Origin of the sequence: Olivibacter sp. XZL3 (genome assembly GCF_004368405.1) — a bacterium.
Taxonomy (GTDB): Bacteria; Bacteroidota; Bacteroidia; order Sphingobacteriales; family Sphingobacteriaceae; genus Olivibacter.
In genome coordinates this window covers 1-57,671 of record NZ_SBJH01000032.1, presented here as the reverse complement: position 1 = coordinate 57,671, position 57,671 = coordinate 1, and the positions used below count along the sequence as shown (strand labels likewise).

Below are 57,671 nucleotides of genomic sequence, written 5' to 3'. Positions count from 1 at the left end.
AGCCATTGTACAGTGGCTTCGCGATGGGCTGGGCATCATCAAATCGTCTGAGGAAATAGAAGCACTAGCAAGTAAGGTAAAAGATACCGACGGTGTATATTTAGTTCCGGCCTTCGCAGGATTGGGGGCGCCCCACTGGGATTCCTATGCAAGGGGCACGATGGTCGGTTTGACCCGAGGAAGCAACGCGTCACATATCGCGCGAGCGGCATTGGAGGGGATCGCATTTCAAACGGTTGACATATTAAAAGCCATGGAAGCGGACGCACAAAAAGAAATTCACGAATTGCGCGTAGACGGCGGCGTCACCAACAACAATCTACTGATGCAATTTCAGGCCGACATTTTACAGGCCGACGTCGTACGCCCAAAAATCACTGAAGTCACCGCAATCGGAGCGGCTTATCTCGCCGGACTGGCCGTCGGCTATTGGCAAGACATGGACGATTTAAAAGATCAGTGGCAGATTGACAAGACATTTGAGCCGGATAACGAAACCGACGTTGTGAACCATATGAAGAACTGGCACCGTGCGGTTAATGCCGCAAAAGCATGGGCAAAGGAGGAAGAAAGGTAGGCTCAAAACAACCAAGAAACGAACAATTAAATTATGACACCTTTTATAGCCGAACTTCTGGGCACCCTTATACTGATTTTATTAGGTGGCGGCGTCGTGGCAAATGTGCTTCTCAAGGGCACTAATGGGCATAATAGTGGCTGGATAGTTATTACCACTGGCTGGGCACTCGCTGTATTTACAGCTGTGGTGATTGCCGGTCCTTACAGCGGCGCCCATTTGAACCCTGCCGTTACCTTAGCAATGGTGATTACAAAAAGTTTAAGTTTTATTGAAGCCGCTCAATATGTAGCTGCACAGTTTATCGGCGCCATGTCGGGAGCTTTCTTGGTATGGCTGATGTACCGGGATCACTTTGTGGCGACCGATGATCCGGCTCTCAAACAAGCGGTCTTTTGTACCTCCCCGGCGATAAAAAATCTGCCGACTAATCTACTCAGTGAAATCATCGGGACATTTGTGCTCATCTTAGCCGTCTTTTTCTTTACCGACGGAGAAATCGCAATTGAGCAGACAAAGACGCCCATTGGCCTTGGTTCCATCGGGGCCATACCGGTAGCCTTCGTCGTGTGGGTGATCGGTTTGTCTTTAGGAGGCACTACGGGCTATGCCATCAATCCAGCGCGTGATTTGGGACCGCGCATTATCCATGCCATTCTGCCTATAGCGAACAAGGCACCATTCAACGCTGAATATGCCTGGATTCCCGTGGTAGGCCCCTTATTAGGAGCTTCCTTAGCTTGCGCCATTTATTTGGTACTTCGCTAAGAAAAGAACCGACCTAATTGGAAGTCCAGTTAAAAATCAATCAAGCTGTTAACGGACAATTAATTAAAGATGAACAATAAATTAACATTCCTTATTTGAATAAGCGTCCAATTTATTGCTCTTTTGTAAATCCATCCGAAGAGATGCGCTAATATTTAACAACACAATGAAAAAACACGCTTTCTTAATTGCCACAATTTATTTATTTGCCTTTATGCAAAGTAGTTATGCCCAATTCAACAAGAATGTGGTAATTGCCCATCGAGGCGCCTGGAAACAGGCGAACTTGCCTGAAAATTCACTTGCCTCCTTAAACCATGCGGCGGCTTTGGGTTGCCACGGTTCGGAATTCGATGTCCATCTGACAAAAGATGATATAATGGTGGTAAACCACGATAAAGACTTTTACGGAATCGATATTGAGTCGGCCACCTATCAGGAGCTATTGGCAAAAAAACATCCCAACGGAGAAAAAATCCCAACCGCTGAAGAGTACCTGCGCGAAGGGATGAAGCAAAAAAAAACCAAGCTGATTTTCGAAATAAAAACAGCTAAAGCAGGCAAGGAACGCACGCTCCAGCTCACCAAAATGTCGGTCGATTTAGTAAAAAAACTAGGCGCGGAAAAATGGGTCGAATATATCTGTTTTGATTACGATGCCGGCAAGCTCATTCACCAATTGGATCCGAAGGCGAAAGTTGCTTACTTAAATGGAGATATCGAACCTGCTCAGGTAAAAAAGGATGGCTACACAGGCATCGATTACCACTTCAGTGTTTTCAAGAAGAATCCATCATGGATCAAGGACGCGCATCAGGTTGGTTTAACCGTTAACGCGTGGACCGTGAATGATGCAGAAGAAATGAAAAGTCTATTAGACCAGCAAGTAGAATATATTACGACCAACGAGCCTGAGTTACTTTTCGAAATCCTGCGCAAAAAAAAGTCATAACTTGATAAACTGTTAGAAACTTCCCTACCTTCTTGGATGTTTCTAACAGTACATCCATGAGTTTGGGCTTTAGCAGCCATCCCCCTCCTATTATAATAGGATCGGATATGAATCTTTTTTGTAGATTCGTCACAATTCAAACCACTAACCATGAAGACGCTTAAATATTTCTTAATCAGTTTTTTATTATTAGCATTTTTTGTGCCGCTACAGGCACAAAGTTGGGACAGTACTTACCGACCGGCGATTTATCCCCTCTTGGTGGATCAATTTAAGTCTTTTCCAAAATCCAACAAGGACATTATTTTTCTTGGAAACAGTATCACGGCAGGAATCGATTGGAGCGAACTGCTGCAACTCCCTGAGGCGCGCAACAGAGGCATATCGGGGGACATAAGCTTTGGTGTGCTTGAACGGCTGGACGATGTGATTACCGGTAAACCTCAAAAGATATTCATATTGATTGGCATTAACGACATTTCCCGCAATATACCGGACGATACGATTCTAAATAACTATGAAAAAATCGTCGACCGTATCCAAAAACACACACCACAAACAAAAATCTTCTTTCAGACTTTACTGCCCGTAAACAGCTCCTTCGAAAAGTTCAAAAATCATTACGGCAAGGACGAACATATCCTTTATGTCAATGAAGGGATCCGGAAGCTTACCAAAGAAAAAGGCATTTACCTAATTGATTTATATCCGCATTTCCTTGACGATAATAATCGCCTAAAGGCTTCCTTAACGCACGACGGACTGCACCTACGTATCGAAGGTTATCGGCTTTGGGCAAACATCTTGAAAGATGGCGGGTACCTTGATCCGGGCAAATAGAAAGGATCGATGTAAACGGCGGAGAAGTGGAAAACACCACAATTGTTAAAATATGTTAAAAACGGTCGGTCGCATGTAACCATTTGGCTTTTTATAAGTCTTATCAATGGTTTTTGTTTATATTGGGTTTGTCAAGCCCTGTGGTTCCCAAGCTACAGGGCTTGTTTTTTTTCGGAAGTCCGACTGAATTGTCATCGAAATGTTAAAGCAGGAAAAGACAGTTGACAAAGTGTGTTTTGTACACTATCTTTGTGTCATTCATAATTTAGGTTTATAATTGGTTAGTTAGGAAGCCTTCAATCTCCCCGGTTGAAGGCTTTTCCTTTATCCATAAGTACGTAATTGTGTGGTAGCTGGTGAAACAACGGCAGCCATTCTTTATAACGAGATAACACGGGCGCCTTTTAGCTTAAGGCATTTTCAGTTTTAATGCCATTTTTTGCGTCTTGCAAATTTTGTAAGGTAATGGACGCAATTTCAGCAAGTGCCTCTGTCGTAAAAAAACCTTGATGTGAGGTGATCAGCACGTTTGGAAATCCCATCAACCGCAGAATATCGTCATCATCAATAATATGCTCTGAAAGATCTTTAAAAAACAGCTTCTCTTCCTGCTCATATACGTCAATTCCCAATTGGCCTACCTTTCCGGTTTTCAACGCGCTAATGATGTCCGTCGTTTGCACCAGGGCGCCTCGACTGGTATTGATCAGCATGGCACCTTGTTTCATTAAAGCCAGACTTTCTCCATTAATCATATGTTTCGTGCTCGGCAAAAGAGGACAATGCAGCGATATAATGTCACTTTCTGATAGCAGTTGCTCGAAGTCTACTTTTGTGACATAAGCTGGAAGAGACGATGGGACGGGATCATAGCCCAATAGCTCACAGCCGAAACCATACATAATCTTAGCAAATGCCAGACCTATCTTCCCTAAACCGATAACACCGACGTTTTTGCCATACAGGTTAAAACCCATTAAACGATTTAAGGAAAAATTACCCTCGCGCACCCTATTATATGCTTTATGCGTCTTTCTGTTCAATGTTAGGATCATTGCCACGGCATGCTCGGCTACTGCTTCCGGCGAATAGGCAGGAACCCGATAAACACGAATACCGAGACGCTCTGCAGCGACCAAGTCTACCTGATTAAACCCGGCACATCGCAAAACAACAATCTTTATATTTAATGCAGCCAACTTTTCAAGCACGCTTGCCGTTGCATGGTCATTTACAAAAATACAGACCGCATCACAGCTTTCTGCAAGCCTCACGGTCTGGTCGTTCAGGTCTATATCGAAGAATAGAAAGTGATAAGCCTTCTCCGTATTCATTTCGTCGAAAGAAGACTTATCATAAGGTTGAGCACTGTAGAAAGCTACTTTCATCCTGTCTATATTTATCGACACAAGATAAAACATCTTCGCCTTATTTACAAAGGCTTCGCCTAATCAAGCAAGGATACCGGTAATTTGTAACATAAAATTATGCAGCTCTGTATTTTTAACAAAGGGCTTCAGCTGCTCGCTTCCCGGGCCGTACATAGCTAACTCCACATAATCGGCAGAGTGATCCATAGCACCCCAGCCGATCGACAAGTATTTTTGTTGTATCTGACCGAGCTGTTTAAAGGGCAGCTTACGCGGATTATAGAGGCCACTTCCGTCGAGCATGTCGTAGTGACTCAGCAGCTCTTTGGCTTCTTCCATTGTAATCGCATAGCCTTGTGCAAATTCAACGCGCTCAATAAAACGGGAAGGCGTATAACTTTTATCAATACCATTCAAAATCCAGTCGTTCGTATGCTTAAATGATTGAATACGGTCGAAATTCCTATCTGCATGCTTTCCGGAAAAGAGGCCCGGATTCGCATTGCCATGATCAGTGGTTAACACAACCAGCGTTTCTTTATCTGCCAAGGCGAATGCCATTGCCTCACCAATCGCTTCGTCAAAAGCCAATTGATCGTAAATCAGTGCACCGGCGTCATTTGCATGTGCTGCCCAGTCCACCTTACCCCCTTCCACTTGCAACACAAAGCCATTTTTATTGCTTTTTAACTTATCGATCGCCGCCTTCGTCATTTCCGCTAGACTTGGGGTATTTGCCTCCATCTGCCGATCGTTGGCCCGGTCTAAGGCATAAGGTAAGCCATCTCTATGGAAGACACCTAATATCGGCTTATTCTGACTTTCCCCGAGTGCCTTCAGTTCACCGCGACTTTGCAAAACGGTAAATCCGGCTTGCTTATATCTAGCAAACAGGTCTTGCTTATCCTCCCTTGTATCGGCACTAAAAAATTCTAAGCCTCCCCCCATCATCACATCAAAGCGCAAATCGAGATACTGTAACGCTATACCGGGTTGGTCCGATCGCTTATCGCTATTTACACAAAAACCGGCAGGAGTAGCGTGCGTGATAGGCACCGAAGTAACGCAACCAACCGCTTTGCCCGCCGCTCTGAATTTTTGAAGTATAGGCTTATTGAAAGAGCCATCCGCATTTACATTAAGTGAACCATTTGGCACGCGGACTCCTCCGCCCCAAGAGGAGCTAGCCGCGGCTGAATCGGTCACCAAAGAGCTTGCTGAAGCCGTATCCATCAGGGCTCGGGTAGCTTCGTTTCGTTCGTAAAGAGCTAACCAGTTACTTTGTCGGCCTTCCTTCCTCTGCAGCAGCAGATTAGCCATGTTTAACGTGCCAGTGCTCATGCCATCGCTAACCATAAATATAATATTTTTGGCTTTACGCGTTTGATGAGAACGGCCCTTTATTAAACGGTCACCGGCAATCGATTGGACAGGAGATAAGACAGCAGCGCCTAAGGCGGTAAATGCGGTATTTCTAAAGAAATCTCTACGTTTCATGGAATAATTTGTTCTATGGATAAATTAAACGGCTAATCTAAGCGGTTTAGATTAATAGCAACTTAGTTTCATTTTAATTTTATGTTAATTCAACGAAAATTAATTGCTCTGTTCATCTACATTCGCTATGACGAACATCTATCAACTGTAAAAATACGGATTAGAATATTAAAAGCAATTTAATTGCATTATAAAACGAGCACTAAACTTTGGGAAAGAGATGGTAGTTGTGATCAAGCGGCAGTAGGCGCTTCGGTTGGTCATTAACTTTATTGTTTAATCACGCTGATTTTCGCTACCAGCATGCTAATTACGAGTCCAAAAACACCGATCACGGCGTATGAGTATCTCAAACTCGCGAGTTCCGCAATATAACCAATGAGCGGAGGCCCCATAAGAAAGCCCAAATAACTAACGCTGGAGACCATGGCGAGTGCTATACCCGGTGCCACTTTAGCGTTTCGACCGGCAACACTGTAAACGGTTGGTACCACCGTTGCGACACCTAAACCGACTAACATAAAGGCAATCACAGCGGTGATTATATAAGGAAACAATACGGCTAAAAACATTCCGGTGGATATGAACACACCGCTTACCTGCAGTACTGTTTTTCTGCCGAGCCGGGCAATCAACTTGTCGCCGATGAAACGACCAGCGGCCATCATTACCATAAAGGACGCATAGCCGAGTGGTACAAGGGCCTGTGGTGCTTTAACAATATCTTTAAAATACACGCCGCTCCAATCAAACATCGCTCCCTCGGTTGCCATGCTGCAAAACCCGATGACTCCTAACTGCAACAAAGCCCCTTCGGGTTTTGAGAACAACTTCCTTTTGGCAGTACTTACGGGGCCGACACCTGCAACGAGGTACTTGTTGTTAATGAGGATGCTTATCCACACCAAACCCGCAATAATCCAAAAATGCAGATAGGGTGCGATGTGCAAATTGATCATCAGCAGGCCTATTAGGGCTCCGGTGAAACCTGCGATGCTCCAAGCGCCATGAAAGGAGGACATGATGGGCTTGTCAAACAAGTTTTCTGCGGCAACACCTTGGGTATTCACGGCGATATTGCACATATTCCCTATGATACCAAAAAGGAAGAGCGCAGCACCTAAATGCCAGCCTTTGGTGGCCAGTCCGAGATTGGTTAAGGCTACTACATATAAGGCAGCGGCAGCAATTAGCACCTTTTTACTGCCAAACTTTGTAACCAAGGTACCGGAAAGTACCATAGTAGCCAACTGTCCGAGCGGAAGCGCAAATAATAAGCTCCCCAACTGCCCATCAGAAAGATGAAGCGATGCTTTGATATCAGGAATGCGACTGGCCCAGGAGGCGAAGGCCAAGCCCTGACAAAAATAGAAAAGTGAGACGGCCAGACGTACACGGTCGCGATTATTTGTAGTGGCAGCGAGTATATGAGTTTCCACGTTCAATTTATAAACTTCGATGAACCATTTTAAAGCAGACTACCATTAAGTAAAGGCAGCATGTATAGTCCTCTCTTTAACACGAATTCCTTGACAAAGTTCATAAAAAGAAGAAAGATTATATAATGTTTAAGCGGAAAGTCGTCCGTCCGACCGTCCATTACAGATCCGTTATAGGCGCGTAACGTGGCACCAACGACTTCATAACGACCCACCCAATGATGTAGCATACCGCACAAATGGAGAAGACGATAAAATATCCGGCTTCTATACCGTGAAAGCCCATGAAGGACATGCCCGTTTCTTTACTGTGGTCAAAAAGCATCCCGGATCCTTTATTGATAAAAAACGATCCTACACCCCCTGCCATACCGCCAATACCGGTAATCGTAGCAATTGCTTTTTTAGGAAACATATCGCCCACCGTGGTGAAAATATTCGCGGACCAAGCTTGATGTGCCGCACCGGCAATACCGATAATGATTACCGGCAGCCAATAACTTATATGCCCTAAAGGTTGGGCAAACAATGCCAATAAAGGAAAAAAGGCAAAAATCAACATCGCCCTCATACGCCCTTCATAAGGGTTTATCCCCTTTTTGTCGACAAAGTAAGTAGGTAGCCATCCACCAATTATCGACAACAAGGTGATTAGATATAAGACAAATAGTGGCAATGCACTCTCTGTCGAATCCATTCCATATACTGAGCTCAGGTATGCAGGTGTCCAAAAAAGAAAGAACCACCATACGCCGTCTGTCATAAACTTACCGAAGGCGAAAGCCCAGGTTTGATTGTATTGCAAACACTTCACAAAAGAAGCTTTATCGGAAGTTTCTTCCACATAGTCGACAAGTTTTCGATCATTTATCAAATCCTGTTGAATGTAGTCGAGCTCAGCTTTGCCGACCCGGGGATGTACCTCAGGCTTATGATACATAAACAGCCAGAAGCCCATCCATATAAAACCCAGGGCACCGATAATGATAAAGGACATTTCCCATCCATAGGCTTCTGCAATAAAGGGGATGGAAACGGGAGCTGCTAGGGCGCCGACCGTTGCCCCGGCGTTGAAAATACTGGTAGCAAAAGCGCGGTCTTTTTTTGGAAAGTACTCAGCAGTCGCCTTTATCGCGGCCGGAAAATTACCTGCTTCGCCAATTGCCAGCACGAGCCGCGCAAAAACGAACAAGCTGACACTTACCGAAATGATCTTTGCCGAATCATCCACCAAAGCCAGTGCTTCCTTGGCACCTTCAAAGCCCAAAAACCAGTTGCCCGTTAACATTCCTGCAGTCGCAATGCCACAAAATGCATGTAGACAAGCGCCTATTGACCAAATTCCTATTGCCCATAGGAATCCTTTCTTGGTATCCAACCAATCCACAAATCTTCCTGCAAACAAAAGAGATGCCGCGTAAAAAATAGAGAACAGCGCCGTTATATTACCATAATCGTTATTGGTCCAATTAAATTCGGGGGCAATAAAATCCTTCCAGGTTAACGAAAGAACCTGTCTGTCTAAATAATTAATGGTCGTAGCAAAAAACAACAGCGTGCAAATGGTCCATCTGTATTTACCGATCGTCTCTGTAGAATTCATGATTTATGGCAATAATGTTAATTAGGTTAAAAGAAAACGTTTGCACATTCAAACGTTCCGTTAGTTAACTACAATAATATTAAATTTTACCAATATTCTTGAAGATTTTATGAACTAAATAAGTGTTTGCTTTAGGCTATATACAATAAGCTGTATGCTATAAGCTTAAATCTTAAAACCTTTCCCTAAGCCTTATTCCATAAGCCGTGGGCTTTAGGCCATAAGCCTTACACCTTAAACCTTACTCCTTCTCCTCTTTCGGCCAATTAAAATAGTTTGCCGCATTATGGTAGCAGATATCTTCAATCACCTTACCGATCCAAGGCAGATTATTCGGTAATTCCCCTTTTTCTACTTCTTCGCCAAATAAATTACAGAGAATCCGTCTGAAGTATTCATGGCGCGGATAAGATAAAAAGCTGCGTGAATCTGTCAGCATCCCAACGAAGCGACTGATCAGCCCCATATTAGATAAGGCATTCATTTGCTTAATCATCCCATCTTTCTGATCGAGAAACCACCAACTTGAGCCGAATTGTATTTTGCCGGCCGAAGATCCATCGTTAAAATTTCCGATCATGGTGGCCATTAATTCATTGTCGGCCGGGTTCAGATTGTAAAGAATCGTCTTTGCTAATTTATCTTGACGGTCTAACTTATCTAAGAATCCCGCGATCGCCTTCCCTTGCGGGAAATCGCCAATTGAATCCCAGCCCGTATCGGGCCCTAAACGCTGCATCATTCGTGAATTATTGTTGCGTAAAGCACCCAAATGATACTGTTGTACCCATCCCTTTTCGTGATCCCATTCCGCAAAATAAGTCAGCATTACAGAACGGAACTTATTGTGTTCCTCCTTTGAAATGGGCGTCCCTTCCAAGGCTTTCAAAAAGATCGTGTTGATATCTTCCAACTCATAGGGTTCATTATAAACCTCTTCTAAACCGTGATCCGAAACACAACAGCCATTCTCAGCAAAATAATCATGTCTCGCTTTTAAGGCCTGTAAATAATCGTCGAAATTCTCGACCCGCATTTCCGAAACGGCGCTCAGCTTTTTCACATATTGCTGAAATCCCGATAAGTTCGAAAGATTCATGGCATTATCCGGTCGGAACGCCGGCAGTACACGGATTTCAAAACCTTCCTTTTTCAGTTGTTGATGGTACTCCAAAGTGTCCGTCGGATCATCTGTCGTGCAGACAATCCGTACGTTCATTTTTCGCAAAAGGCCCCTTACACTATATTCCGGCTTTTTAAGCAAGGCACTGGCCTCCTCATATATTTCTTCTGCCGTGCTTGCATCTAAAATTTTGTCGATTCCAAAATAGCGTTTCAATTCGAGGTGTGTCCAATGATACAGTGGATTTCTTAATGTATAGGGTACCGTTTCCGCCCATTTCAAAAATTTCTCCCGATCGCTGGCGTCTCCCGTACAGTAGCGTTCGTCTACACCATTCGTACGCATAGCCCGCCATTTATAATGATCGCCATACAACCAAACCTGCGTAATATTCTCAAACTGCGCATCTTCCGCTATCTGTTGTGGTGACAGGTGGCAATGGTAATCGATAATGGGCATCTTTGCCGCATGTTCATGATATAATATTTGAGCAGTGTTACTCTCTAATAAGAAATTTTCATCTAAGAATTTTTTCATATTCGTGTGTTTTAGGTAGCGGGCTATATGCTTTATGCTCGCTCCTACCAATAACTAAATAACTAACATCTACAAAGATACCCCTCGTTTCCACGGAATGAAGTCGTCTTGATTTAATTGTACCGCTTTCGGAATCACTTCACCACTTGCTGCCCGGATACAATATTCCAAAATGTCCTCGCCCATTTGCTCTATCGTTTTTTCACCCGCTATAATCGGCCCACAGTCGATATCAATAATATCGGCCATCCGTCGGGCCAAGTCGGAGTTCGTAGCCACTTTAATAACCGGACAGATTGGATTCCCCGTAGGTGTTCCTAACCCTGTTGTAAATAAAATCAGTGTCGCGCCACTTGCCGCCTTTCCGGTTGTTGCCTCCACATCGTTTCCGGGCGTACATACTAAACTCAAACCAGGCTTAACAGCTGGTTCGGTGTAATCCAAAACGTCTTCCACGGGTGCGGTTCCGCCTTTCTTCGCGGCGCCATTACTTTTAATAGCGTCCGTAATCAATCCATCTTTAATATTGCCGGGAGAAGGGTTCATATGGAATCCCGAACCTGCATTTTCAGCCGCTTGACTATAGGCGCCCATGAGCCTTATAAACTTCTTTGCAGCCTGTTCACTCTTCGTGCGATCGATCAGATTCTGTTCAGCACCACACAGCTCCGGAAACTCTGCCAGTAGCACTTTTCCGCCTAGTGCCACCAGCAAATCAGCACAATAGCCGACGGCTGGATTGGCAGAAATACCACTAAATCCATCGCTGCCACCACATTTTACACCGATAGTGAGTTTACTGAGCGGGGCAGGCTTTCTTTCCAACTTATCAGCTTCTACCAAACCGATGAACGTTTGTCTGATTGCTTCCGTAATCATTTGCTCTTCACTTTTCGACTGCTGTTGTTCAAAAACATGCAAAGGTTTATCGAAGTTTGGATTGCGTGCTTTCAGATCGTTTAAAAAATCCTGTACCTGCAAATTTTGGCATCCCAAGCTCAGAACCGTTACGCCGGCAACATTCGGGTGATCAGCATAAGCCGCCAAAAGCTTGCTTAATACCGCCGCATCCTGACGAATACCCCCGCAGCCACCTTGGTGATTCAGAAACTTAATCCCATCCACATTTTTAAAAACCCGATCAGTTGGCACCCAAGCTTCCTGCATATCCAGGTTGAGCGATGCTATATCTTTACCTTGCTGATACCATTCTTTTAATAAATGCGCCTTCCTCTTGTATTTATCTGTCACGGCGTAGCCCAATTCGTTGTGCAAGGCTTCTCTTATGACATCCAAGTTTCTGTTCTCGCAAAATACCGTCGGTATGAAAAGCCAATAATTGGCGGTTCCCACGTCGCCGTTGGATCGGTGATATCCATTGAAGGTCCTGTTGGCGAATCTCGACACATCCGGTGCCTCCCAATGGTAATTATAGGGACGAAACGCATAAGGTGCAGCAGCGTGTTTCAAGTTGTCGGTACTCATTCGTTCGCCCACTTTCACCGGGTATTGCGTTTTCCCAACCAGCGTCCCGTACATCAATACGTCCGCCCCTGTGTCCAAATCTTGCGTATAAAATTTATGTTTCGCGGGAATGTCTTCCTTTAGCAGATAGTTTGCTGCCTGATAAACGATTTGTTCTCCCTGCCGCAAATCCTGCAGCGCTACCAATACATTATCTTTCGGATGTATTTTTAAAACCCTTGCTCCCATAAAATCAATTCAGCTGACCGTGTGTTTTATTATTAACAACGTCTTCTACTACTTTCATTACGTCATTATCTTTCAATAAGGTGAGATAGCTTAACACCTTTTCCTTAAACCCTGGAAAGTTTAACTTTTCCTTCCAAAGGCGCTGATCATATATCACCGTTTCTACCAATTGAGCAGGCTCTTTATGCCAAAGTCCTTCAAACAAGGAAGCCTGTTCATCGTTGATGGTATAGTAACCTTTGTTGTTAATATATCCCTTATAGCTATTATCAATACTTCGCTTTCCTTTCATAAAGCGTAAATAGGCGGCAAAGCCCAAGGCCATAAGCTCGGGCGCTACGCCGAAAGCTTCATAAAAGCTTTTTATAAGTGCAACGTTACGCATTTCCATTTTGGATGTATAATTCAACGTAATATTAATCCATTTATGATCAAGGGATTGATTCCGAAAACGATCTAACACTTTTTCGGCGAAAATTGTTGCTTCTCTTGCTTCTATCCCACCCCTTGATACAACGGCCGGAACGATCTCCTCCATTAATAAGTTTTTAACGAAGGTCTCCAAAACGGGGTCAGTCATAGCCGCTTTCACCGTTTCGCAGCCGGCTAAAACAGCTAATCCACAAGAAAAAGTGTGCGTACCATTGAGTAAACGCAATTTTAACTCTTTAAACTTGGTAATATCCTCACTAATAACCAATCCATCATCCACCGTACTAAACGATAGGATTTCTGCTACCTTGGGATCTTTTCCTTCAATTGCCCAAAGTCTAAAGGGCTCAGCCATAATCATCAGCTCATCCCGATAGCCCAAGCGTTCCTGCATTTTTTGATGCTCGTCGTAGGGCAATTTCCCAGGGACGATACGATCGACTAAGGTATTGCAAAAGTGATTGGCGTCTTCGAGCCAGTTCAAAAATGTAGCGCTTAATTGATGTCGTTTTGCCAATCTCAAAACCACTTCTTTCAATTTTTTCCCGTTATCAGAAATCAATTCAGTTGGCAAAATAACCATTCCCGCTTCTTCGTCGTTACCGAAACGTTGAAAGCGCTTATATAAAAAAGCCAACAGCTTGCCCGGATAACTATGCGGTGGACTCAACATGATGTCATCATCCTCGTCATAACTGATGCCGACTTCTGTGGTATTCGAAATAACGACCCGTAATTGCGGTTCTTCTGCGTAACGCAATATTTCATTCCATCGGTCTGAAGCGGCTAACACTTCCTTAATGGAAGCATTAATACTAATGTCTTCTACTTCCTTTCCATTATCGATTCCCTTCACGCAAAGGGTGTACAATCCATCCTGTTCTTCAAAACTATCTGTTTTGCCACTCGATGTAGATTTCACCACTACAATTCTCCCATTAAAGACGCCCTGCCTATTTGCCTTATCGATAAAATAATCAGGTAAACCTCTCAATAATACGCCCGTACCAAACTGTAACACCTTTACGGGCAACTCTTCCCGATTGGCTACAGGTCCCTGAACTTCCACAGGTAGCACCGCCTTTTGCAGAAAGTTGTTATTTAAACGTTCCATTTATATACTAGTCTTCTTCCTTATAAACTATTCTTTAATTAGCTACTTTCTGTGCTGCTATTTAAGCAACCATTTTACCCAATCATGTGCTGCAGCAAAATTCTGATATTCGGCCGGCAGTTTTCGTCCGTCCAAATACTCATTGTAAATCCAGGGGTCGCCCAAGGCAAACACTTTCCCTTTTCCGTATTTACTGATTGCCATTACATTCAAACCCTTGACTCCCACAATAGGAGTTGCAGGCGCATATACGCGAAGGGAACTCACCTCTTTAATGTAAAGCTTGTATGGATTTTTGAATATGGGGTTTGCTTTATCCGTGAACACTGCGCCCTGCTCAAATTGATCCCTTTTCACCATAAGGTGATTATCTTCGTTAAATTGAACACCAAAACGGCGAGCCAATTCATTGAAGTGCGTAAACTCGGCGTTGCCTGCATCGTTTCCCAGCAAGACGAGTGTACCTCCCTTTTTCACCCACTTTGTAATTACATCAATTTCTGTTGCCTCTAGAAAATGTGGGTTTGCAGATTCCTTTTCTGTATCGGGATCTACAATAATATATACATCCGCATTCCGGAGGTTTTCTTCGGTTGGCTTTACCGGCAGAGAGTCCGTCAGCGCGCCATAGGAGCGAAAAATATAGCCTAACAACGAATAACCGCCATTGTCTTGCTCTTCCCACGTATAGTGATAGCGTTCCTGTTGACTAAGTATATTTTTTCTCGTCTCCCGATTGTAGTAATAATCAAGCAACACCTTTTTCCCCTTAGCAAACTGCAAGTTAGGCACCATCTCCATTTCAACGGCACATTGTATAAAAGCACCGATACCTTTGGGGTCGTTTTGAATAACCGGTTCACTCATGTAGTAATCAAAGGAGCCATCGCGATACGGTTTTCCACCTAAGCCGGAAACTTTCACCGTACCGTTTAAATTGACGTTGCCCTGCGCATCTTTTTCAATAAATTCTTCCAAGATGCCAGCATAACCTTTTTCGGCATTTTTCAAAAACTTAGCAGGTAAATACCCTAAACGGACACCTTTCGCTAAGGTATAGACCATCATGGAAGAGGCAGAAGCTTCGGGGTAATTGCCCTTTCTCTCGGGCAGATCCGTTACCTGATACCAAAGTCCATTGGCTTGTTGAAATTTTGTTATCGCATTAGCATATCGATTCAAAATAGCGATGATGCTGTCTCTGCCGGGATGAGTTTTGGGAAAATGGTCCAGTACATCCACCATCGCCATTCCGTACCATCCAAGAGCCCGACTCCAGAAATGGGGTGATCTGCCCGTTTCCTTATCCGCCCACTGCTGTTCTTTCGATTCGTCCCAACCGTGGTATAATAAACCAGTTTTTTCATCCCGCGTATTTTTCTCTATGAGAACAAATTGCCGACTAATATCATCAAAGGCCTCAGGTTCGTTAAACAACTTCGCATATTCGGCATAAAAAGGTTGCCCCATATACAAGCCGTCCAACCATACCTGATGCGTATAGATTTTCTTATGCCAAAAGCTGCCTTGTTTCGTTCGCGGGTGTGTATCCAACTGCTTCCTCAAGTGCTGAACGGCCTTTAGGTATTTTTCCTTGCCAGTTACCTGATAGAGGAACAGTAGAATCTTTCCATTATTGATGAAGTCGATATTATAGTCCTCCATCTTATAAGCGTTGATGGTACCATCTTCCTGCACATAATGATCCATCTTATGCTGAATATAATCGAAATAGCGTTTATTAGCCGTGTTCTTCCAAACACCCTCTACTCCTTTTAGAATTACGCCTAAATCGTAACTCCATTTAGCCGGCTGGTCTTTTTCCAATGTAAAAGCATCCGGCCAGAGCCGCATAGCCGTTTGGGTCATAAGCTCACTGTATTTTGCTTCCTGCCCATGTACATTAAAAACGCTTATCATGAAGGAGAGCAGCAAAAGCCCCTTGAAAATCCGAATCATTCTTTATCTTAATTAATGTTTATCATGTTTTTATTTGCCCCGAAGTCGGCCTTTATAATTGGCTTTGCTCCTTTTAGACCTTGCACCTTTATAGCTGCGCTACGCGCTCCTTGTAGATGAAAAGTATCTGCATTTTTCACTTCTATCTGACCTAAATTTACACGGTTGCTATTTAAGATGTAGGCGATTTGCTTAGAATTATTGTCGATCTGTAACTTGACGTCCTGCAAAGTGATATCTGATGCTTCCTGTATGTCGATGCCTTGTTGAGCAATCATGTCGAGTTTATTCAGCTGAATGTTCTGTATGTGCATTTCGGGCAAGCCTCGGATAAAAACAGCTTTAGCTGCCCCGTCGCAAAGAACATTATTGATATAAATGTCCTTAAACTGCGGTGTCTCTTCGGTAACCGGTAAAACCTCCACTTTAGGTGGTTCACGGTGTTCCCCGCTGAGCACAATAGGATCCTTTGCTTCATAATACATATCGAACAAAATCGCTTCGCCCGGGATATCTTTCATGAATATATTATTGATGTGTACGTTTTCAACTACGCCACCTCGTCCACGAGTAGTTTTGAAACGCAAGCCGATGTCTGTTCCGATAAACGTACAATTGTCAACATATAAATTTCTTGCGCCACCGCTCATCTCACTTCCCACTACAAATCCGCCATGCGCATGATAAACCATGCAGTTTCGTACCCATAGATTTTCCGTTGGCATGCCACGTTCCCGACCAGCCTCATTTCTACCGCTTTTAATACAGATAGCATCATCGCCTACATCAAATGTGCTTTGTTCGACCAGTACGTTTTTACAGGACTCAATATCCAAGCCGTCTCCATTTTGGGAATACCAAGGATTACGCACATTAATATTCCGTATGGTTAAATCACTGCTCATTAAGGGGTGGATATTCCAAGCAGCTGAGTTTTGGAACGTTACACCCTCCAATAAAATACGCTCACATTTCTCGAGTAGAATCATATTTGGTCTCAAATAGTCCTTTATGTCCTGATAGAACTTTGTATTCTTTCCTTTATCCACGAGTCCTGGGTCCTTAAGAGAAGCCCCTTTCAGCGAGCTTTGGGAAGGATACCAAATATCTCCTTTTTCATTCAGGACGCCACCCGAACTTATAAGCTTTTTCCATTGCGTTTCTGTCATTTTCGCCTTTTTTACCATTCGCCAGGCGTCTCCATTCCCATCAATAATTCCCTTTCCGGTAATTGCTATATTTTGTTGATTCAGTGCCCAAATAGGCGATTGATTCCGCATTTGCGGAATTCCCTCCCAGCTGGTCTGTACCAACGGATATTGCGAAAAATCCTTTGTAAACTGCAGCAATGCATTAACCGCCAAGTGCAAGTTTACATTGCTTTTTAAGGTAATAGGCCCCGAAAGCCAAACACCTGCAGGAATTAGGACCACACCTCCGCCCCTACTATGTGTTTGATCAATAGCTTGATTAATCGATTCCGTATTTAAATGACCTCCGCCGGAAATCGCGCCGAAAGCAGTGATAGATACCGTATCCTTTTTAAAAGTAGGTAATGAGACAGTTGGTTCAGTAAGTTTTTGGGCGAAGGCGCCATGAGCAAAAATTAAAAGTATAGCAGTTTTCAGTATCTTATTCATAAAGCATTATCAAGGTATCAATCGGTTATGCCCATACAATTCTAAGGCTATCCGCTAATGTTTTCAAACATTTAAAGGTCTTTATTTGCGCAATCGTTACCGATAACGATTGCGCTGTTTTTATCTGGCCTCGTATCCGGGGTTTTGTTGGATTTCAGCTTCATTGAGATCAATGGCGTCCTGCGGAATTGGCCGTAAAATTTTGTCTTGGCCGTCCGGCCCTCTAAAGGCTCGATCGACGCCGATCCGCTTGATATCGTAGTTATATTTGGCACAAAATTCTTTCAATTTACCTGTTCTTCTCAATTCAGGCCATCTTAAATATTCACCGGCAAACTCCTTCGCACTTTCAATCAGATAGGCATCTAACGCCTGACTTTGGCCAGCGGCTGTGGCAATGTCTATATTCGGGCTCAACCGTCCGCCGTCTTTCGCGTTCCCTGGTCTGTCTAATACAGCCTGTACATAAGTTGCCGCACTGGCGAAATCATTCAATCCAATACAGGCTTCCGCATAAAGAAAATAAGTCTCGGCCAAGCGTGCCAATACGATGTCGCGCACACTGGCCGTTTGTTGAAAAATAGTGCGGGTTTGCGGACTATCGAATTTTTTAATCACCGGCGTACTCATATCCGCGTCATAAAAGGCACGATAAGCTTCTTCATCGTACTTAAACGGATAGTAGCGAAAGTTGCTCGCTATTTGTCCCTGGTGCTGATTTGCCCACGCTAACGAATCGACGCTTGTATATTCCCGTCCCCAAACACGCGGATAATAAGCTCGAATGAGTATAGAAGATTTATCTTTACTTTCATCGTAATAATCAAAATATTGATCATAGATGGTCAACATGAAGGTAGCATCATAGCGTGCATCATTCTCCCCATAAAACATATGGAGGTTCCAGGAAGGGTATAATTGAGCACTCATGTACTTATGATTTAGCTCTGCGCCTCCTAAGTAGGGACCAAAGATGCCCTGCTGGTTATTTCCATCGGTGGTGGAAGCAATCGATTCCAAATCGTATTGTACGGCAAAGATCACCTCATCATTATTTTCATTATAAGGGCTCCATAGTTGTTCAAATGGGATAGTGATTGTCTTTCCATTGATTGCATCCAAGGCATAGCTCTTTGCTTGTTCGAAATCGCCGGCTTGTTTTAAGTCCCATGCTCTGGTGAGGTATACCTTTGCTAAATAATGGTTTATCGCCGTTTTATTGACACGTGCTTTGGCGGTACCGACGGCAGGAAGAGCCGCTTCCATTTCTCCGATGACAAAGGCATAACATTCTTCCAATGTATTTCTTGGCATATTTAACCGTGGTTCAAAAGTAGCTTCTGTATTAATAAAGATGCCGCCAAACTGTTCCACCAAAAGAAAGTGATAAAAAGCGCGTAGAAAGCGTAACTCAGCAAGGTAAGTTGCTTTTTTATCCGCATCAATTTCGGCTATATCATTGTAGAAAATAGCCATATTGACTGTCTGAATAGCCCTATAACATAGCTGGTAGTAATCTTTTACGTAGGAGTCTGTTGGATAGAGCTGCTCGTATTCCTGTATGGACCGGTCGCCCGTGCCTCTCGCCCGTTGGTACATATCCGTACCGGCTACTAACAGCCAAGGTGTTAAGCGGAAAGTTTCTCGCAACGATGAATACGAGGCGGTTATCAAGGTTTCGTAACCAGCTTCGGTCCGATAAAACTCCTCGTTCGTAATGCCTCCTTTGTTATCTTCCTCTAAGAATTTCTTACATCCACTCAGTGATAAGGTAAGAACTACATATATTAAAATTCGCTTCATGATCTTTCTATTAAATCGTCGATTATCAACTAGAATTTAAGATTTACACCCAACTGATAAGTAACCGTACTCGGGCCGTTACCATTCTGCAGCGAGGTTGTGGCATATTCGGGATCCCAGCCTTCATATTTGGTAAAAGTGAAAGGATTAAGGACGTTAAGATATACCCGCAGCTGACTTATTTTCACTTTTGATAACATGCTACTTGGTAAAGTATAACCGAGGATAATGTTTCTTATCTTCACGAAAGAGGCATCTGTATATTGTCCGTTATTGCCATAATAGGGCCCAGCATTATTAATAGCGGGATTTTTTGCATTTTCATTTCCTGCGGCTGGCGACCAGGTAGCAGAAGGTGAGCCATCCTCTTTTGTGCCCCAATTCGTCCAATCGTAGCGATCGATACCGCTGGGAACGAAATAGTCAAACCTAATTTTGGGCCGGCCACGTTGGGTGTTCCCTGGGCCAAATTCTTCTAAAAATCGATCTTGTACAAAAATCCCTTGACGGGTAAACAAATCAACCGATAAATCCCAGCTTTTATAATTAAAAGTTGACCGAAGATTCGCGGTCCATTTTGGATTAGGACTACCCAAAATTACGCGATCATTAGCAGCATTAATAATGCCGTCGCCATTAATATCCTCCACACGCGCCTGGCCAGGTTGCTGCCCCCATCGTGCTGCTTCCTCCGCTTCATCAGATTTCCAAACACTCACTACACGGTAGTCGTAAACCACCTCAATAGGTTGTCCAATGAACCGTTGTTCACCCATCACATCTTCCCTCTTACCGTAAAGAGACTCAATCGCGTTTTTATTATGCGCGAAATTTAAGGAGGTAGTCCATTGAAAGTCAGGCGTACGGATGTTAGTCGAATTTAGAGAAATCTCAATCCCTCGGTTGCTGACTGAACCGATATTATCCGTCATGGTCGCGACACCGGATTCGATGGCTAACGATCTGCTCATTAACAAACCATCAGACAGCTTATCGTACACATCAACCGATCCGTAAAGTCGCTGATTGAAGAAACCGAAGTCCAAGCCAAAATTTAGCTCCCGAGTCTTCTCCCAAGTGATGGCGGGATTAACCGGATATCCAGGCCGTAAGCCCGAAACCGCATTTCCATCGCCAAAATCATACCATATCAATTCGTCGGTAATCGGTGTCTGCATGGATCCATAAGGGCTGATTCCATTATTATTCCCCGAATAACCAAAACTAAATCGGGCTTTTAAATCTGACAGCCAGTCGCTTTTCATGAAGTCTTCCTCGGACAAGCGCCAGCCGAGGGCGAAGGACGGAAAAGAGGCCCATTTATCGGCTAACTTAGAACTGCCGTCATAACGGATTGTCCCTGTAACAAGGTACTTCCCCTTATAATCATAATTCACGCGGGCCGCATAAGAAATTAAGCCAGACTCATTATATGATGTTAATGAATTATCGCGCATTAGCGTACCTGTGAATAAATTATACCACTGCGAATCGTAGGGTAGATTTTGCGTAGCCGCTTGAATTCGTTCAAACCGTGTTTTATAGAAACTATTGATGAAGGTGGCATTCAAATTATGATCGTTATTGAAGGTTTTATTATACGTCACCTGATTATCCCAGGTATATTCCAGGCTCTCATCGTTTTGCTGATAAGCCTCACTTTGATTTCGGTTTCCGGGAACAATATCATAGTACTGACCAACCCGTTCGCGGGTAAACCGTGGCATGAAGGTACTCTTTATCGAAAATCCATCGAAGAGATTTACCTGTGCATAAGCACTTGCTAACACATCATATCTTCTAGACTCCTGATTTCCACTATTAATTTCCTGCAACGGATTTGGGGAGCTCGTGAAATTTCCGCTGCCCTGAATCGATTCGGCGATGCCGGGTTGCTGAATAAGGTTACCTTCCTCGTCGTAAGCCTTTAAGATGGATGGCATACGCATTATATCCCGATAGCCATATTGACTACCCTGATTGGTAACGGTATGGGACAGATTGATTGTACCTCCTGCAGAAAAGAATTTGGATCCCCGGTGATCGATACTTAACTTCATATTATATCGCTTCAGGTCCTCATTGATGAAATTACCTCCTTCATTCTGATAGCCCACACCAAGATTGTAGGCCAGATCACTTGAACTGCCACCAATATTTACATAATGATTTTGCTGATGCCCATCTTGCGTACCTAACGCGAGCCAATCTTCATAATCTTCATCAAATAAACGTTGTTCCAATAGCGGACTACGCTGTAACACGGAATTTCTGTTGGCCTGTGTTAATTCATACTGGCCTAGGCTTGTATTGTAAGTGTAATAAGCGGAAGTACGGAAGTCAACCCACTCGCGTCCACTCATGAAGTCGGGCAACCGGGTAATTTTGCGAATACCATAAAAGCCATCGTAGCTGACGCTCATCCGCGAACCCTGATTGCTACCGGCATTTTTTGTTCGAACGATTACAACGCCATTTGAGCCGCGCGAGCCATAAATAGCCGTCGAAGAGGCGTCCCGTAATACATCAATCTGTTCGATATCGGCCGGATTCAGAAAGTTAATATCGCCCATCACCACGCCGTCTACGACGTACAATGGGCTTCCGCCTGCCAAAGAATTTTGCCCACGAATCTGAATGTTAAATCCCCCGCCGGGTTTTGTCGAGGTTGAACTGATATCAACACCGGGAACCGAGCCCTGCAAGGCGGCCATGGCGGATGTTGTTCCCCTCGCTTTTAAGGTTTCGGAGCTCACCGACCCAACTGCACCGGTAAGGTCTCCTTTCTTCATCGTACCATAACCCACCACCACCACCTCATCTAAGCCGGTAGCATCTTCTTCCAAGGTAATCGTCAGATTCTGTTGTCCTTTAATCGGGATTTCCTGCGTTTTGTAACCTAGGTAGGTGACTGTTAATACGGGATTCTGTGTATTGGGAAAGGTTAAGTTGAATACTCCCAAATCATTTGTACTTGTGGTCGTACTTGTTCCTTTTACGGCTACCGTTACTCCGGGCAGCGGCTCTTGTGCTGTGTTGACAACTTTTCCGGAAATCGACCTTGTTTGGCCCAAGGAAGAAAAAAAACCGAAAAATAAGAGCCCTAAAAGCGTCCATAATTTTTTAGTCATAATGGTTCTAATAAGTTAATAGAATGGTGGATTTAATTGGTTTTCGACCATAAGCCGTTGACGGGCCAATGACCTTGTACAAGTGTACACACTTAAAGAAAGATATCGTACAAAGGATTCGATAAAAAACTACGCAATCGTTGCCGGCAACGATTGCGTAGTGATTTGAGCGTTAGGCCATAGCAAGATGCTGTAGGCTTTATTATCGTTTATTTAAAGTATCAAAGACATAAGTATCAAGATGTTCAGCAATAAGCTAAGCTTATTCATCACTGGTGTCTATCCTCATCACGTAAATTCCATACAGATGCGCCGGCTCCGCTCGACATGATCTTGGTGCTACCGCCACTACTATTATCGCATTACATTGCTAGTTCACTACTTAAAAACTCTTCCACTCTTTACTGATAGCCGGGATTTTGGGTAAACTCGCTTTTATTCGTTACCGCATCCAGTTGATTTTGAGGAATAGGACGCAACAAATGATAATCCCGAAAAAAGGCGGTCGCATGCGGATTAAATTGCTGGAGATTTTCGCTCAATTTTCCAGTGCGTTTTAAATCGAACCATCGCATTTGTTCGCCGGCAAACTCTCTTGCTCGTTCCTCCAATATAAAATCCAGCGTTACATCCGAGGGGGAAATAGCCATTTCTGCTTGAAGCCCTTCTTTGGCAGCACGCTGGCGAATGGAATTTAGATAGCTTGCCGCTTCCTCGTTATTACCGGTTTTAAAAGCGGCTTCAGCCACTATCAAGTACATTTCGGCTAGTCGAATAACAAAAGCATCCCGCACACTCTGCGCTTCGTTTATACTTCCGCGGGTATCATCCATGAACTTTTTAAGTGAGATATAACGTAACCGATTCTTCGATGAGCCATCCGTATTATAGATATCACCATCATCATAGATCGTATAATTTTTGGCAGTCCGAACGGACGCCGGAACGGAGTACTTTGAAATAAATACCGCAGTATCTCCTACATTCATTCCTGCCGGTCTTCCCGATGCATTCGGTTGATTGCAATACCATACATTTTGAAACGAAGCTTCGAACCTGCTGTCTATATTTTCGTTAAAAAGATACAACAGATAACGGGATGGCTGATAGCGATTAAAAGGCCTGCCATATTCCAGGCTTCTGATCACACCCGGCTGATCGTCATACTTCATAAGGAAGAGCATATGCGCGCTGTTTGACCCGCGGTTATCCCCATTGGGATACACATTGTCATCCTGCATATCATTATCATTCAAATTAGACGAATAGTTCACCGCGTAAACAATTTCGCTGTTTTGCTGGTTGTCCATCCTCCATAGGTCTGCATAATTTGGGAGCAAGGAAAAACCATAATCATTGATCACCTTCTTTGCCAAGGCGCCTGCTTCGGCATCCATTCCTCTGGTTAAATATACCCGCGCCAAAAAAGCTTCTGCTGCCGGTTTAGTTACTCGTCCGTAATCGGAAGTGGATGGCGCCAAGTTATCAACAGCAAAGCGCAAGTCTTCTATGATTAAGTTGTAAAAATCATCAACGCTTGATTTGCTTGCTTCTGTAACCACGCCCACAGTCTCTTCTGTTGTCAGATGTACGCCACCCCAAGTTTCTACGATGTGGTAGTAATAAAAGGCACGTAGGAATCGAAATTCGGCTGTTCTTTGTATTTGGAGCGCCTCGTCCATTCCCGAATCTCCTACTCTCGCAATACCAGCGTTGCACACATTAATAGCTTTATAGAAGTTCGACCATACTTCTTGCAGCGCACCATTGGTAGCCTGTAAATTTTGATAAGTCGTTAAATCCGGATAAACGTCCCCTGCACCGTTGGTCCACAAATCGGTACCCGTTTCTGCTATATTATAGCCCCTTTCTTTTCCATACCACCAACGTTGATAACTATAGGCTGCATTAACCAAGGTCTCAAAACCTTTAGGGGTCGTATACAAAGTTTCGTCGGTAATCCCACTAAGGTTCTCCTCGTCGAGCATTTTTTTACAGGAAGTCAGCCCGGTTGTTATGATCAGGGCCGCAAATAAAGCTGCTTTATAGATAGTTCTAAAAATCATGGTGTTTGCCTTTTAAAAGTTAACATTAATACCTGCTACAATCAAACGCGTTAAAGGAGCCGATTCCCCGCCTCCACGCTCCGGATCGTATCCATTAATGGTTTTCGTCCACATTGCTAAGTTTCTACCCGAAACGTACACCTTCAATTTAGCTAAGCCCCATTTATCCGTAAGAGAAGCAGGTAAGGTGTACCCTAGGGTAACATTTCTCAACTTTACGAAAGAGCCATCAGTATAGCCCAAGGTAGAAGTATAGAGCATACTTGTTCTACTTAAATTGGCATTGGGCCGTGGCCATTCGTTGCTGGGATTTTCAGGGGTCCAATAACTTATGTCGGCCGTGCTATTTTCAACGGCTTGCGGGTCATAGCGGGTGAGGTAATTGGCGTTGATCATTTGCCCGATACGGGCAAAAATATTAATATTCAAATCAAAGCTTTTGTAGCTAAAATCGTTATTCCATCCCAAGCTCCATTTGGGTACTTGTGAACCAACCACCACGCGATCTCCGTCGGCAGTAATTACGTCGTCGCCGTTTTGGTCCCTCACTCGGATGTCTCCCGGGCTCTGCCCATAGGCCGCTGCCAGACCTTCTTCGCCCAATTGCCAAATGCCGAGCTTTTCGTAATCGAAATACGAATTAACGGGATAGCCAACAACCACATACCGTGAATCCAAGCTGATTACATCTTGATTGTCGATCAGTTCTTTCACCTTTTCGATATTTTTGGTAAACGATACGGTACTATTCCATTTAAATTGGTCGTTGCTGATCGGAGCCGCATTTAACATAAACTCAATACCTTTATTTTCCGTTTTACCAATATTTTGCGTGACGAAAGAATAGCCAGAAGTAGGTGGCAGGATTCTATCGAGCAATAAATCGCTCGTACTGGTGTGATAGAGTTCTAAGGTACCGTTTAGTCGTCCTTTGAACAGTCCAAAGTCCAAACCGATATTGGTATTAGCCGATTTTTCCCAACCTAACTGGGGGTTCCGCGAATTGTTTGGAAAACCGTATCCCGGAGCCGACGCGTCGCCATAAGCAAAGGGTATTCGGGTAAGCGTACTCTGAGATGAATAAGCAACGACTGAAGAGTTGCCGGAGACACCATAACTTGCCCGCAATTTAAGATCGCTAAACAACGACTGTTCTTTCATAAATCCTTCATCAACAATGCGCCAAGCGCCCGCTACAGAAGGGAAAAAGTCCCACTTATTACCTACAGCCAATTGACTAGCACCGTCCGTCCGCGCCGTTAGTGTCAACAGGTATTTCCCTTTATACCCATAATTTACCCGAGCGGCATACGATAGTAGTTTTGTTTCGGTATAAGCGCTGGTTATAGCGAGGTTTTGCGTATTCGAGCCGAGGTTATAAAAGAAATTATTGTCTAATAATTGATTTTCCCCTTGCGCTGTCGCATTCTCGGTATCATTATAAAGGTATTCACTGATACCCGTTATACTGAAATCATGTTCACCGAAACTCTTTTGGTAATTCACAATTGCTTGCCAGTTATAGCCCAAGCCATTGTTCGTCACATAGGTAGCGCGTGAATTCGCACCGTTGCGACGGATCGAATAGGAACCTTCATACAAACCGTCCCGCAAATTGGACAGATTTACCGCAAAATTACCGCGGATGCTCAATCCTTCGACTGGTTTTAATTCAGCGAAAACCGTCGGGAAAACGCGAAGTGTCTTTACATTGTTTTTGTAGTTACCAGGCTGCTCATCGGCCAAAGGATTAATTGCTCCTCCTTGTCCCGGATAAATAATATAATTGCCTTCTGCATCAAAAGGCGTATTGAGCGGACTGATCTTATTAGCCTGATTAAGCGGATCGGCACGTTTATTTTGGTCATAGTAGGTTAGCTGAGTTTGGGTCCCGACTTTCAGCGTATTGGTCACCTGATAATCCAAGTTTAAGCGGGCGGTATAACGTCGGGCATCGTCCATCTCAAATAGCCCTTTTTCATTAAAGAAATCAAGCGAGAAGTAAGACGTTAATTTCTCTGTACCGCCGGAGATGTTCAACTGATAATCCTGTTGATGCCCTGTTCCTAATAACATATCCGCATAATCGGTAGAAACATTGTTTTCAATGAAACCGAGTTGCTCGTTACTGAAAATTTTGGCATCATCGGCCGGACTGTTCCAAACGCCCGTAGTGCGATAAGCTTCCCTACGTAAAGCCACATATTCCTGACCATTCATAACGCGCGGATAGCCTGCTACCTCTTGCACCCCGTAGTAAGCGTTGAAAGACACCCTCGGTGCACCGGATACTCCACGCTTGGTGGTGACGATGATTACGCCATTGGCCCCTCTTGAACCATATATGGCTGTGGAGGAGGCGTCTTTGAGCACTTCCATGCTCTCAATATCATTGGGGTTGATATCCTGAATGCTGGAATATTGCATCCCGTCTACAATAAAGAGTGGACCGTTTCCTGCGGTAATGGAGCGATTGCCTCTCACAGTAATGCTCACACCCGATGTGGCAGAACCACTTTGCCGCACAATATCTACTCCAGGTGCTTTTCCCTGCACCGATTCCATTACATTGGTAGTAGGTAATTTTGTTAACTCTTCACGCGCTACTGACGTGACGGCTCCTGTGAGGTCCCTTTTCTTAACTGTACCGTAGCCGATTACAACCACTTCATCTAGATCGGTTGCGTCTTCCTCCAACACAATGTTAGGTAACCGTTTTGGTGCATCTATTGATATTTCCTGAGGTTTATATCCTACATAATTAAAAACCAAGGTAGCTGGTATACTGGGCAGCGCCAAGCTGAATTCCCCTTGATTGTTTGTACTTGTACCTGTGTTGGTTCCTTTCGCCAGCACACTTACAGCAATTAAAGGCAGACCTTCTTTGTCGACCACCTTCCCGGTAACCGTTCTATTTTGCCCAACGGTATTAGACAGGTTAATCGCAGTTAGACAAAAAAACGTAATAAAAAAGCTGTTGATTCTTTTAGGTAGTTTCATCATTTTGGTTAGCTAGTATTAATTTTGGCTTGTGATTTTAATTGCTTAGCATCTGATTCGCAAGTATAGAATTATCCAAGCGCATTTCCAACGTTGGCATCCATTGAAATTTACGCAATCGATCCCGGAAACGATTGCGTAAAAATTATCGTTCTGCCCTGCTAGCATTATAAAAATTCTCCCTATTCTTGTCCTACGGACCAATCAGAAAATCCATCACCTTCCTATAATTTTATGAAGAGGATCGCACTATTGATTATTATATTCGGCTGTATATTTCATCATCCGATTTTTTCTCAAACCATTTATCCGGATCGGTTTGTTGTTAGCCAAGAGGGTGACGGCGACTTCCGTACGATTCAGGAAGCGGTCAATGCCGTGCGCGACTTATCACAGCAACAGGTTCGGATTTATATCAGAAAAGGTATATATAGAGAAAAGATAGTTGTCCCTTCTTGGAAAACGAATATTTCTTTCATTGGAGATGGTACCGGGCAAACGATCATTACCAACGCAGACTATTCGGGGAAGACCTATACGGATACGGTTGATCCCTTTGGAAAAAAAGCCTTTACAACCTATAATTCGTATACGGTCTTGGTGCAAGGAAATGATTTTACCGCTGAAGGGCTGACCATACAAAACACGGCAGGCCGCGTTGGCCAAGCAGTGGCTTTACATGTTGAAGCGGATCGGGTTGTCATAAAAAACTGCCGGCTCTTGGGGAACCAAGACACACTCTATACAGCCACGGAAAATAGTCGGCAATACTACCTCGATTGCTATATCGAAGGAACTACCGATTTCATATTTGGACAGGCTACGGCAGTTTTTCAGCGTTGTACTATTCATAGTTTAAGTAACTCTTATATTACAGCAGCATCCACCACACCGCGACAAGCCTTCGGCTTTGTCTTTTTAGATTGCAAGCTTACTGCAGATAAAGAAGCAACGAAAGTATATCTCGGCCGACCGTGGCGCCCTTATGCCAAGACAGTCTTTATACGCTGCTATATGAGTCAACATATCCTCGCGCAAGGATGGGATAACTGGCGGAATTCGGCGAATGAATCCACCGCTTACTATGCAGAATATCGAAGTGAGGGGCCGGGGGCGAATGCCCGAGCTCGGGTTAACTGGAGCAGGCAATTAACAGCCGAAGAAGCGGCACATTATGAACCCAGCAAAATATTCAATTATCAGGATGCTTGGCATCCTACAAATAGCCAGTAATCATGACAATGCTACGAAATACGTGCCTTTTATCCTTATTACTAATCACCTGCTCTTGCATGCTGTCAATAGCGCAAGAGAAGCCCTATGTTTCCCAGGTGTGGCGAGCCGATCAGGGCGATGGCACCTATAAAAACCCGGTACTAGACGCCGATTATTCCGATCCCGACGTTATCCGCGTGGGCGAGGACTTCTACATGACGGCTTCGAGCTTTGATGCCATACCGGGCTTACCGATCTTACATTCCAAGGATTTAGTAAACTGGCAAATTATTGGTCATGCGCTTAAGAGACAGCCGCCCTTCGATCACTTCTCAAAAACGCAACACGGTAATGGCGTTTGGGCACCTTCCATCCGTTATCAGCAAGGTAAGTTTTATATCTACTACGGCGATCCGGATTTTGGTATCTATATGATTAAGACGAAAGACCCGGCCGGTGACTGGGAGGAACCGGTGTTGGTGGAAGCGGGTAAAGGGATAATTGATGTTTGTCCTTTATGGGATGAAGATGGCCAGGCTTACATTGTATATGCCTATGCAGGTAGTCGCGCCGGTATCAAAAGTATCATAGCCATCAAGAGGTTGAGTGCTGATGGCACAAAAACGCTGGACGAAGGTACGATTGTCTATGATGGGCATGCTTTAGATCCTACTATTGAGGGACCTAAATTTTATAAGCGGAACGGTTATTATTATATTATGGCACCTGCCGGTGGCGTCGCCACGGGCTGGCAACTCGCCCTACGTTCAAAAAACATCTACGGTCCTTACGAGAGACGTGTAGCCATGGCACAAGGGAACACGAATATCAATGGACCGCATCAGGGCGGTTGGGTAGACACGCAAAATGGTGAAGATTGGTTCCTTCATTTCCAGGATAAAGACGCTTATGGGCGAGTGGTGCATCTTCAACCCATGCAATGGGTAAACGACTGGCCTGTTATAGGGAAGGATGTGGAAGGAAAAGGAACCGGTGAACCGGTTTTATCCCATAAAAAACCGAATGTTGGGAAAAGCTATCCCATACAAACACCTGTTGAAAGTGATGAGTTTAATGATCGAACAATGGGCAAACAATGGCAATGGCAAGCCAATCCGAAGGCCACTTGGTCGTTCTTCTACCCTGAAAAAGGGGTATTGCGACTTTATACCCAGCAGGCTCCGGACAGCGCTCGCAATCTCTGGGATGTTCCAAATATATTATTACAAAAATTCCCTACGGAAGTATTTACGGCAACAACGAAGGTCAGCTTTACGCCAAACGAAAAGATAAAAAATGAAAGAACCGGTTTGATAATTATGGGCCAAAGCTATGCCCATTTAAGCCTGAAAAGCAAACAAGAGGGCATCGTCCTTGTGTACGGAGAAGCGAAAGACGCGCATAAAGGCGCTGCAGAAAAGGAAACCGTTATCCAGCCCATAAAAACAAACACCGTATTTCTTCGTGTTCAGGTAAAGGCCGGCGCCGAATGCCGATTTAGTTATAGCGAAGACGGAAAAACGTTTAAAAGCATCGACGCGGTGTTCCGGGCAACTCCCGGACAATGGATCGGGGCAAAAGTGGGGCTGTTCAGCACGCGCGACCGCCAAATTAACGATTCGGGCTGGGGCGATTACGATTGGTTTAGAATAGAAAAATAAATAGGCCTATGTTGAAACATTGTCGATGGATCCCTTTAATCTTCTTACCTTGCTTCTTCTGTTTTGCCCAAGGACAGGAGAAAACGGATGCGATAGCTGAAAATATATTACGGCTACAACGCAATTATGGTGGCTGGTCAAAATTCCTCGACAAACGAAAGGTAAATTATAATCGTGTATTTAGTCCCTCGGAAATCACTTTGGCTAAGGCTCAAAAAGGCCTACAAGATGCTACCATTGACAATAACGCTACAAGCAGCGAGATCCGTTACCTAATAAACGCCTACCGCAAAAGCGGAAATCAGCGGTATCTGAAAGGAGCTGAAAAGGGTATTGACTACCTCTTGCAGGCTCAATACCCCAACGGCGGTTGGCCGCAATATTATCCCGACACCCATCTTTATCGATCGCAGATCACCTATAATGACCGCGCGATGATCAACGTCTTGCGCATTATGCAAGACATTGTCGCCAACAAAAACGGCTTCGATGTGTTGGAAGCAGTCTATAAGGAAAAAGCACAAAGAGCAATTACTAGCGGCATTGCTTGTATACTAAAAACACAAGTAACCATAGATGGAGAAAAGACAATATGGGCCGCGCAGTACGATAAGGAAAACCTGCTGCCTGCTAAAGCCAGGGCTTATGAATTACCGTCACTGGCCACGGCAGAATCAAGCGATATTTTGCTTTTTTTAATGGAGCAACCATATTCAAGCGCTTTGGTAGAAGCCATTGAAGCAGGCGTCAAGTGGTTCGCTGCACATAAGATAGAGAATAAAGAAGCCGTGCTTATTGAAAACTCAATCCAATCAAGCGGAAAAGACCGGGTTTTGGTTGATAAACAGGGCGCTACGTGTTGGGCTCGTTTTTATGACCTCAAAAAGCAAGAGCCTTTATTCGCCGGCCGAGATGGCATCCCGCACCGAAGCCTCTCAGCCATTGAGAATGAGCGCCGTGTAGGCTACGCTTGGTACGGGAACTGGGGAGATAAAGTAAATAAGGCTTATAAAAAATGGAAATTAAGAGATTTTTAATGAGGCTTGAATATTGCAAGACGAACAGCCGTGCAGTGCTTTTCTGCTCGTTGCATCGATATCCTCCAAGGCCGTTTGAGCACTTCGAAACAGTGATGCTTTCAACAGCGTTTGAAGCTATTCAAGATTATTCGTATCTTTGTACTCCCCTCCAGCATAATTTTCATTTATTTTCAAATTAAAGTTTGGCGAACCCACATTAAATCCGCCTCAAGTCCACCTTTATTCCACGTTAGATCCACCTGTCATTCGGTATACGCTCGGTCTCCATTCCCGTTTTCCCCGGTTTCTATAGTACCTATATATATCGGCTCTTAACCGGATGGGGCAGGTATGTCGATCGGCTTTTTCCTGTACTTATTTCAAGAGGCCATAAGTCCTTCCCTTTTTAGTTGGTAAATCATATTCTTCGAATTCATCCGCTTGATTTGAAATGAAACGGTCTATATGACCGATCGGTTCTTTGATTTCAGTCGTTTTATAGAATGGATTAGCATTTTCGCCCATTGCTTTGTCCAAGGAAGGTTTTTCGATTAACCTTGTACTGGCAATAAACATACAAAAATTACCTGAGGGACTTGTTGGGCATCCACTGGCATGGCGGGGATAAGCCGAGTTTAACGAACATGGATTGCCAGACAGTATGCTAGGTTGATTTTTAAAAAGGCTGCCAACTCCCAAGCATCTCTTCCTTCGTATAAAGTTGTGCCTCCTCCCTATTCAAAATCTTTGCCCATTTGACCCGTCTGGTGGGCCTTGCTCCTGCACCTTTACTATTATACTCCGCAAAGAAAGCCGTTTTTTCATTCGCTTCTTTTCCCCAGTTGTCCCAACCTTCGGGACGAATATGTTGCCCCATATCGCAGTTGATGTAGACCACTTTCGCGTGGGGTCGCCAAGGCCGGCCTAAGGCCACAGCGATATGAGGGTTTTCTGCTGTCAGCTTACAATCGACAAATACATAACCATAGGGCTTAGCTTGGGGTGTAGAGGCTGCCGTTACATATCCATTTCCTTTGCTGCGCAATTCACATCTGATAAAAAGCGCGGTTGCCGCACCAAAAATAAAATCGACGGTTCCCTCAATATAACAGCTTTCGAAATATTGTAAACTTTCTTTGCTTTTGTCGTCCTGAGGTCCTTTGGTGTAAAGCGTGTCTTGAAAACCTAAGAATCTACAATTTTTAAAAGCAACGCGATTTCCTGTAATATTAACCGCAACGGCTTGCCCAAACGGACCTGAGGAATTGGCAAAACTTATATTTTCTGCAGTAAAATCGTCGGCCTCTACAAAAAAAGATGATGACCCCGTTGTCCCATAGTGTTTCCCCGTTTCCGGATTGCTTTTAGTCGCAAAATTATCGTAGGTGACGATCGTTTTGTGAGGATCCTCCCCTCGTAATTTGACGCTCCGCTTTGAGGGTTTTAACACAAGGCGTTCTTTATACACGCCTGGACGTATCAGAATAGTCGTAACCTCTGTGGCATAATCGGGGACGGCGTCGAAAGCCTCTTGAATACACCTAAAATCTCCTGAACCATCTTGGGCAACGATGATCGTCAGCGGTCTTGCAGCTGCTATCCCGTAAGCCATGCTGATGGAAAGGAAAATAATGCAAGCTATACTTCTTCCCATGATATCTCCTACTTCAACTGTTTTACAAGGCTGAGTTCTAGTTCTTTTATTCCCTCGACAGCGAGCTTTGCAACCGCCAAAGCTCCCTCTCTATTCAAATGTGTATTGTCGATCACACCTTTTGGGTAATTTTTATGTCCCGCTTTTAGGTGCAGGAACAATTTTTCTGATTTTCGCTCCCCTAAAGCTGTTAACAATCGGTTTGTTTTTTCGGTAAGGTCGATTAAGGGAACCTGTAAGCTGTCCGCTACCTCGCGGATAGCCCTCGGATAATCCTTATGGGTATCTACTAAAATGCCCTGTTCAAAATTGCGCCTCGCAATGGGAGTCAACAATACCGGCTGAACTCCTTTTTCACGGGCTTTTACGACAAACATACGCAAGTTCGCTTTAAATGTCCTGATGTCGGTACCGACCTTTGGTTTATCTATCTTTTCGTCGTTATGTCCGAATTGTATAAAAAGATAATCACCCACCTTGAGTTGATTGTATATTTCCGTCCACCGACCTTCATCAATAAATGAACGGGTACTTCTACCGTTTTTAGCCTTATTTTCCACTTGGACACCCGGTTTAAACAAAGTAGCAAAAGGCACACCCCAACCGGTTTCGGGATATTTATCGGGATCTTTTATAGCCATGGTTGAATCGCCCATCATCCATAGGGTAATCTCTTTGTCTTTAAAGCCGAAAGCGCAAAAAATTAATGAGAAAACCAGCAAAAGCGTTAATTTTTTATTGTGCATTTTTCGGATAATAATGGTTCTGTTTTAACTGGTCGCAAAGAATAACCTGAACAAGTTTACATAATTGTCGGATGAAGACAAGAAAGGCGAACAAAAAAATAAGCGCAAACGATACCGGGATCGTTTGCAGCCGACCTTCATTATCTTTTTGAATAACAAAAAAACACCACGAAGCGGTCAAGAATCGTTGCATTTAAAGCCATTTTTAACTAAGTTTGATATTCAAAAAAAACTAACTTGTGTTCAAACCGATAACAATAAAAGACATTGCTCAAGCACTCAATCTATCAGCTTCTACCGTTTCCAGGGCTTTAAGCGATAGTTATGAAATAAATAAAGAGACAAAAAAGCGAGTATTGGCCTATGCCGAACAGAATAACTATAAACGGAATCCGATTGCTTTAAGCTTAAAACAACGCAAAAGTTATTCTATTGGCGTGGTTGTATGCGAGGTAGCGAACAGTTTTTTTTCCCAGGCAATTGACGGTATAGAATCCATTGCCTATAAAAACGGTTATAACATTATCATTACCCAAACGCACGATTCGTACGAAAGAGAAGTGATGAATATCAAGCATCTAGCGAACCGCTCCGTAGATGGCATCCTAATCTCTTTGTCCGCGGAAACAACCAACTTCGATCATATCAAGAAACTCCATGAGGCAGGTTTACCGATTGTCTTTTTCGACCGGATAAATGAGAGCTTGGCTACCCATAAAATATCATCTGATAATCGAAATGGAGCTAAAATGGCGACCTGCCATTTAATAGACAAGGGTTATAGAAAGATTGCTCATTTGGCAAACGCCCCCCATCTTTCTATCACGAAGGAACGCCTAGCCGGATATAGGGAAGCCCTAATAGAAAACGGCATTGCTGTCGACGAAAATAATATTAAGTATTGTCATCATGGAGGCAGCGATTTAAATGAAGTGGATGCAGCTGTTCAGTATTTTTTATCGATGGACGAAAAACCCGACTCCATTTTTGTAGCGAGCGACCGCCTCAGTATAGCCTGCTTAACAGCCATTAAAAAGTACAGCGACCACGCATATATGCCCGCTATAGTAGGATTTTCGAACAGCGATGTACTTGACCTGTTCAGCACCGATTTCTCTAGTGTGCGGCAGCCGGCCTTCGAAATGGGCAGGGTGGCGACCGACCGTTTAATTCAGCTCATAGAAAGTAAATATCCCGTCTATGAGCATGAATCCATCGTATTGGGAACGGAATTAATTGAGCGGATTCCGGACAAACAGCTATAGGCAAAAGCTGTAAGCTTTAATCAATAAGAAGTCACAGTATCAGCCGAACCGTAGGCGAAAAGACTATAGTTTATGCTACTATTGCTCCTTTTCTATTATTAACGACTCAACTATTTCTCGATCAAATTATTTTTAATATAGTTAAAACTCAATCTGATACTTTCAAAATGGTTCTCCATGTAAATACCATCTTGCTCAACGAAGAAGTGCTTTAAACCAGCTTCTTCCGACTTTTTGAAGATCGCCTTATAATCTACTGCTCCCGTTCCAACTTCTGCAAATTTGATATCTTTTAAGATATCCATCGAAGGCAACGAGTCTTTCCCTTCGCCGACAATAACATCCGATTTCGATTTGTCAATATCTTTGACATGCCACATTTCAAAACGCTTAGGATACTTTTCAAATAACTGCAGCGGATGGGCTCCCGACTTTATCGCCCAGAACATGTCCAGTTCAAAAGCAACCAGATCGGGCTGCGTTTCTCCAACAAGTATATCGTAACCAGTTCTTTTGTCGGCACCGTAGCTTCTAAATTCCCAAAAATGATTATGATATCCTATTTTTAAACCAAGGCTCTTACAATATTCGCCACCTCTATTTAACTGCTCTGCCATGAACTTGAAATCTTCAAGCGTTAGCTTGTCGATCAAATTGAATGGTGGTACCGGAACAATGAGGTAACGCTGCCCAAGTTTAACGGCAATCTCCGCCTGCTGTTTCAACTCATCATCCTGCCCCTTGCCCACCGTCAGAAAATTATTTAGCTGATAGTGTCCACTATAGGTTTGAAGGTTATTTTCTGCCAGGAGATTTTTCAATCCTTCCGTGCTTAATCCCCAGTATTTACCAGAGCCCTTTTCCGTTCCATAATCGTAAAAGGTTTCCACATGCCCATAACCGATATTCGCTATTTTCATGATCGTCTGCTTCGGATCTTTAGCGAGCTCGTCGCGCATTGTATACAGTTGCAAACCTATCTCAGCGTTTTGGGGACGCCTCGTGCCACATCCTGTTAGCAATTTGCCGCCTACCGCAGCGGAAGCAACCGCTAAGCCCGATTGCTTTAAGAATTTTCTTCTAGATACCATATTCAAGTGTTATTGGATAATTTAGCTCCGTCTAATTTACACTTATTTATGGTAAAGTCAAGATGATATTGGCAGTAGGCAATAGGCATTAAACACGGGCGTTTATGCGCGGTTGTCATTCACTTAAGAAAGCTCCAATGCATCGTTTAAAACGCCATGCTATATTTTTATTTTTACTTCGCTAAATAAGAGGCTTATGGCCTAGAGCCTGAAGCATATCGCTCAGAAAGGTTTTGCCAAATAGAAACAATATCTTACATTTATGGACATATAAAAAGTTAGCACGATGGATTTTATAGATGCCGATAAAAATTTTGAAGTACTTGGACTGCGTTTACCACCCGCGCCGGCCCCCTTGGGCGTATACAAACCTTATTTGATTGATGGCAAATATCTTTATCTTTCCGGACATGGTCCGGTACAGGATGACAAGAGCCTCATCATCGGTCGAATCGGAGAAACAATCAATATGGAACAGGGCAAATTAGCCGCTCAGCAAGTAGGGCTGACAATGCTGTCAACGATCAAAACGAACTTGGGAAGCCTCAATAAAGTAAAGCGAGTGATTAAAGTATTAGGGATGGTTAATTGCACTGCTAATTTTGAAAAACACCCTTATATCATCAATGGCTGCAGCGAGTTATTTGCAAAAGTTTGGGGCGAAGAAAATGGTATAGGTGTACGCAGTGCGGTAGGTATGGGAAGTTTGCCAGACAATATTCCCGTAGAAGTGGAAGCACTGTTTGAGTTGGTCTAATGGATGACGGTATGCAAACGGAAATCGCGTCTATATATGCAATCAATCAGGTGGAAGATATGCCGACACCCGCGCTTGTTGTTTTCCCACAACTGGTAGAAAGCAATATTCGGGAGCTGATATCAATGGCGGGTTCGGTGAGCAGACTGCGTCCGCATATTAAAACGTCTAAATCCGCAGACGCAGTTAAACAGCTGCAATCGGCCGGCATCAGCAAGTTTAAGTGTGCCACCATCGCTGAAGCTGAGCTTTTAGGAAATTGCGGTGCAAAGGACGTTTTGTTGGCATACCAACCGGTTGGACCAAACATCAACCGTTTTGCCGCGCTCATAAAGCGATTTCCTAACACCTCTTTCGCCTGTTTGATCGACCGACACGAAATAGCGCAACAGTTAAACCATATCGCCCTCACCGCGGATGTTCGAATAAACATCTATATCGATGTCAATGTTGGCATGAACCGTAGCGGTGCCAACCCGGTGGATGTGCCGGCGCTGGCTCAAGCCTGTTCAGCCTTAGCCAGTTTAAATCTGCTCGGCCTGCACTGTTACGACGGACATATTCACGACGCGTCATTGGAAGAGCGCCGGAATCGATGCAAGGCCTACTTTGTCGACATTGAAGAACTTATCTTGCAATTAGACGCACTTTACGAAAAGTCCTTCGCTATTGTTGCCGGAGGTACACCTACCTTCCCGATTCATGCTGCAAATCCGCAAAAAGAACTGGAATGTAGCCCCGGCACGTTCATCTTTTGGGATAAAGGTTATCAAGAGCTCTTTGCGGAACAGGGATTTCAAGTAGCAGCCTTAGTGCTTAGTCGCGTTATTTCCATCATAGACAACCGAAAACTATGTTTGGATTTAGGGCATAAAGCAATCGCATCTGAAAATGAACGGAGCAAACGCGTTTTTTTCATGAACGCTCCAGACGCACAGCTGGTGTCTCATAGTGAGGAACATGCTGTGATTGAAGTGGCTGATACTCGTGCATACCATGTCGGTGACCTTTTTTATGGCATACCTTATCATATTTGTCCGACCGTCGCCTTATACGATACAGCCGTTACCGTGACGAACAGTCAATTGACTGGCGAATGGCAGATCGCTGCCAGAAAACGAAAACTAACCATTTAACGATATTTCCATGTTTATTATAGACGCTCACCTTGATTTAAGCATGAACGCCCTGGAATGGAACCGCGATTTAACGAAATCCAGCCGGGAAATTAATCAACGAGAAGCAGGATTGACAGATAAGCCCGATCGCGGCAAAGCCCTTGTGTCCCTACCCGATTTGAGAAAGGGAAATATCGGTCTGGTAGTGGCAACCCAGATTGCCCGATACGTTGCGCCCGACAACCCCTTGCCGGGCTGGCATTCGCCGGAACAGGCCTGGGCACAAACCCAAGGGCAACTTGCTTGGTATAAAGCCATGGAAGCCAAAGGTGAAATGGTTCAAATAAACGATTTGGTGTCACTGGAAAAGCATCTATCATTATGGAAGGATGAAAGTACGCCAGCCGAGAAGAAACCAATCGGCTATATACTGAGTTTAGAAGGAGCAGACTCGCTAGTTACACCTGAGCACCTGCATTTTGCTTGGCAAAGCGGACTCCGCGCAGTGGGCCCTGCGCATTATGGCCCGGGGCGCTATGCACAGGGCACGGATGCGAAGGGATTTATGGGAACGGAGGGCCGCAAGCTGTTAAAAGAAATGGAAAAGCTTAACATCATACTGGATGCCACCCATCTCTGTGACGACAGCTTTTGGGAAGCACTGGATCATTTCAATGGGCCGGTATGGGCGAGCCATAATAACTGTCGCGCACTCGTTAACCATAATCGACAATTTAGCGACGAACAAATAAAAGCACTAATTAACCGCGGAGCCGTCATAGGCGGCGCATTAGATGCATGGATGATGGTTCCCAACTGGCAAAGAGGGCTTTCTACGCCTAGGGAGATGCAATGTAATCTGGCGGTTTTAGTCGACCACTTCGATCATATTTGCCAGCTCGCAGGGAATTGCGACCATATTGGTATTGGATCCGATTTAGATGGCGCTTTCGGAAAAGAGCAGTGCCCCTATGATCTGGAAACCATTGCTGATTTGCAGTTATTAAATGGAGAATTGGCCGATAGAGGCTACACAGAAGACGATATCGCTAAAATACTCCATGGTAATTGGCTCCGTTTTTTAAGGAAAGCTTGGAAAAACACGTGAATTAAGTTTGAATCGGAAAGTTCATTTCCTTTACCGCTTGCCCGCCTTTTTGGTTTGAAAATCTCTTTCCGAGCTGCACCAAACCCAGTATCAACAACATCATAAGGAAGAAATGCAGTTTTCCCCAAACAAAAGCCAACATGAAAACATAGCCTATAAATAGTATTTGATCAGGTTTGGTTTGCAGCAACTTCTTACCGTAAATCAGGTAAAGTCCAATAGGAATCGCAATTAAGGCAAAAGCGACTATGGGGGCATTTAAATAAGCGGACAACAGGTCCCACCGCTTCGATTGGATAATCGTGCCATCCACCAATTCCAAACCGTAAAATGTACCATCTTTACCCTTTCGCGTATACGTTGTCAGCTTAAGCTCATCCTTGATTTCCCTCACCTCCGGGCTCGGCAAATAATCTTTGTTGACATAACGATGCATAAGTATAGGCTCTCCAGTAAAGGATATCGTGATTAGTTTTTCAGCGCCAGCTCCGCTATATTTTTGCTGTATCTCTTGTACCGTTCCGCTTACTTTTGTTAAGAAGACCGCAGGCGCCAAGGCCTGTAACACGCCGAAACTTAAAATGCCTATGAGGAGGATTAAGCCCAAGCGGAGCCATTTTTTTTCGTTGGAAACTATATTCATCTGAATGGATATATCATTGTTTAGCGTATCGATTCCAAACACCGTTGTATTATATAGACAAACAATATAATGTATCAACTGTTTTTCAATCTGAAGACAAAAAGACAGTAATTATGGAAAATGCAGCGGAAATATCCTTCGAGATCAATGCAGAGATCGGAGGAACAGCAAAAACATTACGCGTGGAGCAACAGGAGACAAGCGACGGCGCCCCCTATTACGTTTGTTTTGATAATGACCAGCATATTGCGGAAATCAGGAAGGAATCAAACGATCATTGGGTACAACTTTGGGGAGAATTAGACGAACCGAGTATAAGCGCAATTGGAAAAGCCATTGAGCAAAAAGAGCTAAAAAACAACGGCTAAAAGGGACGCGGTTCACTATAGCCTACAAATCGGCGAATAAAATAATTTCAAATCGTATTAAAAGAGCTGTCTAAAAAGTCTTTAGGTCGACGGAGACATGGCGGATCGCCTAGCGCCGACGGGCTTTTTAGACAGCTTCATTGAACCTTCAAGAAATATTAATTAATCGGGGACCTTTTCTTTTGGCCTCCTCTTTTTTTGGAATTGTTAACTGCAATAAGCCATTTTCATACTTCGCTTCAATTTTGTCTTCATCTACTACATCTTTCGGAAAATTAAAACTTCGTTGAAACGACTGATAACTAAATTCTTTTCGTGCATAGCCATCTTCCTTCTTCTCATCTTCAAATTCCTTACTTGAGGAAATGGTCAGCAAATTACCATCCAACTCAATTTTGAAATCATTCTTGTTCATACCGGGAGCTGCCATTTCGACTTCATAATTGTCTGCCGTTTCTTTAATATTCACAGATGGGACCGTTACATTGGCCTGTGAAAGATTTCCGTTATCCCAATTAAACAAATCCCTATTAAAAAAATCATCAAACAGGGAAGGGAAACTGCCTCTAGTTCTTCTGACAAGTGCCATTACTACCTCCTTTTTACTTCAAATTATGATCAATGTCCATTGAAATTTCCCGTAAAAACAAGCGGAAAAACGAAAAGTTTTTATTTGATTAAATTCGCGAATGGTTACCTTTGTCGGCATCCGGAAGTTGCCGATGCAATTCCACATCACTTAATTGAATGCGAGCATGTTTGATATTTGCTGTATAGGACATATTACTTTGGATACGGTTGTTACAACGAACTCCACAAGGAATATGCCCGGAGGGACATCCTTTTATTTTTCAAATGCGATCAAGAATATGGATGTCGATTTCAAATTGGTTACAGCGGTGGCTGATACCGAGAAATCTATTGTTACGGACATGGAAAGTCAGGGAATATCCATAAAAACCGTTCCGACAAGAAAGACAGTTTATTTTGAAAACATCTACAATGAAAACCAAGATCACCGAACACAACGGGTTTTGCAGGAGGCGGATCCTTTTGATATCGACCATTTAACAGATCTTGAAGCCAATATTTTTCATTTAGGCCCTCTTTTAACCAATGATATTCCGGTAGAAGTAATCAAATTTTTATCGAAAAAAGGTACGGTCTCCTTGGATGTGCAAGGCTATTTACGTATAGTAAATAATTACAAAGTGTATTATACAGACTGGCGCGAGAAGGAAGAGGCACTGCAGTACATCGACGTTTTAAAGGCAAATGAATTTGAAATGGAAGCCCTTACCGGCACTTCGGACGTCTATAGCGGCGCCAGAATCCTCGCTGATTATGGCGTAAAAGAAGTGGTCATCACCTTAGGCAGTTTGGGTTCCATCCTTTTTAAAGATAACGTCTTCCATACGATTCCCGCTTATGTGCCGCTACAGGTTACAGATGCGACGGGATGCGGAGACACCTATATGGCCGGTTACTTATCCCAAAAAATTCAAGGAGCCGACCTGCAAGTAGCTGGGAAATTTGCGGCAGCCATGTCGACACTCAAAATACAAGGGTCGGGCCCTTTTACAGGCACCAGTAAAGAAATTCAGGACGTACTCGAAAATAATAAAACGGTAGTATATGACAAACTGCCTTTAAGTTAACAATAATGAGAAAATCTCTTTGCCTATCCATTTTATGCATCTCTTTGTGTTTCTTTTCTTACGCAAGTGCAAAAAAAGACAAGTCATTTTCACCCGCTTCTGGGTCAATAAAGGAGGAGGTTACTCCCAGTGCCGTTGTAGCTTTTGCTAAACAGCTTCTGGGGGTGCCCTATAGATTCGGAGGGAGCAATCCACGTAATGGATTCGATTGTTCCGGCTTTGTCAATTACGTATTTAGCAGTTTCCATTTCGCTGTACCGCGCACCTCCGCCGCCTTCGGTAATGAAGGAAAAGCAATTCCTCTAAACAGCGCTCGAGCTGGCGATTTAATTTTGTTTAGAGGAACTAATCCCAAAGTAAAATCCATCGGCCATATCGGTATTGTCATTTCAGAGAAGGGACAACCGCTACGCTTTATCCATGCTTCATCAGGCAGTGTGCGCTGCGTAACAGAAACACCGTTGAATGATCGTTATCAAAAACGGTTCATTAAGATTGTTCGTCTGCTACCTTAAGAAAAAGGTGTTGAACAGACACGCAGTCAACGGCTTAGAATTAATGACAATTTCATGTCAGTAGTTTTCACAAATAATATCGAATTTTGCCTAACACTGTTAAATAACTTCAGGGGATTAAGAAATGGGAAGTAAAGAGCGTATTCAGCGGTTAAAGGATGAAAACAGAGTAAAGATTCTTGATGCATCGCTCCAAATAGTTAAAGAAGAAGGGTGGCAAGCATTAAGCATGCGAAAAATTGCGGATATTATAGAGTATACCGCTCCTATAATATATGAGTATTTCGCTAATAAAGAGGCTATTTTATCAGAGTTGGCAGGTAGAGGCTATGTCATGTTGGCCAAGCGAGTTCGGGAAGCAAGAGACAAAGAAAACAGCTTAGAGAAACAAATAGAAGCCATGTGGCTTGCTTATTGGGCCTTCGCTTTCGAAGAGAAAGAATTATATCAGCTTATGTACGGCGTAGGAACACAGTGCTGCGAAATGGAGAAGACGTTTCGGTGCTTCGATTCACATGCGGTTTTGATCAGCCAAGTTATCAAACAGCTCATGAAAGACAAAAATCCGAGCGAAGATATGGTCTGTAGGAAGTACTTCACCTACTGGTCTATTATACACGGTTTAATTTCTATTAACTTAGTAAACAAAGGGAATGGCGATGAAACCAATCAACAAGTGCTAAAGGATGCCATATATGGTATAACCCGATCCTTAATGGATTAAATTTTTTTGTCTAAAAAATAACAATATTAAATCATTTAACACTGTTAAAAAGTTTTCTTAACAACAATCTGTAACTATTAATATCAAATATGAAACATTTATTGTCCACCATGACGTTCGAAATTTTCAACCCTCTATTTAACGTTGTTAAATTACTTAATAACGTAAGCAAGCTGGCGTTCGTAACGTCTTTCGTCTTTTTGTATAGCTGTTCTTCCGAACAGCAACAGCAAGCGGCCCCGCCCCCACCCTCGTTGCCTGTTATCGCGATCAATGCGGGCGAGGAGACCGTTTATCAGGAGTATCCGGCCTCCATCGAAGGAACGGTCAATGTAGAGGTGCGTCCTCAAGTGGAAGGTACACTCGATGCAATTTATATTGATGAGGGCGCCAAAGTAAGAAAGGGCCAACCACTTTTCAAGATTAACGACAGACCGTATCGCGAGCAGCTAAATCAAGCATTGGCCAATCTTCACGCTACCGAAGCCGCTTTGGAAAATGCAGAGTTGGAGGTTGAAAAAAAGACCCGCTTGGTTAACAACAAAGTGTTAGCTGATTTTCAACTAAAGACGGCAATAGCAACCAGAAATGGTATGAAAGCAAACCTGCAGCAAGCTAAAGCGGCTGTTGAGAGTGCCAAGATCAACCTCGGATATACGCTCATTACGGCACCGGTTGAAGGTTATATCGGGCGGTTAGTGAAGAAGCAGGGAAGTTTGGTAAGTCCTTCAGACGTACAGGCGCTGACCGACTTATCAGATGTCCATGAACTCCACGTATATTTTGCATTAGGCGAGAACGATTTTGTCAACTTTAAGAATACCTTTCAGGGGTCTACGCTCGAGGAGAAGATAAAGAATCTTCCCCCTGTAACGCTGATCTTGTCAGACCAAACCGCCTATGCACATCCCGGAAAAATAGACATGGTAGATGGTCAATTCGATAAAAATACCGGGGCTATTACACTTCGTGCTACCTTTCCGAACAAAGAAGGCCTGCTCCGTTCAGGAAATACCGGTAAAATCAGGTTAGGTAAACAGCACGCGCAGGTGCTGCTAGTTCCACAGATGGCAACCTTGGAAATGCAAGATAAGGTGTTCGTATACACGGTAAACGACAGCAATAAGGTAAACAAGCAGTCGATTGAAATTGTCGGTAAAAGCGGCGCCAACTACCTTGTGAAAAGCGGTATTAAGGATGGTGAAAATATTGTATACAAAGGCATGGATTTGTTGCAGGATGGACAAGTAATTAGTCCACAAAAATTGAGTTCAGACAGCCTTAAGTTAACAGCATATAACAAATAATCATGTTAAAAAGATTCATAGAAAGACCGGTATTAGCTACGGTTATCTCCATATTACTCGTTATTCTCGGGGTCATTGGCATTGTGAAACTGCCTTTACAGCAATTTCCCGACATAGCTCCTCCAGCGGTGCAGGTCACCGCACTATATCCAGGCGCTAATGCTGAAACGGTGCTACGGGCAGTAGCCCCGTCCTTGGAAGAGTCGATAAATGGCGTGGAAAACATGAGCTACATGAGCTCTACCGCCAGCAACGACGGATCCTTAATGATCACCGTCTATTTTAAGTTGGGCACTGATCCCGATCAGGCGGCCGTTAACGTACAAAACAGGGTGGCCCAGGCAACCAGTCAACTACCCGCTGAAGTCGTGCAGGCCGGTATCGCCACCGCAAAACAACAGAACAGTTTAATCATGGTGCTCGATCTTTATACGGATGATGAAAGCACCTATGATCAAACATTTATGACGAATTACGCGCAGATTAACATCATTCCCGAGTTAAAGCGTATCCCCGGCGTTGGTCAAGCACTAGTCTTTGGCGGAAGTAAAGACTATTCCATGCGTGTTTGGCTGAATCCCAATCAAATGGCCAGTTATAAACTGACGCCAGGTGAAGTGATGGCCGCGATACAAGATAAAAACGTAGAAGCAGCGCCTGGTAAATTTGGTGAAAGCAGTCGCGAAGCTTTTGAGTTTGTGATTAAATACAAAGGCAAGCTCAGTCAACCCAACGATTATGAAAATATCATCATCCGCTCCAATGCCGACGGTTCGGTCCTTCGACTTAAGGACGTGGCCCGTGTTGAGCTAGGCTCTTACACCTATGCCAGTCAAACGCGCATCAATGGAAAAGCAGGCCTTAACATCGGTGTTATGCAATTGGCCGGATCAAATGCAAATGAAATACAGATAGCGATCCAAGATTTCATGGAAAAAGCGGCTAAAGACTTCCCTAAAGGCGTAAAATACCTCGTTCTCTATAACACGAAGGATGCACTCGACCAGTCAATTGATCAAGTAAAGCACACCCTAATTGAGGCATTTGTATTGGTATTCTTGGTCGTATTTATCTTCCTACAGGATTTCAGGTCGACGCTCATCCCCGCTATTGCCGTACCGGTAGCTATTATAGGGACCTTCTTTTTCATGCAACTGTTTGGTTTCTCCATCAATCTACTCACCTTATTCGCATTGGTGCTAGCTATTGGAATTGTGGTGGATGATGCGATCGTCGTTGTAGAAGCCGTCCACGCTAAAATGGAGCACCAACACCTCCCGCCAAAGCTTGCTACAACATCCGCAATGCAAGAAATTACCGGCGCCATTATATCCATTACGTTAGTCATGTCTGCTGTATTCTTGCCTATCGGTTTCATGGAGGGGTCGACCGGCGTGTTTTATCGGCAGTTTGCTTTTACGTTAGCCATCGCTATTGTATTATCGGCCATTAATGCCTTAACGCTGAGCCCCGCGCTTTGCGCACTATTTCTGAAAGAAAGCCATCAGCATGGGGAGAAAAAGCAAAAGCTAAGTTTTAAAGACAAATTTTTCGTCGGCTTTAACACGGGCTTCAACCGTCTGACGAAAAAGTACATCGCTAGCCTACGCTTTCTGATACGCTATAAATGGTTTACGATGGCCGGTTTAGCCGTTCTTTTGTTTGTTACTATACTGATGGTTAGAAGAACCCCTACAGGATTTATACCATCAGAAGACCAAGGATTTATAGCCATCTCCCTTTCAATGCCTGTAGGTGCTTCATTGGAACGTACAACCGATGCGTTAAAAGAGGCCGAAAAACACTTACAAAATACGCCCTTTACCAAAACGCTGAATATAATTTCGGGCTTTAACATCTTAACGCAGGCAACAAGTCCTTCAGCAGGAGTAGCTTTTATCTTGCTGAAACCTCACGCTGAACGAGGCGAGGTTAAGAATATCAACGACATCATGGGCGTAGTAGGCCAAAAGCTTGCTGCCATTAAAGGCGCTAACTTTTTTGTCTTCACCTTCCCAACCGTACCCGGCTTCAGTAATGTGGATGGTTTGGACATGGTACTGCAGGACCGCACGGGAGGTAAATTAGATAAATTCGGTCAAGTTGGACAAAATTTTATAGGCGAACTTATGAAACGTCCTGAAATCATGGTGGCGTTTACTACGTTCCGTGCCGACTATCCACAGTATGAATTGCAGGTTGATGACGTAAAAGCCGAACAATTAAGTGTCAGCACCAAAGACATTTTACAAACCATGCAGGCTTATTTTGGTAGTGCGCAGGCATCCGACTTTAATCGATTTGGAAAGTATTATCGCGTTATGGTGCAGGCCGACAAAACCGATCGTGCAGCACCCTCCTCTATGGACGGAATCTTTGTAAAAAACAGATTGGGCGAAATGGTACCTATAAATACGCTCGTTAAACTTAACCGGGTATATGGCCCGGAAACCGCCTCTCGTTATAATTTATTTAATTCGATCGGCATCAATGCGATGCCCAACGCAGGTTTTAGTTCGGGGGATGCGATCAATGCCGTTGAAGAGGTTGCCAAACAGTATCTTCCGTCGGGCTTTTCCTATGAATTTTCTGGTATGACCAAAGAAGAGATTACCTCCGGCGGACAATCGACCATTATCTTCATGCTGTGTTTGGTGTTTGTTTATTTCCTATTGGCGGCTCAATATGAAAGTTATATTCTGCCGTTAGCGGTGATCCTTTCCATTCCAACTGGTGTCTTCGGCGTCTTTGCAGCGATAGGCATGACCGGTATTGCCAATAATATCTACGTGCAAGTAGCCTTGGTGATGCTTATCGGTCTGCTGGCAAAAAATGCCATATTGATTATCGAATTTGCTTCACAGGGAAGAAAAGCCGGCAAATCAATTCCACTTGCGGCTTTGGAAGCGGCGCAGTTAAGGTTAAGGCCCATCATTATGACTTCGCTAGCTTTTATAGTCGGTATGATTCCTATGATGAGTGCAAACGGGCCCTCGGCTCAAGGCAACCACTCCATCAGTATCGGCGCTGCTGGCGGAATGCTTTCGGGAGTCGTTTTAGGACTTTTCTTTATTCCTGTACTCTTTATTGTATTCCAGTACCTGCAAGAGCGCGCTTCAGGAAGGCCAAGCCCTAACGCGGATCAACCAAAGGACCAAAAAGAGAAAGAAACGCTAACGGTACCCGACGCCGTTCCTCTAAATTAACAATTACAAAGGATAACAATATTCAAAAAATGAACAATAGATTCAATCTCTTCATAATTTTCGTTTTGCAGGCTCTCTTTTTCGCCTGCAAAACGAACGACAAAGTGATACATCCGGAGGTTCCGATACCAGACAGCTTCCGCCATGCAGAAGTACGATCCGACGATTCAAGCAGTATTGCTGCGATCCCTTGGCGTGATTTTTTTAGCGACCCAACCTTACAGCTATTAATTGATACCGCTATCGTTCATAACATGGATTTACAACTAGCTATCAAAAATATTACGGCAGCGCAAGCTACTTTAAAACAAGCTAAAGCCGGTTATATCCCTAATGTCGATTTACAAGTTGGCGCGAATAGCAGCAATCCATCAAACAACAGTTTAAACGGAATCAGCTTAAATCAATTTTTGGGAACCAACCATATTGAAGATTATACTGCAGCGCTCGCACTCTCTTGGGAGGCGGATATCTGGGGAAAGATAAAAAATCAAAAAGCCGAAGCACTTGCCACTTACCTACAAACCGAAGAAGCTAAGAAAGCGGTGCAAACGCAAATTGTTTCTTATATAGCGCAAGGCTATTATAATTTGTTGATGTTGCATGAACAATTAAAGATTGCCCGTCAAAATCTCGCCTTGAACGATAGTACCCTAAATATTATCAAAGAACAGTACGAAGTTGGTGATATTACACGACTTGGCCTGGAACAGGCCGAAGCGCAACGCTTGGCCGCAGCATCTTTAATCCCTGATTTCGAACAACAGATTAATATACAGGAAAACGCCTTAAGCGTTTTGAGCGGGAAACTTCCCGCGGCTATCGCAACAAAAAGTGGGCTGGATGACATCCGTATCCCTGAAAAAATTAATAGTGGTGTTCCTTCCTTGTTGCTAAGTAGACGACCCGATGTTAAACGGGCAGAACTAGCCGTTGCAGCCGCTCTAGCCAATCAACGGTATACACGGGCAAACATGTATCCTTCTTTAGTCATCAGTGCTCAAGCCGGCGTCAATTCTTTCAAGGCAAGTAATTGGTTTAACATTCCCGCATCTGTTTTCGGAACGGTTGCGGGCGGGATTACGCAACCTATTTTGCAACGCAGGCAATTAAAGACAAATTACGAATTAGCGACTATTGACTATGAGAAAAACGTTATTCAGTTCAGACAATCGGTTATCACTGCGGTAGGAGAAGTATCCGATGCGCTGATTGCGCTGAATAAATTAAAACAAAAGCAATCTATCGCGTTGGATCGCACAAAAAAGCTGCAAAGTGCCATTCATAATGCCGATCTCCTTTTTAACACCGGTATGGCGAACTATCTCGAGGTCATCACCGCGCAGAGCAACGTATTACAAAGCGAACTTGAATTGGCACAGATAAAAAAAGCACAGTTAGTTGCCGTAGTCGATCTGTACCGCTCCTTAGGTGGCGGCTGGTAATTAGCCAAACATAAAAAGGTGCAATTTGTTATTTTTTAAACACCGGATACTATGTGGGAAGAAATAAACAATAGCCTGTATAAGCGTTTTGAATTTGAAGATTTTGCAAACGCCTTTGCATTTATGACGAAAGTAGCCTTACTCGCCGAGTCGTCCAATCACCATCCGAAATGGATGAATGAATGGGATAAGGTTGATATATGGCTTTCGACTCATGACCAGGGATATACCGTAACGGAACGAGATCGGCAGTTGGCTGCTGCGATCGACAAAATTGCCTAACTATAAAGTGTCGATAAACTACGACACTTTATAGTTATCGTTTCAACGCTGAAAAGTTGTGCTAGCATCCGGCTACTGCAGAGATCGAAGTTCAACCAAGGAGAAACTGTTTTGAGCTAAATGCTTCATAAAGTCTATCTAAAGGGTTGTCGATCTTTGAAGGTAACGAAACTATTTATAAAGAAATTCCAAATAAACACCAATCCGATGGCTATACATTTGCTAAGATAGAAGTTCAGTTTCAAGTACTGAACAAAACAGAATACAAACAGGTATTCAAAGCCAAGCCTATCAAACTGAACAGGATAAAATAGCCTAATTGACGACCTGTTCCCGTCTCTTTGTCGCTGAATGTCCAAATCTCATTGAGGTAAAAATTGTTTAACATGGCCACCGAAAAGCCAATGCCGTTGGCCGCGTACTGATTCAATCCGATTCGCTCCCGAAAAAGCCAAGTGACCAAAAAATCTATGATGAAGCCGATGCTCCCAGTAATAGCAAATTTTAAAACCTTCCGCATTTATTTCTCTTAAAAGAACGGATTATGAATCAAAAAACATGACGGAAAACTACTTTAACACCAAAGATAACAAAATGATAACGTCGAATTAACGTTCAGGTTGTTTTCGAAACACCATTTCTTAAATGGGCCGTCTGTGGAGCTTACTTTTTTAGTATTTTTGCACCAAAAGCAGACACATGAACCATATTGTCGAAGCCGAGCTTCAAGCGATTAGCATAATTCAGGATATAGCTTATAAAACCTGGCCCCGGACCTTCAGAAATATTCTTTCTGCCGCTCAAATAAAGTACATGCTTGAAATGATGTACAGTACCTCATCATTAACAAAACAGATGCAAGAGCTCAGACATCGTTTTCTGTTAGCGATAGAGAACGGGCAATATGTAGGTTTCATCTCCTATGAATCGCCTTACAAAGACACACTGCAAACCAAAATTCATAAGATTTATATCCTGCTGGAAGCGCAAGGTAAAGGCGTTGGAAAAAGACTAATGGACGCGGTAGAAAAAACAGCACAGGCCAACGGTGACGACAGGTTATTACTCAATGTCAATAAACATAACGAGGCTGAACGATTTTATACGCGATTAGGATTCGAATTGATTGGAACAGAAGACATTGACATCGGCTCAGGCTTTTTAATGGAAGACAAAATTATGGCAAAGCGCTTATCCCCGGATCCTATCTAAACTGCGATCAGCCTCCTAAAGGAAGTCTTGCCTTGCGGGCGTAAAGACGTCCAACAATTCACCTTCCTCTAAACATACACAACCATGTAAAACATTAGAAGGCATTAAACAGGTATCACCGCTTGCTATCACCCGCTTTTCGTCGCCGATACTAAATTCGAACTTCCCGCTAACTACGCAAGTTATCTGGGTATGCAGGTGTTGGTGTACTTCGCCTACGGCGCCTGCTTTAAACCGAACCCGAACAACCATCATCTCCTCATTATATGATAACATCTTCCTTGAGACACCTTCGCCTACCTCTTTCCAGACGGCTTCACTTTCGAAATTGAACATAATTGCAATAGATTGATAATGGAAGCAAATTAAGAAATTCGTTGGATACAAAAAATGTTTTAGTAGCACTAGGCAACTAAAACATTTTAGTATTTAACAAAAAAAGAAACTAGTCAGAAACTAACTCAACAAGCTCTTTTTACGTTGAAAGGTCTCCCACAATAGTTCCCCAAATAATGTATTGGTCCAAGCGAACCATGAACGTGTAAAGTTCTTTGGATCGTCTTTGTGATACGATTCATGCATAAAACCAGTTCCTCCGTGGCATTTCTGCAAAGTTTGTATACACATTTTTATCTCTTTATCGTCCGAGCTGGTGAGCGCGCGCATGACGATACTCATTGGCCAAATCATGTCTTTCCCTATGTGCGGTCCACCTACACCTTCCCCGGCACTGCCTTTGTAGAAGAAGGGATTATCAGACGACAGAATAAACTTTCGGGTGTTTACGTATCGCGGATCGTCGGCTTTCACCGCTCCAAGGTATGGTAGGGATAAAAGGCTCGGAATATTCGAATCGTCCATTAATAACTGTCCGCCATAACCGTCGGTTTCAAAAACAAATATCTCACCATATTTGGGGTGTTTCACTGTAGCGTGTTTATTTAAAGCTTCTTCCACCTCTTGCGCAAGCGCCGTCAATTGTTCAGCCAAAGCTTGATCGTTATGGATGGTAGTTAACATCTCGGCGGCTTGGCGCAAAGAAACAACAGCAAAGAAATTTGATGGAATTAAGAAGGACAATACAGTCGCGTCATCACTGGGACGAAACGATGAGCATATCAAGCCTACCGGATTCACGGGATACCCGTAGCCGTCCATCGGCAATGTATCGGTAGCCCGCCCCGTTACCCTTTCAAAATGGTAAGGACTGGTTCCATCTTTACGTTGCTGCTCCTTAAACGTTTTTAGAATATTTTGTATAGCCTGTTTCCAAGCGTCATTAAAAGGTTTTGTGTCTTTTGTAGCTTTCCAATAATGATAGGCCAAGCGAATTGGATAACACAAGGAGTCAATCTCCCATTTACGCTCGTGCACACCAGGTTTCATATCGGTTTTATCCTTCGCCCATTCGCCAACTTTTTCGGGATCATCATAAAAGGCATTTGCATAAGGATCTTTTAAGATATAATGCGTTTGCCTATTAATAACGCCGGCAATGAGATCAGCTAAGGGCTGGTCGTCTTTTACTAAGGCCAAATACGGCCATACCTGCGCACTGCTGTCTCGCAACCACATCGCATCAATATCTCCGGTAATGACATAGGTGTCCGGCGTGCCGTCTGTAGACTGAAAGAACACCGTGGTGTCCAGCGTATTTGGAAAACAGTTACCAAATAACCAAGCAAGTTCCTTATTCTTTACTTTATTCTGAAAGGTTTTAATTACCTTTTCCACCGCTTCGCTGGTAAAATTGCGCATATTTTCTGCCACCCTAACCTCCGGAAAATTTTCAGATTGGGCAAAAGCTAAATTATTACTCAAATAATAACCTGCGCCAAGAGCCATGGTACTTTTGATAAAACTTCTTCTCTCCATTGTATATGATAGAATTTATAAATTATTCCGATGTATGAATGCTATAGGTTCCTTATTCAATCACAACTTGCATCTGAATTTGGTATATCCCCTGTTCCGTTCATTTAGCAGCCGTAAACATATTATAATTTCCTCTATAAAGCAAACCTATGTACGATAAGCTTAGCGCACCTGTGCAAAATTGGCACACTAAATGGGAGCAAGAAACCGGCTCCATTCCTTAAAACTCGCCAACGCAGCATGTTTCGTGTCACCTCGGTGAGCCATTACAATCTCTGTATAGACGGGAATACCTTTTATCTCGGTGAAATGCAAATTAAGATGCGGATATTGACTTGTTACAGAAGCTGGAACCACTGCTACGCCCAGCCCATTTTCCACTAAACTCAGTATCGAATACATATTGTTGCATTGGTGAGCAATTTGGGGTTCAAAGCCGATTCGACGACAACAGGCGATAAGCTGCTCATGGTAATAAGGCGCATAGCTGCTGTTATAGGAGATGAAATGCGCGCGCGACAGGTCGTCTGCCCGTAATGGGATCAACTTCTCTTTAGAACAGGCGAACACAAATTGATCTTGCCATAGCGAGCTTATTTCCAACTGTGTAGACGCAACTGGCGCACGCAGAATGCCAACATCCAGTTTACCCTGTTCCAGGGCTTTTACCTGCTTGGCCGTTGAAAGTTCGTATAAGCGGGTTTTTAGCAAAGGATAGTTGCTACTCAAGGCGCGAAGTACGCTGGCAAGGGAGCTTAATGGCGTCGAACTGATATATCCAATGTGAAATTCTCCACTCACCGATTCATGTATTTGTTTAACCACCTGCTTACTTCGCTCCAAGTGCTGTATCAGCGCCTCACACTCACGCAGAAAATAATGCCCCGCATCCGTTAACAGGACACGCTTGTTATTTCGATGAAATAGCAGAACTCCCAGCTCAGCTTCCAGTTCCTTAATTTGTCTGGTTAAAGGAGGTTGAGAAATATGCAGCCGTTCGGCTGCTTTGCTGAAATGTAAAAGTTCAGCCACTGCCTTAAAATAAAGGAGATGTCGAAGTTCCATAATACCCTAAAGGTATGAATAATTGCAAATAATAGTATTTTGAAAGTATAGCGTAAGCGGGTAGCTTTGTGATATAAACACCCTATCATGAATAATTTATCGAACAAATCAACTGTACAAGAAATCAAAGCGCGTTTCGATCAAGATGTCGAGCGCTTTTCAAACTTAGAAGTCGGACAGCAGACAACGATAGACGCGTCCTTCAGCATGGAACTGATTGTCGACAGTATTATTGCCTACTCGCCTAATCTTAAAACTGTGCTGGACATCGGTTGTGGTGCAGGAAACTATACGCTAAAGCTCTTAGCTAAGAAAGCACCCTTGGATTGCACGCTTTTAGACTTAAGCGCTCCCATGTTAGATCGTGCCAACGAACGCATTACCGAAGTAAATACAGGAAATGTAACGCTTGTTGAAGAGGATATCCGTACCGCGAACCTTCAAGAGAACCATTATTGCACAATCATGGCAGGAGCTGTTTTACATCACCTGCGCGATGATAGCGATTGGGAAAAAGTGTTCAGCAAACTATATCGCCTGTTAAAGCCCGGAGGCAGTTTATGGATTTCGGATTTGGTTGCTCAAGAAGTACCCGCTATTCAACAATTAATTTACGATGAACGCTTTGGCAATTATTTAACTCTTTTGAAAGACGAGTCTTATCGAGATAAAGTATTTGATTACATTGAAAAGGAAGACAGTCCACGTTCGCTCAATTTTCAACTAAACTTATTGGAAAAAGTAGGCTTCCGCAAGGTTGAGATCCTTCACAAAAATTTGTGCTTTGCATCCTTCGGCGCATTCAAGTGAGCGAGGTATGATTTAGCAAGTAAAACAAATCTTCCCACTCCGCTTCCAGTGATTTTTTCGGCAGCGCTTGACCGGCACGGTTATACCAATATTTAGCATTCCACAAATCACCTTCCTTACGATGGAGATAAGCATGTACATGCGCCGATGTGGCGTCGTTTAAGTGGTCTATTAAACCATGCGCCAACGTCCACTCGCCTTTTGCATCGTACCATAATGCTTGCAGGTGAACGGAGAACTCTTTTGGTGGGTGTTCTAATACGAATGTATCTTTAAATGCGTCTAATGTCACAGCGATTCGGTTTAGTCAGTCCATAAAGATCGTAAAATCTATCACAAAAACAAAGTAAAGCAAGGCAGCGCATATTAAAGCATACAATTCACTACATTGAGCATGTGGGCCGATTAAAAATATAATACTGATTATATGCCTTTTACCGAAAATTAATAGGCCGACAACAAAAACTGGCATAGTTTTTTCTCAATCTGTTTTATTTAAAAAAGCAGGAACAAAAAGACGTATTATGAACAAGATTATTGCTTTATGCTTAATTACGGGACTTGGCTTTACCGCCTGCAGGAATCATGTTGCAAAAGACGAAGCCCTCATAAAGGCAAGGGCTATTAAGCAACTAAAGGACAGTTTAACCCTAGATAGCTTTAGAAAAGCAGAAATCGCGGAACAAGAACGACTGAAGCAGGAAAATGTACAAGCGCAGGAAAGACAGCAGGCCCAAGCCATCGGAAATCCGGGCTATAGTGAGCCTCAACAACAATATGAAGAAGCGGGTAAATCCGGTATTGCAACCAACACGCAGAAAAAGGGTTGGAGCGATGCTGCAAAGGGAACCGCAATAGGCGCAGGAGCAGGAGCCGTTATGGGTACACTGATTGACAAAGACAAACGATTGAGAGGTGCAGCCATCGGCGCTGCCATTGGAGGCGCCGGCGGCTACGCCATTGGAAGGAAGAAAGATCGGCAGAGCGGCCGCGTTCAATAGAAATTGTAAACCATATATTAAACTGAGATCCCTGCTGGCTAAACCGCCAGCGGGATTTTTTATGCACAGTCAAGCGACCGTCCTATTTGCGTAAAAGATCTATAAAACCCCAACCGTTATACTGGAAGAATGATTTTGGTCGTGGTAAATTCGGTGGGTAGCTTTCTGAAAGTCTTCATCGCTTGCATCCTTATAAATATCCATAAATTTTTGCGGATTCCGATCTACCAAAGGGAACCATGAATTTTGAATCTGAATCATAATGCGATGCCCTTTTTTAAAAGTGTGGGCAATATCTGGCAAGGTATAGTTAACTTCAGTAATCTCTCCAGGAGTGAATGGTACCGGCTTTTCAAAACTATTACGGAACTTCCCCCTAAACACCTCGCCCCTAACAAGCATCTGATATCCGCCCATCACAACACCTTTTGGATGTGGCTCGGGCGCCGCCGCATCATCTGGATAAACGTCGATCAATTTCACCACATAATCGGCATCTGTTCCAGAAGTAGAAACATTCAACTTGGCCAATAGAGGTCCAACGAGAGTAATATCTTCTGTTAATACCTCACTTTGGTAAACCTTAACATCTGGTCTTTTGGATGCAAAACGTTGGTCATCGATCATATACTCTCTACTTCGCGTTTGGTTAACACCCTCTTGATAAGGAACGGGCGCATTCGGATCGCTGATGTACTCATCGAAGCTTTGCTCCTCCGTAGGCTTATTAAAGTTAAGTTTACCACCGGCTTGCAAATACAGCTCCCTGGTTATCGTTTCCTTCGGCGGCCATGTGTTAAATTCTTTCCATTCATTACTTCCGGTCACAAAAATAGTCGCCTCCGCAGCGTCAAAAGCCCCTACCCCCTTCAAATGATAATTAAAAAAAGGAAGCTCTAATTTTTTCTGATACCAAGTACTGGTTTCCTGACCAAATTGTATATCGCCAAAAGAGTCGCCTTTTGAGCGTACCCAAGCTCCGTGAAACCATGGCCCCATTACCAAGCGGTTATCTGCCTGTGGATTATGCTTTTCAATAGCTTTGTAGGTATGAAGTGCGCCGTAAGTGTCTTCAGCATCGAAAAAGCCTCCGACAACCATAACCGCCGGTTTAACATCCACAAGATGCCTAACAATCTCCCGAGCTTGCCAAAAGGTGTCGAGTGTGCCATGGCTTGTCAGATCATTCCAAAAGCGGATACTGTCTCCAAAATAACGTTCTTTAATGTGCTTCAGCGCTCCCACTTGCATAAAAAAGCCATAATTATCGTTCATTGTAAATTTAACCCGTTTCGGTGCGTTTGCAGGAGTAACAGGCCCTGGTCGTGGAACACCAAAACTACTATAGAAATTAAATGCATCTGTCAAGAAGAAAGCACCATTGTGGTGAAAGTCGTCGCCCCGGAACCAATCAGTGACCGGAGCCTGTGGGGAAACCGCTTTTAATGCAGGGTGTGCACCGGGAAGCGCAGCTGTAGAATAAAAGCCCGGATAAGAAATTCCATAAAGTCCCGCTTTTCCATTATTGCCGTCAATATTCTTTAAAAGCCAGTCGATCGTGTCGTATGTATCACTGCTCTCGTCTATTTGCTTGGGTCCTTTTTTCTGACCAATATGGGGGCGTATATCCTCGTAAACGCCTTCGCTCATCCATTTTCCCCTCACATCTTGATAAACAAAAATAAAACCCTCTCGAATGAATAAAGGATCGGGCCCTAATGTACTTTTGTAACTATCTTCCCCATAGGGCGCAACTGTGTACGGCGTTCGATTTATTAAAAAGGGATATTTTTTTGTGTTGTCTTTCGGAATATAGATCGCTGTAAAGAGCTTTACCCCGTCTCGCATCGGAATATAGCGCTCAATCTTGGTGTAATGTTCTTTTATATAGAGCGAGTCGTCATTTTGCCGGGCAAAAGAACTACCGAGAAAGAAGAAAAACAACAGAAAAGACGAGAGTTTTAATTTTACCATGTGTAAAGCGTTTTTTGAACGGTAAATATAGACAGCAAGTTAATTAAAGCAAAGCAAAAAAACACGCATCTTTAAATTTCACATTATTTTTTTCTTAGCTTTGCAACAGTGAAAAAGTTGTTTGCTTTTATATTAGCCTTTTTGTACCTCGGCATCGCCACAGGTTTCAGCACATATAGCCATTATTGTATGGAACGCTATGTGGAGACCTCGTTATGGAAAAAGGAACAGAGCAAATGCACGGCTTGCGGAATGGATAAAAGTGAGCGAACTTCAAAGAAGAACTGCTGTAAAGAAGAACATAAGCAAGTGTCTTGTCCTGATATAGGTTGACAGTTTATTATTTACAAACTGACAAGCATGATGGCGAAATTACAGAGAATGACCG

At 43.6% G+C, this 57,671-nt stretch carries 46 protein-coding genes and 1 pseudogene (1 of these 47 running past the window's edge); 22 read left to right on the top strand and 25 right to left on the bottom strand.

The window, feature by feature from the left end; all coding sequences use genetic code 11:
- The 4 genes from glpK to EPX21_RS07980 all read left to right on the top strand — a co-directional run.
- A protein-coding gene (gene glpK / locus EPX21_RS07995; RefSeq protein WP_134089147.1) for a glycerol kinase GlpK crosses the window boundary here: on the top strand, positions 1 to 577 show its end. 929 nt of this gene lie to the left of the window's left edge; only the last 577 of its 1,506 coding nucleotides appear in the window; the start codon falls outside the window, past its left edge; it ends in the stop codon at positions 575 to 577.
- Between the two features lie 33 nt (positions 578 to 610).
- Positions 611 to 1,345 (top strand): MIP/aquaporin family protein, encoded by a 735-nt coding sequence (locus tag EPX21_RS07990; RefSeq protein ID WP_134089146.1) that lies wholly within the window; start codon positions 611 to 613, stop codon positions 1,343 to 1,345.
- A gap of 166 nt (positions 1,346 to 1,511) precedes the next feature.
- Positions 1,512 to 2,297, top strand: coding sequence for a glycerophosphodiester phosphodiesterase family protein (locus tag EPX21_RS07985; protein ID WP_134089145.1), 786 nt, complete (start codon positions 1,512 to 1,514; stop codon positions 2,295 to 2,297).
- A 150-nt stretch (positions 2,298 to 2,447) separates the two neighbouring features.
- Positions 2,448 to 3,137: a GDSL-type esterase/lipase family protein gene (locus EPX21_RS07980; RefSeq protein WP_134089144.1), complete on the top strand. Its 690-nt coding sequence runs from the start codon at positions 2,448 to 2,450 to the stop codon at positions 3,135 to 3,137.
- A 404-nt stretch (positions 3,138 to 3,541) separates the two neighbouring features.
- On the opposite strand, the gene EPX21_RS07975 is transcribed toward EPX21_RS07980, so the two are convergent.
- The 13 genes from EPX21_RS07975 to EPX21_RS07915 all read right to left on the bottom strand — a co-directional run bounded on the left by EPX21_RS07975 (position 3,542) and on the right by EPX21_RS07915 (position 27,567).
- Positions 3,542 to 4,525, bottom strand: a complete 984-nt coding sequence (locus tag EPX21_RS07975) for a 2-hydroxyacid dehydrogenase (RefSeq protein ID WP_134089143.1) — start codon at positions 4,523 to 4,525, stop codon at positions 3,542 to 3,544.
- 63 nt (positions 4,526 to 4,588) lie between these two features.
- Positions 4,589 to 6,004: an alkaline phosphatase gene (locus EPX21_RS07970; protein ID WP_134089142.1), complete on the bottom strand. Its 1,416-nt coding sequence runs from the start codon at positions 6,002 to 6,004 to the stop codon at positions 4,589 to 4,591.
- Between the two features lie 269 nt (positions 6,005 to 6,273).
- Entirely contained in the window at positions 6,274 to 7,443 is a 1,170-nt protein-coding gene (locus EPX21_RS07965; RefSeq protein ID WP_134089141.1) for an MFS transporter, read from the bottom strand.
- A gap of 160 nt (positions 7,444 to 7,603) precedes the next feature.
- Positions 7,604 to 9,046 carry an MFS transporter gene (locus EPX21_RS07960; RefSeq protein WP_134089140.1) on the bottom strand — a complete coding sequence of 481 codons (1,443 nt, stop codon included), beginning with the start codon at positions 9,044 to 9,046 and terminating at the stop codon, positions 7,604 to 7,606.
- 241 nt (positions 9,047 to 9,287) lie between these two features.
- Entirely contained in the window at positions 9,288 to 10,706 is a 1,419-nt protein-coding gene (uxaC, locus tag EPX21_RS07955; protein WP_134089139.1) for a glucuronate isomerase, read from the bottom strand.
- A gap of 69 nt (positions 10,707 to 10,775) precedes the next feature.
- Positions 10,776 to 12,419, bottom strand: coding sequence for a UxaA family hydrolase (locus EPX21_RS07950; protein ID WP_134089138.1), 1,644 nt, complete (start codon positions 12,417 to 12,419; stop codon positions 10,776 to 10,778).
- Positions 12,420 to 12,423: 4 nt separating this feature from the next.
- Positions 12,424 to 13,965 carry a tagaturonate reductase gene (locus EPX21_RS07945; protein ID WP_134089137.1) on the bottom strand — a complete coding sequence of 514 codons (1,542 nt, stop codon included), beginning with the start codon at positions 13,963 to 13,965 and terminating at the stop codon, positions 12,424 to 12,426.
- A 57-nt stretch (positions 13,966 to 14,022) separates the two neighbouring features.
- Entirely contained in the window at positions 14,023 to 15,924 is a 1,902-nt protein-coding gene (locus EPX21_RS07940) for a glycoside hydrolase family 88 protein (protein WP_134089136.1), read from the bottom strand.
- A gap of 8 nt (positions 15,925 to 15,932) precedes the next feature.
- On the bottom strand, positions 15,933 to 17,564 hold the full coding sequence (locus EPX21_RS07935; protein ID WP_134089135.1) for a glycoside hydrolase family 28 protein: 1,632 nt from the start codon (positions 17,562 to 17,564) through the stop codon (positions 15,933 to 15,935).
- A 120-nt stretch (positions 17,565 to 17,684) separates the two neighbouring features.
- The gene (locus tag EPX21_RS07930) at positions 17,685 to 19,367 is read right to left on the bottom strand and encodes a RagB/SusD family nutrient uptake outer membrane protein (RefSeq protein WP_134089134.1); all 1,683 of its coding nucleotides are present in this window, start codon (positions 19,365 to 19,367) and stop codon (positions 17,685 to 17,687) included.
- A gap of 29 nt (positions 19,368 to 19,396) precedes the next feature.
- Entirely contained in the window at positions 19,397 to 22,498 is a 3,102-nt protein-coding gene (locus EPX21_RS07925) for a TonB-dependent receptor (protein ID WP_134089133.1), read from the bottom strand.
- 401 nt (positions 22,499 to 22,899) lie between these two features.
- A complete protein-coding gene (locus EPX21_RS07920) occupies positions 22,900 to 24,564 on the bottom strand; it encodes a RagB/SusD family nutrient uptake outer membrane protein (RefSeq protein ID WP_134089132.1) in 1,665 nt (554 codons plus the stop codon).
- A 12-nt stretch (positions 24,565 to 24,576) separates the two neighbouring features.
- On the bottom strand, positions 24,577 to 27,567 hold the full coding sequence (locus tag EPX21_RS07915) for a TonB-dependent receptor (protein WP_134089131.1): 2,991 nt from the start codon (positions 27,565 to 27,567) through the stop codon (positions 24,577 to 24,579).
- Between the two features lie 231 nt (positions 27,568 to 27,798).
- Between EPX21_RS07915 and EPX21_RS07910 the strand changes: the two genes are divergently transcribed.
- The 3 genes from EPX21_RS07910 to pelA are packed head-to-tail and all read left to right on the top strand — an operon-like array spanning position 27,799 to position 31,477.
- Entirely contained in the window at positions 27,799 to 28,797 is a 999-nt protein-coding gene (locus EPX21_RS07910; protein WP_134089130.1) for a pectinesterase family protein, read from the top strand.
- A 59-nt stretch (positions 28,798 to 28,856) separates the two neighbouring features.
- Positions 28,857 to 30,440: a glycoside hydrolase 43 family protein gene (locus tag EPX21_RS07905; protein ID WP_240768588.1), complete on the top strand. Its 1,584-nt coding sequence runs from the start codon at positions 28,857 to 28,859 to the stop codon at positions 30,438 to 30,440.
- Between the two features lie 8 nt (positions 30,441 to 30,448).
- Positions 30,449 to 31,477: a pectate lyase gene (gene pelA / locus EPX21_RS07900; protein ID WP_134089129.1), complete on the top strand. Its 1,029-nt coding sequence runs from the start codon at positions 30,449 to 30,451 to the stop codon at positions 31,475 to 31,477.
- Between the two features lie 357 nt (positions 31,478 to 31,834).
- Here the strand turns inward: pelA and EPX21_RS07895 are convergent, their stop codons facing one another.
- The 3 genes from EPX21_RS07895 to EPX21_RS07885 form a co-directional block, all read right to left on the bottom strand.
- Positions 31,835 to 32,035 carry a hypothetical protein gene (locus EPX21_RS07895; protein ID WP_134089128.1) on the bottom strand — a complete coding sequence of 67 codons (201 nt, stop codon included), beginning with the start codon at positions 32,033 to 32,035 and terminating at the stop codon, positions 31,835 to 31,837.
- A gap of 100 nt (positions 32,036 to 32,135) precedes the next feature.
- Positions 32,136 to 33,113, bottom strand: coding sequence for a pectinesterase family protein (locus tag EPX21_RS07890; RefSeq protein ID WP_134089127.1), 978 nt, complete (start codon positions 33,111 to 33,113; stop codon positions 32,136 to 32,138).
- An 8-nt stretch (positions 33,114 to 33,121) separates the two neighbouring features.
- Entirely contained in the window at positions 33,122 to 33,859 is a 738-nt protein-coding gene (locus tag EPX21_RS07885) for a rhamnogalacturonan acetylesterase (protein WP_134089126.1), read from the bottom strand.
- 239 nt (positions 33,860 to 34,098) lie between these two features.
- Here EPX21_RS07885 and EPX21_RS07880 point away from each other — a divergent pair, with 239 nt between their 5' ends.
- Entirely contained in the window at positions 34,099 to 35,124 is a 1,026-nt protein-coding gene (locus EPX21_RS07880) for a LacI family DNA-binding transcriptional regulator (RefSeq protein WP_134089125.1), read from the top strand.
- Between the two features lie 110 nt (positions 35,125 to 35,234).
- Here EPX21_RS07880 and EPX21_RS07875 read toward each other — a convergent pair whose 3' ends face one another.
- Positions 35,235 to 36,215, bottom strand: a complete 981-nt coding sequence (locus EPX21_RS07875; RefSeq protein ID WP_134089124.1) for a TIM barrel protein — start codon at positions 36,213 to 36,215, stop codon at positions 35,235 to 35,237.
- Between the two features lie 286 nt (positions 36,216 to 36,501).
- On the opposite strand from EPX21_RS07875, the gene EPX21_RS07870 reads away from it, so the two are divergent.
- The 3 genes from EPX21_RS07870 to EPX21_RS07860 are packed head-to-tail and all read left to right on the top strand — an operon-like array spanning position 36,502 to position 39,198.
- Positions 36,502 to 36,972, top strand: coding sequence for a RidA family protein (locus EPX21_RS07870; protein WP_134089123.1), 471 nt, complete (start codon positions 36,502 to 36,504; stop codon positions 36,970 to 36,972).
- 11 nt (positions 36,973 to 36,983) lie between these two features.
- Complete coding sequence (locus tag EPX21_RS07865; protein WP_134089122.1) at positions 36,984 to 38,108, top strand: D-TA family PLP-dependent enzyme; 1,125 nt, start codon at positions 36,984 to 36,986, stop codon at positions 38,106 to 38,108.
- 10 nt (positions 38,109 to 38,118) lie between these two features.
- Entirely contained in the window at positions 38,119 to 39,198 is a 1,080-nt protein-coding gene (locus tag EPX21_RS07860) for a dipeptidase (protein WP_134089121.1), read from the top strand.
- Position 39,199: 1 nt separating this feature from the next.
- Here EPX21_RS07860 and EPX21_RS07855 read toward each other — a convergent pair whose 3' ends face one another.
- Entirely contained in the window at positions 39,200 to 39,841 is a 642-nt protein-coding gene (locus EPX21_RS07855) for a hypothetical protein (protein ID WP_134089120.1), read from the bottom strand.
- 113 nt (positions 39,842 to 39,954) lie between these two features.
- On the opposite strand from EPX21_RS07855, the gene EPX21_RS07850 reads away from it, so the two are divergent.
- Positions 39,955 to 40,209 carry a hypothetical protein gene (locus EPX21_RS07850; protein WP_134089119.1) on the top strand — a complete coding sequence of 85 codons (255 nt, stop codon included), beginning with the start codon at positions 39,955 to 39,957 and terminating at the stop codon, positions 40,207 to 40,209.
- 148 nt (positions 40,210 to 40,357) lie between these two features.
- On the opposite strand, the gene EPX21_RS07845 is transcribed toward EPX21_RS07850, so the two are convergent.
- Entirely contained in the window at positions 40,358 to 40,798 is a 441-nt protein-coding gene (locus tag EPX21_RS07845; RefSeq protein WP_134089118.1) for an Hsp20/alpha crystallin family protein, read from the bottom strand.
- 166 nt (positions 40,799 to 40,964) lie between these two features.
- Here EPX21_RS07845 and EPX21_RS07840 point away from each other — a divergent pair, with 166 nt between their 5' ends.
- From EPX21_RS07840 to EPX21_RS07810, 7 genes are all read left to right on the top strand, one after another.
- On the top strand, positions 40,965 to 41,867 hold the full coding sequence (locus EPX21_RS07840; RefSeq protein ID WP_134089117.1) for a PfkB family carbohydrate kinase: 903 nt from the start codon (positions 40,965 to 40,967) through the stop codon (positions 41,865 to 41,867).
- Between the two features lie 5 nt (positions 41,868 to 41,872).
- Positions 41,873 to 42,382, top strand: coding sequence for a C40 family peptidase (locus EPX21_RS07835; protein ID WP_134089116.1), 510 nt, complete (start codon positions 41,873 to 41,875; stop codon positions 42,380 to 42,382).
- Positions 42,383 to 42,506: 124 nt separating this feature from the next.
- On the top strand, positions 42,507 to 43,106 hold the full coding sequence (locus tag EPX21_RS07830; protein WP_134089115.1) for a TetR/AcrR family transcriptional regulator: 600 nt from the start codon (positions 42,507 to 42,509) through the stop codon (positions 43,104 to 43,106).
- Positions 43,107 to 43,195: 89 nt separating this feature from the next.
- A complete protein-coding gene (locus tag EPX21_RS07825) occupies positions 43,196 to 44,413 on the top strand; it encodes an efflux RND transporter periplasmic adaptor subunit (RefSeq protein ID WP_134089114.1) in 1,218 nt (405 codons plus the stop codon).
- A 2-nt stretch (positions 44,414 to 44,415) separates the two neighbouring features.
- A complete protein-coding gene (locus EPX21_RS07820; RefSeq protein WP_134089113.1) occupies positions 44,416 to 47,619 on the top strand; it encodes an efflux RND transporter permease subunit in 3,204 nt (1,067 codons plus the stop codon).
- Between the two features lie 29 nt (positions 47,620 to 47,648).
- Positions 47,649 to 49,064: an efflux transporter outer membrane subunit gene (locus EPX21_RS07815; protein WP_134089112.1), complete on the top strand. Its 1,416-nt coding sequence runs from the start codon at positions 47,649 to 47,651 to the stop codon at positions 49,062 to 49,064.
- A gap of 51 nt (positions 49,065 to 49,115) precedes the next feature.
- Positions 49,116 to 49,346 (top strand): 4a-hydroxytetrahydrobiopterin dehydratase, encoded by a 231-nt coding sequence (locus EPX21_RS07810; RefSeq protein WP_134089111.1) that lies wholly within the window; start codon positions 49,116 to 49,118, stop codon positions 49,344 to 49,346.
- Between the two features lie 134 nt (positions 49,347 to 49,480).
- On the opposite strand, the pseudogene EPX21_RS07805 reads toward EPX21_RS07810, so the two are convergent.
- Positions 49,481 to 49,866 (bottom strand): annotated as a pseudogene (locus EPX21_RS07805) (GtrA family protein).
- 179 nt (positions 49,867 to 50,045) lie between these two features.
- On the opposite strand from EPX21_RS07805, the gene EPX21_RS07800 reads away from it, so the two are divergent.
- Positions 50,046 to 50,558 carry a GNAT family N-acetyltransferase gene (locus EPX21_RS07800; RefSeq protein ID WP_134089110.1) on the top strand — a complete coding sequence of 171 codons (513 nt, stop codon included), beginning with the start codon at positions 50,046 to 50,048 and terminating at the stop codon, positions 50,556 to 50,558.
- Positions 50,559 to 50,573: 15 nt separating this feature from the next.
- On the opposite strand, the gene EPX21_RS07795 is transcribed toward EPX21_RS07800, so the two are convergent.
- From EPX21_RS07795 to EPX21_RS07785, 3 genes are all read right to left on the bottom strand, one after another.
- A complete protein-coding gene (locus tag EPX21_RS07795) occupies positions 50,574 to 50,894 on the bottom strand; it encodes a cupin domain-containing protein (RefSeq protein ID WP_134089109.1) in 321 nt (106 codons plus the stop codon).
- A gap of 120 nt (positions 50,895 to 51,014) precedes the next feature.
- Positions 51,015 to 52,433, bottom strand: a complete 1,419-nt coding sequence (locus tag EPX21_RS07790) for a glycoside hydrolase family 125 protein (RefSeq protein ID WP_134089108.1) — start codon at positions 52,431 to 52,433, stop codon at positions 51,015 to 51,017.
- Between the two features lie 189 nt (positions 52,434 to 52,622).
- Positions 52,623 to 53,498 carry a LysR family transcriptional regulator gene (locus EPX21_RS07785; protein ID WP_134089107.1) on the bottom strand — a complete coding sequence of 292 codons (876 nt, stop codon included), beginning with the start codon at positions 53,496 to 53,498 and terminating at the stop codon, positions 52,623 to 52,625.
- An 87-nt stretch (positions 53,499 to 53,585) separates the two neighbouring features.
- Here EPX21_RS07785 and EPX21_RS07780 point away from each other — a divergent pair, with 87 nt between their 5' ends.
- Positions 53,586 to 54,308 carry a class I SAM-dependent methyltransferase gene (locus EPX21_RS07780; RefSeq protein ID WP_134089106.1) on the top strand — a complete coding sequence of 241 codons (723 nt, stop codon included), beginning with the start codon at positions 53,586 to 53,588 and terminating at the stop codon, positions 54,306 to 54,308.
- Here the strand turns inward: EPX21_RS07780 and EPX21_RS07775 are convergent.
- Positions 54,301 to 54,600 (bottom strand): hypothetical protein, encoded by a 300-nt coding sequence (locus EPX21_RS07775; RefSeq protein ID WP_134089105.1) that lies wholly within the window; start codon positions 54,598 to 54,600, stop codon positions 54,301 to 54,303. The two genes, EPX21_RS07780 and EPX21_RS07775, sit on opposite strands and share 8 nt — an antisense overlap.
- A gap of 232 nt (positions 54,601 to 54,832) precedes the next feature.
- On the opposite strand from EPX21_RS07775, the gene EPX21_RS07770 reads away from it, so the two are divergent.
- Positions 54,833 to 55,309 (top strand): YMGG-like glycine zipper-containing protein, encoded by a 477-nt coding sequence (locus EPX21_RS07770; RefSeq protein WP_134089104.1) that lies wholly within the window; start codon positions 54,833 to 54,835, stop codon positions 55,307 to 55,309.
- 99 nt (positions 55,310 to 55,408) lie between these two features.
- On the opposite strand, the gene EPX21_RS07765 is transcribed toward EPX21_RS07770, so the two are convergent.
- Positions 55,409 to 57,283 (bottom strand): CocE/NonD family hydrolase, encoded by a 1,875-nt coding sequence (locus EPX21_RS07765; RefSeq protein ID WP_134089103.1) that lies wholly within the window; start codon positions 57,281 to 57,283, stop codon positions 55,409 to 55,411.
- Positions 57,284 to 57,671 lie beyond the last annotated feature (388 nt).

Excerpts from the sequence above, each read along its gene's own strand:
- EPX21_RS07990 (WP_134089146.1), top strand. The coding sequence starts at position 611 with ATGACACCTTTTATAGCCGAACTTCTGGGCACCCTTATACTGATTTTA.
- EPX21_RS07985 (WP_134089145.1), top strand. The coding sequence starts at position 1,512 with ATGAAAAAACACGCTTTCTTAATTGCCACAATTTATTTATTTGCCTTT.
- EPX21_RS07980 (WP_134089144.1), top strand. The coding sequence starts at position 2,448 with ATGAAGACGCTTAAATATTTCTTAATCAGTTTTTTATTATTAGCATTT.
- EPX21_RS07975 (WP_134089143.1), bottom strand. The coding sequence starts at position 4,525 with ATGAAAGTAGCTTTCTACAGTGCTCAACCTTATGATAAGTCTTCTTTC.
- EPX21_RS07970 (WP_134089142.1), bottom strand. The coding sequence starts at position 6,004 with ATGAAACGTAGAGATTTCTTTAGAAATACCGCATTTACCGCCTTAGGC.
- EPX21_RS07960 (WP_134089140.1), bottom strand. The coding sequence starts at position 9,046 with ATGAATTCTACAGAGACGATCGGTAAATACAGATGGACCATTTGCACG.
- uxaC (WP_134089139.1), bottom strand. The coding sequence starts at position 10,706 with ATGAAAAAATTCTTAGATGAAAATTTCTTATTAGAGAGTAACACTGCT.
- EPX21_RS07950 (WP_134089138.1), bottom strand. The coding sequence starts at position 12,419 with ATGGGAGCAAGGGTTTTAAAAATACATCCGAAAGATAATGTATTGGTA.
- EPX21_RS07945 (WP_134089137.1), bottom strand. The coding sequence starts at position 13,965 with ATGGAACGTTTAAATAACAACTTTCTGCAAAAGGCGGTGCTACCTGTG.
- EPX21_RS07940 (WP_134089136.1), bottom strand. The coding sequence starts at position 15,924 with ATGATTCGGATTTTCAAGGGGCTTTTGCTGCTCTCCTTCATGATAAGC.
- EPX21_RS07935 (WP_134089135.1), bottom strand. The coding sequence starts at position 17,564 with ATGAATAAGATACTGAAAACTGCTATACTTTTAATTTTTGCTCATGGC.
- EPX21_RS07930 (WP_134089134.1), bottom strand. The coding sequence starts at position 19,367 with ATGAAGCGAATTTTAATATATGTAGTTCTTACCTTATCACTGAGTGGA.
- EPX21_RS07925 (WP_134089133.1), bottom strand. The coding sequence starts at position 22,498 with ATGACTAAAAAATTATGGACGCTTTTAGGGCTCTTATTTTTCGGTTTT.
- EPX21_RS07920 (WP_134089132.1), bottom strand. The coding sequence starts at position 24,564 with ATGATTTTTAGAACTATCTATAAAGCAGCTTTATTTGCGGCCCTGATC.
- EPX21_RS07915 (WP_134089131.1), bottom strand. The coding sequence starts at position 27,567 with ATGATGAAACTACCTAAAAGAATCAACAGCTTTTTTATTACGTTTTTT.
- EPX21_RS07910 (WP_134089130.1), top strand. The coding sequence starts at position 27,799 with ATGAAGAGGATCGCACTATTGATTATTATATTCGGCTGTATATTTCAT.
- EPX21_RS07905 (WP_240768588.1), top strand. The coding sequence starts at position 28,857 with ATGCTGTCAATAGCGCAAGAGAAGCCCTATGTTTCCCAGGTGTGGCGA.
- pelA (WP_134089129.1), top strand. The coding sequence starts at position 30,449 with ATGTTGAAACATTGTCGATGGATCCCTTTAATCTTCTTACCTTGCTTC.
- EPX21_RS07895 (WP_134089128.1), bottom strand. The coding sequence starts at position 32,035 with ATGTTTATTGCCAGTACAAGGTTAATCGAAAAACCTTCCTTGGACAAA.
- EPX21_RS07890 (WP_134089127.1), bottom strand. The coding sequence starts at position 33,113 with ATGGGAAGAAGTATAGCTTGCATTATTTTCCTTTCCATCAGCATGGCT.
- EPX21_RS07885 (WP_134089126.1), bottom strand. The coding sequence starts at position 33,859 with ATGCACAATAAAAAATTAACGCTTTTGCTGGTTTTCTCATTAATTTTT.
- EPX21_RS07875 (WP_134089124.1), bottom strand. The coding sequence starts at position 36,215 with ATGGTATCTAGAAGAAAATTCTTAAAGCAATCGGGCTTAGCGGTTGCT.
- EPX21_RS07870 (WP_134089123.1), top strand. The coding sequence starts at position 36,502 with ATGGATTTTATAGATGCCGATAAAAATTTTGAAGTACTTGGACTGCGT.
- EPX21_RS07865 (WP_134089122.1), top strand. The coding sequence starts at position 36,984 with ATGCAAACGGAAATCGCGTCTATATATGCAATCAATCAGGTGGAAGAT.
- EPX21_RS07860 (WP_134089121.1), top strand. The coding sequence starts at position 38,119 with ATGTTTATTATAGACGCTCACCTTGATTTAAGCATGAACGCCCTGGAA.
- EPX21_RS07855 (WP_134089120.1), bottom strand. The coding sequence starts at position 39,841 with ATGAATATAGTTTCCAACGAAAAAAAATGGCTCCGCTTGGGCTTAATC.
- EPX21_RS07850 (WP_134089119.1), top strand. The coding sequence starts at position 39,955 with ATGGAAAATGCAGCGGAAATATCCTTCGAGATCAATGCAGAGATCGGA.
- EPX21_RS07845 (WP_134089118.1), bottom strand. The coding sequence starts at position 40,798 with ATGGCACTTGTCAGAAGAACTAGAGGCAGTTTCCCTTCCCTGTTTGAT.
- EPX21_RS07840 (WP_134089117.1), top strand. The coding sequence starts at position 40,965 with ATGTTTGATATTTGCTGTATAGGACATATTACTTTGGATACGGTTGTT.
- EPX21_RS07835 (WP_134089116.1), top strand. The coding sequence starts at position 41,873 with ATGAGAAAATCTCTTTGCCTATCCATTTTATGCATCTCTTTGTGTTTC.
- EPX21_RS07830 (WP_134089115.1), top strand. The coding sequence starts at position 42,507 with ATGGGAAGTAAAGAGCGTATTCAGCGGTTAAAGGATGAAAACAGAGTA.
- EPX21_RS07825 (WP_134089114.1), top strand. The coding sequence starts at position 43,196 with ATGAAACATTTATTGTCCACCATGACGTTCGAAATTTTCAACCCTCTA.
- EPX21_RS07820 (WP_134089113.1), top strand. The coding sequence starts at position 44,416 with ATGTTAAAAAGATTCATAGAAAGACCGGTATTAGCTACGGTTATCTCC.
- EPX21_RS07815 (WP_134089112.1), top strand. The coding sequence starts at position 47,649 with ATGAACAATAGATTCAATCTCTTCATAATTTTCGTTTTGCAGGCTCTC.
- EPX21_RS07810 (WP_134089111.1), top strand. The coding sequence starts at position 49,116 with ATGTGGGAAGAAATAAACAATAGCCTGTATAAGCGTTTTGAATTTGAA.
- EPX21_RS07800 (WP_134089110.1), top strand. The coding sequence starts at position 50,046 with ATGAACCATATTGTCGAAGCCGAGCTTCAAGCGATTAGCATAATTCAG.
- EPX21_RS07795 (WP_134089109.1), bottom strand. The coding sequence starts at position 50,894 with ATGTTCAATTTCGAAAGTGAAGCCGTCTGGAAAGAGGTAGGCGAAGGT.
- EPX21_RS07790 (WP_134089108.1), bottom strand. The coding sequence starts at position 52,433 with ATGGAGAGAAGAAGTTTTATCAAAAGTACCATGGCTCTTGGCGCAGGT.
- EPX21_RS07785 (WP_134089107.1), bottom strand. The coding sequence starts at position 53,498 with ATGGAACTTCGACATCTCCTTTATTTTAAGGCAGTGGCTGAACTTTTA.
- EPX21_RS07780 (WP_134089106.1), top strand. The coding sequence starts at position 53,586 with ATGAATAATTTATCGAACAAATCAACTGTACAAGAAATCAAAGCGCGT.
- EPX21_RS07770 (WP_134089104.1), top strand. The coding sequence starts at position 54,833 with ATGAACAAGATTATTGCTTTATGCTTAATTACGGGACTTGGCTTTACC.
- EPX21_RS07765 (WP_134089103.1), bottom strand. The coding sequence starts at position 57,283 with ATGGTAAAATTAAAACTCTCGTCTTTTCTGTTGTTTTTCTTCTTTCTC.